This window comes from Peteryoungia aggregata LMG 23059 (assembly GCF_030814435.1).
Classification (GTDB): domain Bacteria; phylum Pseudomonadota; class Alphaproteobacteria; order Rhizobiales; family Rhizobiaceae; genus Allorhizobium; species Allorhizobium aggregatum.
In genome coordinates, this window is the sequence record NZ_JAUSUW010000007.1 from 169227 (window position 1) to 225638 (window position 56412).

Consider the following 56412-nt stretch of genomic DNA (forward strand, 5'->3'; position numbering starts at 1 on the left):
CGGCTATCTGATGCTGCGTTTTCCCGGCGATTGGGAGAATGGTCGGGCGGCGCTCACCGAATGGCCGGCCAGGTTTGCGAAAGCCTTCGAGCCCTACCCTGCCCTTCGCCCCAAGGCCTGAGCGGCTATCGCTCTCTCATCCCCAAATACAGAAAAGCCGGGACGATGCCCGGCTTTTCCTTATGCATTTGATCGCGTGGATCAGAACTTCACGCCCATGCCGACCTTGACGGAGTGGTCGTCGAAGCCCTTGGAAACGGTCGAGCCACCGAGATCGAAGTCGCGCTTCTGGTAGTCGCTGTAGCGGTATTCGACGCGGGCGGTGATGTTGTCGGTGACGAAGGTTTCGACACCGGCGCCGACCGTGTAACCAGCAGCCAGCTTCTCGTCGTTGTCGCCGCCGTTCTTCAGTTCGTGGTTGGCAACGGCAACACCGGCCGTACCATAGACGAGGAAGGGGTTCAGGTCGTAACCGACGCGGCCACGAACCGAGCCGTTGACGCCCTGGGTGCCGGTAAGGCCGGCGCCGGCGGAACCATCTTCGCCATTGTAGCTGATGTCGGCTTCGCCACCGTAGACGATCGAGCCGCTCTGCATGTTGTAACCGCCGTAAACGGTGCCGCCGAGGCCCTTGGCGTCACGGCCGTCTGTCGAGCCGGTAAACTTGCCGAAGTCGTAGGTGATGCCGCCGCCGACATAAGCACCCGACCAGTTGCCTGCCGGAGCCGAGAAGGATTCGGCTGCAGCCGGGGCTTCCGGTGCCTGGTAGATGGCGTCAGCAGCCTGGGCGGCGAAAGCGACAACGGTGGTGGCAGATGCCAGAAGCATGATCTTGAGGGTACGCATGTTAGTCTCCTTTCAGTTCCGGGCCGCTCTTCACTAAGAACCAACGGCGGCCTGAACGTTAGTGGGTATTAGCTGTCCGTTCCGACTGTCTAAATGAATACAAATTGAGGAAATGGAAGAGCCGAAATGTGAATTCATTGTGGCACAGCAGTGACCAAATCGGGACGTTGCTCAAAAGACACAAACGATTCGTTAACCATAACAAATAGTTTACGCGATATACTCAAACGATCCGGAAGTTATACTGAACTTATACACACAAAGATCGAAGCAATGCGCCGCGAAAGTTTCGGTACACACCCGTTTAAATATCGCGGTCGTGCCATATATGCAGCGCAACAGCTCAGGCAGAACAAGGTTAGATCGATGCAAAACGGCATCCCGAAGGTGGCTTTGGTCACCGGCTCCGCAAAACGACTTGGACTCGCGATCGCCGAAGACTTGGCGGCGCATGGTTTTGCCGTGGCATTGCATGCCAATGGATCGCTGGATGCGGCCGAGGCCGCGGCCGCAGAGTTGAGGGCCAAGGGAATGCAGGCAATCGCGCTGAAGGCTGACCTTGGTAACATTTCCGAGACCGGATCGCTGATTGCCAGGGCCGAGGCCGAATTCGGGCCGGTCGGACTGCTGATCAACAATGCGTCGGTCTTCGAAGACGATTCTGCCATCGATTTCGACGCCGAAATCTTCGACCGGCACTTCAATGTGCATGTCCGGGCGCCTGCGATCCTCAGTGGCGCCCTCGTCAATGCCCTGCCCGAGGATCGCGCCGGCCTCATCGTCAACATCATCGACCAGCGGGTGCTGGCGCTGAAACCGACCTTCTTTTCCTATACTCTGTCCAAGGCCACGCTCTGGACGGCAACACAGACGCTCGCCCAGGCCTTTTCGCCACGCGTGCGGGTGAACGCGATCGGCCCGGGGCCTAGCCTTATCTCCGAGCGGCAGCGGCCGGAAGATTTCCAGGCGCAGGTGGACAGCCTTCCGCTCAAGCGTGGCCCGTCTCTCGACGAATTCGGTCGCACGATCCGGTTTCTTTTTGACACGCCGTCGATCACCGGCCAAATGATCGCCTTGGATGGGGGCCAGCATCTGATTTGGCACGGCACGGAGATCAATGAATGAATGGAGGAAAGCTGCCCGACGGCGGCATTCTCTATGACGGGACGGAAGACGATGACGACGACGTCGTGGTGGACGTGGATGCCACGCGCCCCGGCATCGAGATCGACTGGCATGTCGATGGCTTGGACGAGACGGGACTGACCGGCGCCGAGCTGATCGGCGAATTCGTCAAGCGACTGCCGAATGCGCCCGGCGTCTACCGCATGCTGAACAAGGACGGCGAGGTCATGTATGTCGGCAAGGCGCGCAGCCTGAAGAAGCGCGTCAGCAACTATGCACAGGGCCGCGTCCACTCGAACCGCCTGTCGCGCATGGTGCGCGATACCGTGCATATGGAATTCGTCACGACCCGCACCGAGGTCGAGGCGCTGCTGCTCGAAGCCAACCTGATCAAGCGCCTCAGGCCCCGCTACAATGTGCTTTTGCGCGACGACAAGAGCTTTCCCTATATCCTGATCACCGGCGACAGCCGGTCACCGGCAATCTACAAGCATCGCGGCGCCCGCGCCCGCAAGGGTGACTATTTCGGCCCCTTCGCTTCGGCGAGTGCCGTGGGGCGAACGATCAATTCGCTGCAGCGCGCCTTTCTCCTGCGCACCTGCACCGACAGCGTCTTCGAAAGCCGCACGCGCCCCTGTCTTCTCTATCAGATCAAGCGCTGCTCGGGTCCTTGCACGCATGAGATCAGCGACCAGGATTATGCAGGTCTCGTCAACGAGGCGAAGGACTTCCTGTCGGGCAAGAGCCAGAACGTCAAGGAAGCCATGGCACGCGCGATGAACGAAGCGGCCGAAGATCTCGATTTCGAGCGGGCCGCCGTTTTCCGCGATCGTCTCGCCGGCCTCAGCCATGTTCAGAGCCACCAGGGGATCAATCCGGCCGGCGTCGAGGAGGCTGATGTTTTCGCCATCCATCACGAGGGCGGGCTGTCCTGCATCCAGGTCTTCTTCTTCCGCGCCAGCCAGAACTGGGGCAACCAGGCCTATTTCCCCAAAGCCGATCCGCAGCTCAGCGCAGCGGAGGTGCTCAACTCGTTCCTCGCGCAGTTCTATGACGACAAGCCGGTGCCGCGTCTCATTCTTTTGTCGGAAGAGGTCGAGGAGCAGGATCTGCTGGCCGCAGCGCTTTCCGAAAAGGCCGGCCACAAGGTGGCGATCAACGTGCCGCAGCGCGGGGAGAAGAAGGATCTCGTCGATCACGTGAATGCCAACGCCCGCGAAGCCCATGGCCGCAAGCTTGCCGAGACCGCTTCGCAGTCGCGTCTTCTTGCCGGTCTCGCCGAGACCTTCCAGCTCCCTTACGTGCCGCGCCGCATCGAGATCTACGACAACTCCCACATCATGGGCACCAATGCCGTGGGCGGGATGGTGGTTGCGGGGCCGGAAGGCTTCGTGAAGGGCCAGTATCGCAAGTTCAACATCAAATCGACCGACATCACGCCGGGCGACGACTTCGGCATGATGCGGGAAGTCATGACCCGGCGCTTCTCCCGCCTGCTCAAGGAAGAAGGCAAGCCGGACAGGAATGCGACCGCCGAGGAAAATGCAGACGCCGCCTTCCCCGCATGGCCGGATGTGATCCTGATCGACGGCGGTCAGGGCCAGATGACGGCGGTGCGCAAGATCCTCGACGAACTCGACATCACCGACAGCGTGATCGCGATCGGCGTGGCCAAAGGTGTGGATCGCGATGCGGGCCGCGAGCGCTTCTTCGTCGAAGGCAAGCCGGACTTCACGCTCCCGCCGCGCGATCCGGTGCTCTACTTCATCCAGCGGATGCGCGACGAGGCCCATCGGTTTGCGATCGGCTCCCACCGGGCACGGCGCAAGAAGGAAATGGTCAAAAACCCGCTCGACGAGATCTCCGGCATCGGGCCTACGCGCAAGCGGGCGCTGCTCCAGCATTTCGGCACGGCGAAGGCCGTATCCCGGGCCGCCGTCAGCGATCTGATGGCTGTGGAGGGCATTTCGGAGGCTGTCGCACGCCTCATCTACAACCATTTTCACGAAAGCAGCGGCGATTGACATGGAAACGACGCATCCGGGGTCGAGAGGACTGTAAAGACCATTCAGAATTCTTGGGTTGACGGCCCCGACCGAAACCCATCACATCTACCGACGCACCAGAATTCAAAGACAGGGCATCATGGCTTCGCGCGCATACAACATACCCAATCTCCTCACCTACGCTCGCATTCTTGCCGTGCCGCTGATCGTCCTTTGCTTTTTCGTCGAGGGTCGGCTCGAAAGCTCCGATTTCGCCCGCTGGACGGGCCTGGCGATCTTTATCGTCGCCTCGATCACCGACTATCTCGACGGCTATCTGGCGCGCATCTGGAACCAGACCTCGAATATCGGCAAGATGCTCGACCCGATCGCTGACAAGCTGCTGATCGCCTCGGTGCTGCTCTTGATGGCGGCGGATGGCACGATTGCGGGCTGGTCGCTCTGGGCAGCGATCACCATTCTCTGCCGCGAGATCCTCGTCTCGGGTCTGCGGGAATATCTGGCGGCACTGAAGGTGTCCGTCCCCGTGACCCAGATCGCCAAGTGGAAGACCACGGCACAGATGTTCGCGCTCGCCTTCCTTCTGGCTGGTCCTGCCGGTGACAAGGTTCTGCCCTATACGACCGAGGCCGGCATCACCCTGCTCTGGATCGCCGCGATCCTCACCATCTATACCGGCTACGACTATTTCCGCGCCGGCGCGAAGCACATGGTGGATTGAGATGACGAAGATCGTCTACTTCGCCTGGGTCCGCGAGCGGATCGGGAAGGGTGAGGAAGAACTCGACATTCCAGCCGAGGTCAAGACAGCAGGCGATCTCGTGACCTGGCTTGCCACCCTCGGCGAGGGATACGAGGAGGCGCTTCGTTTCCCGAAAGCGATCCGCGTAGCCGTCAATCAAGAGCATGTGGAGCACCACGAATCGATCGCGGGTGCCCGCGAGATCGGCATCTTTCCGCCGATGACCGGGGGCTGAGGCCCTTCACGCTGGAGGCAAAGTCGTGACGGATAGGCCATCTCCTACCATCCGCGTCCAACGCGAGGATTTCGATGCGGCAGCCGAAGCGCAGGCTCTCACGTCCTCGCGGAAGGATATCGGCGCGCTCGTTTCCTTTGTCGGCCTCTGCCGTGACGAAGCTGGCACGCTTTCCGCTCTGGAATTGGAACACTATCCGGGCATGGCGGAAGCCGAGATGACGCGGATCGCGGAACTTGCGACCGAGCGGTTCTCGCTCATCGGCCTCACCGCCATCCATCGCTTCGGCCGGATCGAGGCGGGGGAACAGATCGTCCTCGTCATTGCCGCAGCACCCCATCGGCAAGCGGCCTTCGACGGCGCCAATTTCGTCATGGATTTCCTCAAGACTTCGGCGCCCTTCTGGAAGAAGGAACATGGCCAGGACGGGTCGAGCGGCGGCTGGGTTGCAGCCAAGGATGCCGACGACAGCGCGCGGGATCGTTGGATCAAGGCGTCACGCCAGACCAGCGGGCCGTAGGCGCCCCACAGCTGCTCGGCAAAGGCGACCGCCGCTGCACCCAGTGTCGAGCAAGGCGCTGGTGGTCGGCCCGGTCTACACGCCCAATCCCGAGGTTTATGGAGCAGACGACAAGGTGGATTATGCGCAGGACGAGACATGTCCGGCGGCCTGAAGCGGCAGCACGACACAGGCTTCACACAACAAAAAACCGGAGCCTTTCGGCCCCGGTTCTTCAATTCTTCCAGTGTCTTGAAGCGTGCGCTTCAGGACTTGATTCAGCCGACGATCTCGGTGTCGGCGAACCAGTAGCTGATTTCCTGGGCAGCGGTTTCCGGAGCGTCCGAACCGTGAACCGAGTTTTCGCCGATCGACAGGGCGAACTGCTTGCGGATGGTGCCTTCGGCAGCCTGGGCCGGGTTGGTGGCGCCCATGATCTCGCGGTTCTTCAGGATGGCGTTTTCGCCTTCGAGAACCTGAACGACGGTCGGGCCCGAGGTCATGCCTTCAACCAGCTCGCCGAAGAAGGGGCGTTCCTTGTGAACGGCGTAGAAGCCTTCGGCTTCGCGCTTGCTCATCCAAACGCGCTTGGAAGCGACGACGCGCAGGCCGTTGTCTTCGAAGACCTTGGTGATGGCGCCGGTCAGGTTGCGCTTGGTGGCATCGGGCTTGATCATCGAGAAGGTGCGTTCAATCGCCATCTGTCTCATCCTTTTGTCTGTAAGGGAAAGTGGGCGGTATCTACCCGCCCCGAATCACGAAGACAAGAGGGGTTTTCGAATTTCACGAGGACGTCACAATCAGCCGGCTCCACCGGATCAGGCCACCTGACGCGCTACGCCGTCGTAGAGATCGAGGCAACGATCGAACCAGCGGCTTACGGGGTCGTCCGGAGGCAGATGGACGGAGCCCGTGGTGATCCTCAGCCATTGCAGGGCACCGAACAGGATGTAATCGCCGAAAAGCGGTGTCGCGCCGCCGACGAAGGGCTGGAAGGCGAGCATGTGACGCAGCGGCTGCAGGGCTGCCGGGAGTGCGGTGATCGCCGCGTCCCGCCCGGCGGCCATCTCATCAAAGCTTCGTCCAAGCCTTTCCTCGCGGCTCTTGCGGAAATAGGCCTGATCCGCTGGGGCGAGCATAGCGTGGATGTCGATCAGGGCGATGCGGGTGATCACACCATGCACCACGTGCTGGGAATAACCTTCCACCAGCCGCGCAGCCGCCACGCCGCCCGGTCCGCCGAACAGGCTCGGCGCCTCGGGATAGGCATCCTCCAGATACAGCGCGATCCGGAAGCTGTCGGAGATCAGTTCCTGGCCGTCACGCAGAAGCGGAACCGTCTTTGAGGCGCCGCTCTCGACGGTCGGGATGACGGTAAAGGCGAGCGGCCGCTCCTCGAAGGCGAGGCCCTTATGGTGAAGCGCCATCACAGCCTTCCAGCAGTGGGGCGAGAAGGGCCGCGCGGCGTCCACACCGCACAGCGAATAAAGGGTCATCGTCATCTGTCTCTCCTAGCGTCAGCCCAGACAAGCCGATCCCGAAGCGAGATGCAAATCAGGATTTTTCATGGGACCCATAAGCCCTACTGCGGTCGAAGCGCGCTAGACTGAGGTCGGATTTCAATCAGGAGACCAGCATGCAGAACTATCAGATGCTCGCCGCATACAATGCCTGGGCCAACAGGCTTCTGTATGCCGCCGCAGCAGAACTGTCGGACGAAGAGCTGCACAAGGATACCGGCGCCTTCTTCGGCTCGACCTTCGCCACGCTCAGCCACATCATGACCGCCGACCGGGTCTGGCTCAACCGCTTCACCGGAGAAGGCCCCAAGCCGAAGACGCTCGACGAGCGGCCCTATGAGCGTTTCGAGGAGTTGCGGGCGGCGCGCGGAGAAGAGGACCAGCGTATCATCCGCTATACGCAGGACCTTACGCCGGAACGGCTGGAAAGCGATCTCACCTACACGCCTGTCACGACGCCAGAACTCATCACCCAGAAACTCTGGCCGGCGCTAACCCACTTCTTCAACCACCAGACCCATCACCGCGGGCAAGTCCATGCGGGACTGACTGCAATGGGAAAGCCGAGCCTCGCCCTCGACCTCATCTACTTCGTGCGCAGCGAAGGCAAGGCGTGGCAGTGACTGCGGGCCTGACGGCCTTCGGGGCATTCCTGATACGCAAATGGGGCCGCGATGATCGCGGCCCCATTCAATTCTGGCTCGACAATGGCGGGTTCGTTGCGGTCAGGCAACCCGACGTGTGGCGTATCCGGTCTTCGATCCCACCTTGAACTGAGCCATCAGCCCGTCGAGGCTCGCCGCCTCCTGGACAAGCTGCTGGATGGCAGCACTGGATTCCTCGACCATCGCAGCGTTCTGCTGGGTGTTGCGATCGATCTGGCCGATCGCCGAGTCGATCTCGGAAAGCCCGAGCGACTGGCTCTTTGCTCCATCGATAATCTTGGAGATTTCACGGCTGATCGCCTGCACCTCAGTGGAGATCGTGCTCAGCGCATCGCCGGCCTGGTCGACCAGCGCCACGCCGTGGCGAACCTCCTCGCCCGAGGCGTTGATCAGGCTCTTGATCTCCTTGGCCGCATTGGCCGAGCGCTGCGCCAGTTCGCGGACTTCCTGCGCCACGACCGCGAAGCCCTTGCCGGCCTCACCGGCACGCGCGGCCTCGACACCGGCGTTCAGCGCCAGAAGGTTGGTCTGGAAGGCGATCTCGTCGATGACACCGATGATGTTGGAGATCGACTGGGAGGACTGCTCGATACGGCTCATCGCAGAAACGGCGTCGGTCACGATGCTTCCGGAACGCTCGGCGCCGCTGCGAGCCTGATCCACCAGCCTTCCGACCGTCTCGGCGACGTTCGCCGTCACCTTGACCGTCTGGACGACATTTGACAAAGCGCTTGCCGTTTCCTCGACGGATGCGGCCTGGCGCTCGCTTCGGGCTGACAGATCCTGATTGGCATCACCGATCTGACTGGTGCCGTGACGAATGACCGTTGCCACCTGCCCCACCTGGGACACGGCGCGTTCCAACTTCTCGACCGAGCCGTTGAAGGATGTCCGCAGTTCGTCCAATGCACCCGTGAAGGGCCGTTCGATGCGGTTGGCGAGATCGCCCTGGGACAGCTTCTGCAACGCTGTTGCGAGTTCGGCCACGGCCTGGTCGACAGCCAGGGCTTCCCGTGCCTTCTCTTCCTCACGCTGGCGCCTCTCGACTTCGGCCGAGGCGTCGGCGCGTCGGGCGAGGTCGGTCATCGCAACGGCTTCACGACCCGCAGTGACGGCATCGGCAACAGCCTTGTCGGAGACATCGAAGGCGCGAACCACCGCCGTCGTCAGAGCAATCAGGACGGCGCTCTGCGCGATCAGCACGACAGCATGCAGCAGCACGCGCGAGAAATCGGACTCGCCCGGGAAGACGGCCAGAGGCATCAACACATACAGCAGCAGGTGGTGCACGGCGACCAGAGCGGCGTAACCCACGATGGCACGCCAGTCGATCCAGGCCGCGCAGATCGCGAGACTGGCGAAGAAATACATATGCAGGTCGATCTGCAGCGGCGAACCGGAGAACACGTAGACCAGGATCGCCACCGTCGCCGCGTTGGCGATCGACGTCACGATACGTGTCGTGGGACTTGTCCGGTCCTGGAGCCAGGCCAGGGTTGCCGGTGCGAGGATCACCAGGGTTGCAATCAGCGAACCGCCGTCGATGCCTTCCGGCCTGAAGATGTTTCGCAGGACGATCAGGGCGAAATTGACCCACAGGAGACCCATGATGCCGATGGAGGCGCGCTCGCGCAGTTTTTGAAGTTCATTCATGTCTGTTGTCCTTGAAGGCAACCCAATGCCAAATCATGATCGAGAACCAGAAGGGCCCCAGCCTCGTGTAATCGGTCTACGAAATCCGGGGCATCCGAATGGGCGACGGAAATCCAGGGAACGCGGCCTGCCCAGACGAAGGCCCCGCCGGCACGCTGCAATACACTCATGTTGCCGACCGCTGACGCAGCGGGATCCGTAATCACCAAGACAAAGGGAGCCGTCGGTCGGGCGGCAGCCGCCCCGGTGACGGCGACAGCGAGTGCAAAATAGGTCGCCGTGAGGAATGCGTTCATTGTTTCCGTCAGCTTCCTTGCCACAGGCGTGGTCGAACATTCGACACACCGGTTCATCCAGTGTTGCTATATTAAACCTTACAAAACTTCCTTAATGACTGGTTAGGCGCCCATAAAATCAGGCATTTGAGTGCCTCATTTGAAGCACTTCACCAGGCCGGTCTTAACCGTTTCGTATGGGGTGATCGGCTAAGTGTTCGTCCAAGCTGCGCCATGCGAACAACGAGTGCGCCGCCTCAAGACACCTCTCCCGGATTTGGAGCAGCGACAGTGACCACGGCCGAAGACCTTCAGAAAATCACCGTCTTCATGCTGAAGCACCAGATCGCCGGCCTGCCGCGCAATTTCGAGCTGATCCATGCGGCGCTCGCGGGTGGCCAGCCGGAGCTTGCCCGAGACGTCGCAGATCTCGGCGCCCGGCCGACACAGGCCGCGCTCGACCAGATAGGCCTCAAACACCGCCTGCCCGGCCATTGCGGAATTACGGCCGAGCGGCTGCAGGCGGATGCGCTCAAGACGCTGTCGCGTCTTTCCGACCAACTCTCGCTCGGTCTCAGCCAGAAGCGCGCCTTCACGAATTCCGTCGAAGGTGTCATCCGCTCGATCCGTGACGACGTCAGCGTCGGCGTGGACCAGTTGCTCGGCGAACTCGACATGCTCGCCTCAATCGGCAAGGACATGGTGCGTGCCGAGACCGCGCTCACCGCCGATGTCCGCGACGGGCTGGAGAGCCTGGAAAACGCCGATCGCGCCATCCGGGCCGCACAGGCGATGATGACAAAAGACAGGCTGACCGGCCTGCCAAACCGCATCAGCCTGTTCAAGACGCTTGACGAAAGCCATGCCGAGGCATCACCCGCTCATCCCTTCGCCTTGATCCTGATCGAAATCCTCGACCTTCCGGGGCTTACGCACCAGTATGGTGAGGAGGCGGTCAGCAAACTCATCAGAGGGCTCGCCGCCATCTTCAGGAAGGCAATCAAGAAGCAGGATGTCATCGCCCGGATGGAGGCCGACTGCTTCGCTTTCGTCTTCGAGGGCATCAATGCCGACGAGGCGCATGTCATCGCCGAAAGGCTGTTCACGACGGCGGAGAACAACCTGGTCTTCGCCTCAGAAACCTCGCAGGACGTTGGTGGTCTGCCGCTCGCCATCGGTCATGCGATGGCCCATGAGGCAGCCGATGCGGCGAGTTGGCTCGCCATCGCCAAGAACGCAGTCGTACACGCACGGCAGAACCCGCGCCAACCGATCATCGGCTACAAACCCGGACCGCGGCAGGTCGCATAATGACGGGATGGTCGAGGCCGTCGACCGCTTGCCTTTGACCGAGACATCGGCCAAAAGCCAGAGCCATGATCACCATCACCGACATTTCCGCCCGCATCGCCGGACGTCTGCTCATCGACCATGCCAGCGTCTCGCTGCCAGCCGGCACCAAGGCCGGCCTGGTCGGCAAGAACGGCGCCGGCAAGTCGACCCTCTTCCGCATCATCACCGGTGACCTCGCTTCCGAAAGCGGAACCGTCTCGATCCCGAAGAACGCCCGGATCGGCCAGGTGGCGCAGGAGGCTCCGGGAACGGAAGACTCGTTGATCTCGATCGTGCTCGCGGCGGACAAGGAGCGGGCCGCCCTGCTCGTCGAAGCCGAAACGGCAACCGATCCGCATCGCATCGCCGAGATCCAGACACGGCTTGCCGATATCGGCGCGCATTCGGCGGAAGCCCGGGCCGCGACGATCCTGTCAGGCCTCGGCTTCGACCACGAGGCGCAGCTGCGCCCGGCCTCGTCCTTCTCAGGCGGCTGGCGCATGCGCGTGGCGCTGGCGGCGGTCCTGTTTTCCGAGCCGGACCTGCTGCTGCTCGACGAGCCGACCAACTATCTCGATCTGGAAGGCGCAATGTGGCTCGAGGATTATGTGCGCCGCTATCCGCACACGGTCATCATCATCAGCCATGATCGCGATCTCTTGAACACGGCCGTCAATTCGATCATCCATCTCGACCAGAAGAAGCTGACCTTCTATCGCGGTGGTTATGACAGCTTCGAGCGGCAGAAGGCCGAGAACGACGAATTGCAGATGAAGGCCAAGGCGAAGAACGACGCCGCGCGCAAGCACCTGCAGAGTTTCATCGATCGCTTCCGCGCCAAGGCGACCAAGGCGAAGCAGGCCCAGAGCCGCATCAAGGCGCTGGAGCGCATGGGCACGGTGGCGGCCGTCATTGAAGATCACGTCCACCCGATCACCTTCCCGAAGCCGGAGAAGGTGCCCGCCTCACCGATCGTCGCGATCTCCGGTGGCGTGGTCGGCTACGAGCCGGGCAAGCCGATCCTCAAGAACCTCAATCTGCGCATCGACAATGACGATCGCATCGCACTGCTCGGCTCGAACGGAAACGGCAAGTCAACCTTCGCCAAGTTCATCTCCGGACGACTGGAGGCCCAGGGAGGACAGCTGAAGACGGCGTCGAGCCTGAAGATTGGCTTCTTCGCCCAGCACCAGCTCGACGACCTGATCCCGAACGAAAGCCCCGTCGACCATGTGCGCCGGCTCATGCCGCTAGAACCGGAAGCCAAGGTGCGCGCCCGTGTCGCCCAGATGGGGCTTGCGACCGAGAAGATGGAGACGGCAGCAAAGGATCTCTCAGGCGGCGAAAAGGCCCGCCTGTTGATGGGGCTCGCGGCCTTCCACGCACCGAACCTCTTGATCCTCGACGAACCGACCAACCATCTCGACATCGACAGCCGCAAGGCACTGATCGAAGCACTCAATGACTACGAGGGCGCCGTCATCCTGATTTCCCACGATCGCCACCTGATCGAGGCGACGGTCGACCGCTTGTGGCTCGTCAACAACGGGACGGTGACCAGCTTCGACGGCGACATGGAAGAGTACCGTTCGCTGATCATCGCCTCAGGCAAGAAGCCGGCGGAGAAGGACAAGGGTGACAGCGGTGCTGACACCGTCAACAAGGCCGAGCAACGCAAGGCCGCGGCCGACAAACGCGCGAGCCTTGCGCCACTGAAGAAAAAGATCAACGAAGTCGAGGCTTTGACGAAGAAGCTGGAGACTTTGATTCAGGCGCTCGACAAGGAACTCGCCGATCCCGCGCTGTATGAGAAGGCACCGGCCAAGGCTGCGGAAAAAGCAAAGCAGCGCGGCGAAGCTGCCGCCAAGCTCTCGGCGGCCGAAGAACAGTGGCTGGAGCTCTCTGCTGAATACGAAGAGGGCATGGCGGGGTGATTCCTCGCGCTCACAGAACGACGCCCGCTGTTCACGCAAACGTTTGCGTGCAACCATCAAAGCTCGCAGCTAAAAAGTAACCTAGCGATAACTGTGGTACACCATACCGTGTACCAACGGTCAATTCATGACCAATGCTAGAACTTTAGGAAATATTTAAGTATCTTTCCCGAGTATATTCATTAATTCGGATAACCTGTTTCAACCCCAGGCATGCGGCTTGCCGCATTCAGTACCCCCTTCCGGCACCGCTATGGAGGATGGCGAAGCTTTGCACGCCGGAGGACGTGCGAAGACGCCGTATGTCGCCGCAGCGATGTAGTCTGCGGTTGGTTCCGTTTCGCGAAATGTCATGATGGCGCTGGCGAGTTCGAGAAATGATAGCGAAAATGACGAAAACCACGCTCTCGATCAAAGCATCCCTCGTGGGAGCACTGTCGCTTCTGCTGCTTTTGCTTGTCCTCCAAGGCGCCTTCGCACTGATGTCGATGAACGGCGTCTTTTCCAACGTCCAGAAGCTGGCCCAGGGTTCGGTGCCGGTCGTGGACATCACCAACCGGCTGAACATTTCCATCGCAAACCTGCGTGCCCTGCAGACCCGCCACATTCTGAGCACGACACCGGACACTCTTGCTGCGGCCGACGCAGCCGTCGCCCGGGAAGTCGAAAAGCTCCGGGACCGAATGGCACGCTACGAAGCCATGATCACGCTGCCGGAGGAACGCCCGGCTTTTGACGGTTTCAAGGCGAGTGCCGAACGGTATCTGGTCGCCGGCGAGCGCATGATCGAACTCTCTCGTGCGGGCGACAAGGCCGCTGCAGCCGCTCTGCTCACCGGTGAGATGGTCGTCGCCTATGACGAGATGGACGGCCATGCGGATACGTTCCGCGACGCCAATGTCGCGGCAGCCGAAGCCATGTTCGAAGACAGTGCCAGCGAATTCCGCTTCGCGCTGATGAGCAATATCGCCGTCCTGATCGTCGGTGCGATGGCCGGCATTGCCGCCATGTTGTTCGTTGCCCGCGACGTCACCAAGCCGATCGAGCGCATGACGCGGGTCATGGGACGCCTCTCCCGCAACGAGTTCGACGTGGAGATTGCCTATCTCGACCGCAGAAATGAAATCGGCGACATGGCCCGGGCCGTCGACGTCTTTAAGCAGAATGGTCTCAGGGTGCGGGAGATGAACGCCCAGGAGCACCGGATGAAGCAGCGCTGCGACGAGCTGCAACAGAGCATCGGCGAGGTCTGCGCTGCAGCCATTGCCGGCGACTTCACCCAGCGCATCGACCGTGACTTCGAGTTCCCGGATCTCAATGCCTTCGCAACCTCGATGAACGAGCTCGTTCGTTCGATCGATGCGGGACTTGCCGAAACGCGGCGGGTCATCGCCGGCCTCTCCGAGGGGGATCTCACAGAAGCCATGCAGGGCCAGTTCAACGGCGCCTTTGCGGAACTGCAGGGCAATGTAAACGGCACCATGCAGGTGCTGCGCACCGTGGTGGCGGAGGTTCGCACTTCGATCGACCAGATTCGCTCCGGATCCGGCGAACTGCGTTATGCCTCGGATGATCTTGCCAAGCGCACCGAACAGCAGGCAGCGGCCCTCGAGCAGACTTCGTCGGCGCTTGAGGAGATCACGACTGCGGTTCGCCAATCGACCGACACGGCGCTTCAGGCCACCCGTATGGTGGACGAAGCCCGGCGCAGCACGGAGGAATCAAGCTCCGTGGTTGGTGATGCGGTTGCCGCCATGGGTCGCATCGAGCAAGCCTCGGGCGAGATCGGCCAGATCATCAACGTGATCGACGAGATCGCCTTCCAGACCAATCTTCTGGCGCTCAATGCCGGTGTCGAAGCCGCCCGTGCCGGCGAAGCCGGCAAGGGATTTGCCGTCGTTGCCCAGGAAGTGCGGGAGCTTGCGCAGCGGTCCGCCGGTGCCGCAAAAGACATCAAGTCGCTCATCACCAAATCCGGCGAAGAGGTCGGAATCGGCGTACGGCTGGTGACCGCGACCGGCGATGCGCTGTCGCGCATCCGTGACCATGTCATGCATATCAACCAGTCGGTTCACCAGATCGCGGCAGCGGCCAAGGAGCAGTCCCACAAATTGCACGAGGTCAACACCGCCGTCGGGCAGATGGATCAGTTCACCCAGCGGAATGCAGCCATGGTGGAGGAAACGACGGCGAGCACAAACCGGCTGGCCGACGATGCTGTCAATCTCGCGCGGCTGATCAGCCACTTCAAGATCGAAGCGGGTTCGTCCGGTGTGCGGTCGTCGCTGCCAGCGGCGAACGATAGCGGTGGGCACAAGGCGAGACGCACTGTCGGCGCGCGCTGACCGCCCTCTCCCTCAAACGGCAACGGGCCGCCTCCGGGCGGCCCATCTGCATTTTGGAACCTGTCCGGTCTCAGGCCTTCTTTTCCCAGCGACCTTCCGGTGATTGCTGCCAATAGGTCAGACTATGGCCTTCGCCCTTCAACCGTTTCCACTGCGACCGGGCCCCATCGAGCTGCTCGGCATCAAAACCGTCGAAGACAAAGACCACGCGGTCATAGGCGAGATCCGCAGGCGGCTCGGCGCCGTCGACCAGAAAGCGGACACTCGCCTGATTGATGTTGTCCTTGCTTGTGGTCAGCAGAACCGGCTGGCGGTCGGGAGAGGCACCGTCCTCGGTGCCATGCGGCAGAAAGCTCTCTTCGCGGTAGGTCCAGAGATGCGCGTCGAGGGTATCGCGCCGCTCCGGATCGCGGGTCTGGACCGCGACACGCCAGCCGCGCTCGACACTCTTCTCCAGAAGCGGCGGAAGGGCGTCCTCCAGCTTCGATTCCGTCAGATGGTAGAAGAGCACATCGGCCAAGGACGCGGTCACCCTCATTCGGCTTCGTAATAGGCGCGGACGAGCTCGTCGAGCAGCCGCACGCCGTAGCCAGAGCCCCAGGACTGGTTGATCTCGTCATTCGGCGAACCCATGGCAGTTCCCGCGATATCGAGATGCGCCCAGGGTGTGTCCTTGACGAAGCGCTTGAGGAACTGCGCTGCAGTGATCGAGCCGGCCTGGCGCCCCCCGGTGTTCTTCATGTCGGCAAACTTTGAGTCGATCAGCTTGTCGTAGTCCTTGCCGAGCGGCATACGCCACAGGCGTTCGTTGGTCGTCAGGCCTGCGGAAAGAAGCTTCTCCGAAAGGTCGTCATCATTGGAGAACAGGCCCGCATGCAGGTTGCCGAGGGCGACGCCGATTGCTCCCGTCAGCGTGGCGAGATTGATCATGAAAGCAGGCTGGAAGCGGTCGTTGCAATACCAGAGGGCATCACAGAGCACCAGGCGGCCTTCGGCATCCGTGTTGATAACCTCGATCGTCTGGCCAGACATTGAGGTCACGATATCGCCGGGGCGCTGGGCGTTGCCGTCGGGCATGTTTTCAACGAGCCCGAGGATGCCGATGGCGTTCAGCTTCGCCTTACGGGCAGCCAGCACATGCATCAGGCCGGCAACGGCGGCAGCACCTCCCATGTCACCCTTCATGTCTTCCATGCCACCGGCAGGCTTGATCGAGATGCCACCGGTGTCGAACACGACGCCCTTGCCGATGAAGGCGACCGGCTTGTCCTTCGACTTGCCGCCCTTCCACTGCATGACGACGAGGCGCGGCGGACGCACCGAGCCCTGGGCGACACCCAGAAGCGCGCCCATGCCAAGCTTCTTCATCTCCTTCTCGGTCAGGATCTCGACTTCGACACCGAGCTTTTCGAGCTCCTTCGCCTTGGCGGCGAACTCGAGAGGCCCGAGCACATTCGCAGGCTCGTTGACCAGATTGCGGGCAAGGATCACCCCGTCGGCGATCGCCTGCGCCTCGGCAAAGGCCTTCTTTGCAGCGGTGGCATTGGCGGTCACGATCGTGATCTTGATCGTCTTGTCGGCCTTCTCGTCCTCGTCATCCGCCTTTTTCTTCGTCTTGTAGGTGTCGAACTTGTAGGCGCGAAGCAGCATGCCGAGCGCCAGATCGGCGGCGGCCTTCGGCGACACTTCGAGACCTGGCACGTCGAGATAGACGGCGACTGTCTCGGCGCCCTTCAGGGCTGCGGTCGCTGCTCCGCCGGCCTTGAGCCAGTCATGGGTCTCCAGGGCCTCCCCCTTGCCGAGCCCGAGGACGACGATCCGATCCAGCGGCGAGCCGTGGGGCGCGACAATGTCGAGGGTCGACAGTGCCTTGCCGGTGAACTTGCCGACCTTGGCGGCGCGCGCATAGATCCCGGCCGGATCCACCTCGGACACTCCAGCCGGCTGGTCAGCCCCGGACGTCTTCAACAGGATGGCAAGACCTCCGGTTGCGGCATGGGACTTGGCGAAGGCAATTGAGAGTTTCAGCGACATGAACGGCACCTTGAATGGGCATGAAAAGGAGATCTGCAGGGGATCATGGTCTTTTCACAAACGATGGCAAGACTTTGACCATTCATTTGCCAGCCAATCCCCCGATTGCGACAGGGCGTGGCGAGCGTGTCCGATTTATCGCGGTGGGCCAGAAAATGGTTTCACGAAGCCGGGGAAAATACCGAGGGCCGGTCGCCAAATCGCCGTAACCATCGTAGAGAAAGCCGATCCTCGGCGCGACGTCCGCGTGTCGCGTCTGCAAGGGAACTCTATGAAGATACTCGAACAATACATTCTGCGACGGGTCGTCCTGATGTTCCTGACAGCACTGCTGCCGGTGCTGGCGATCATCTGGACCACGCAGGTATTGCAGCGTATCAATCTGGTGACCGACAGCGGACAGTCAGTCGGCTCCTTCATGGTGCTGGCGACGATGATCCTGCCGACCATCGTCTCCACGGTATTGCCCTTCGCGCTCGTGATCGGCATCACCCAGACGCTGACGACGATGAACAACGATTCGGAACTGGCGGTCATTGATGCCGCAGGAGCGCCGCGCCGTACCATACAGCGCCCGCTGATCCTGCTTGCCGCCGGCCTCAGCCTGTTTTCCTTCCTGATGATGGGCTTCGTCGAGCCGGCAATGCGCGTCAATGTCCGGACGATGATCGCCACGGCCTATGCGGACCTTCTCTCTTCTGTGATCGAGGAAAAGACCTTCCGACAGATCGAACCCGGGCTTTACGTGCAGATCTCCGAACGTCAGGCCGGTCGCAAGATGAAGGGCCTGCTCGTCGCCGACTCGCGTGATCCCGCTTCCGAGCTCATCTATTACGCCCGGGAAGGCGCCGTCGAGGAAAACGGCAAGGCGCTGGTGATGCAGGACGGAGAGGTGCAACGGAAATCGCCGACGGGCGACGTGACCGTCATCCGCTTCGACCGTTATGCCTTCGACCTTTCCGATCTGTCCGAGGAACGGGGCCAGGCGCGATTTGGCGCCAAGGATCGGGACCTGTTCTACCTCATGGACCCGGATCCGCTGGACAAGCGGTTCCTCAGCCACCCGAACGATTTCAGCGCGGAACTGCATCGCCGCATCAGCGCCTCCCTCTTTCCGCTGGTCTTTGCAATCATCAGTCTGATGATCTGTGGTGACGCACGGTCGCATCGCGAGGCGCGGCTGCATCCCATGGCCTCCGCACTCATCCTGGCGCTCTCGATCTTCTGGGGTTCAAACTACGTGACATCCCTGGCGGAAACCTCCAGCGCATACATCCCGTTGCAATACATCCTGCCCCTGGCGAGCGGCGGCCTCGCCCTGTTCATGCTCGCCACGAATCGCAGGCCGGCGCTGCCCAAGGCCCTGGCCAAACTGATACAGGCAGCGACGACCGCGACACAGAAGCGATTGGGCACCGGGACCGGAGGTGCCGCATGATCTGGACGCTGGGGCTCTATTTCTTCCGCCGTTACATGCTGACCGCATTGTGGTTCTTCCTCGGCGTGATTTCCATCACCTATCTCATCGACTTCACGGAGACCTCCGGGCGCTATGCAAGCCTCCCGGGCTACTCGGTTCCGGGCGTTCTCTATCTGACCGCGCTGCGCCTGCCGCTCATCCTACAACAGACGGTCCCATTCATCGGTCTCTTTGTCGGCATGGCCACGCTGATCGCGCTCAACCGCAAGTCGGAGCTGGTGGTCGCCCGGGCGGCTGGCATTTCGGTCTGGCAGTTCATGGCACCATTCATCATCGGCGCAACGCTGCTGGGCATGACGACGACACTGGTCATCAATCCGCTAGCGGCCTGGGGACAACGCCAGGGCACGGAGATCGAGACGCAGTGGCGCGAGACGGCAGGAAGCAACAAACCTGCACCGATTCCGTGGCTGCGCCAGTCGAGTGGCGACAACGACGTGGCCCTGGGTGCCCGTGCCGTTCTGGAGGACGGAACCTTGCTCGTGGATGCGGTTCTTCTGCACTTCGACAAGGACGGTCGCATTGTGCTGCGCCAGGATGCGCGCACAGCGAAGTTGAAAGATGGTTACTGGATGCTTACCGACGTGCTGGAGACACGTCCCGGCGAGATCCAGACGCGGCTTGCCGACACACGAGTCGCGACCAATCTCAACGAGGAATTCGTGCAGCAGCGCCTGGCCAAGCCAGAGAGCGTTGCTTTTTATGATCTTTTTCAGAAAATTGAAGTTGCCCGGTCGTTCGGCATTGCGCCGCACGCCCTGGAAACACAGCTTCACTCGCTGCTTTCCCTGCCATTCCTGATGGTGGCGATGACACTGATTGCAGGCACCGTGTCGCTCAAATTCAGCCGTATCAACCAGTCACGTACCGTGATTCTCGGTGGAATCTTGTCAGGCTTCGTGCTTTATGTTGTGACAGTGCTCGTCAGGGCATTCGGAAGCAGCGGCGTCATGCCGCCATATGTTGCGGCCTGGGTCCCAGTTGTCGTAGCGATGGCATTGGGGGCAACGATTCTGCTTCACAAGGAGGATGGTTAGTGGCGGTAAAAGACCGCGGGAATATCAGGAGGCTCTCAGTAGCCCTGCTGACCAGTGTCGCTGTGTGCGCTTTGCCGCTCACTGCGTCTCTCGTGCATGCGCAGAGCCTGCCGGACTCAGCGACGACGGCGGGTCAACTCCCTGATGACGCGAAGCTGCTCCTCGCAGCCAATGAACTCGTTTATGACCGGGATGCCGAGCGCGTTGTCGCCAACGGCGCGGTGCAGATAAATTATGCGGGCTACCAGATGGTCGCCCGACAGGTCGTCTACGATCAGAAGACGGGCCGCGTCACGGCGGCCGGCAACATCGAACTTGTGGAACCGACCGGCAACCGCATTTATGCGGAATCACTCGATGTCACCGACAACTTCTCGGATGGCTTCCTGCGGGCGCTGCGTCTGGAGACCACGGACAACACTCGTCTGGTCGCAGAGAGCGCCGAGCGTGTCGGCGGCACCCAGATGATCCTGCACAAGGGCGTCTACACGGCCTGCCTTCCCTGCGCCGAGAATCCGTCGCGCCCGCCGATCTGGCAGGTGAAGGCGGAGCGGGTTGTCCAGGACGGCAAGAAGAAGACTGTCCGCCTCGAAAAGGCTCGCTTCGAGCTGTTCGGGCATTCGATCGCGACGCTTCCGTTCATTGAGGTGCCGGACAACACGGTAAAGCGCAAGTCCGGCTTCCTGTTTCCGGAATTCCGTTCGGGCGAGAACATCGGCTTCGGCATCTCCGTTCCCTATTACATCGCGATCGCACCGGATCGCGATGCGACCGTGACGACCACTGGTTTCACCAACCAGGGCGTGCTGCTGGAAGCGGAGCTGCGTCAGCGTTTCGAGCGCGGGCAGGCCAATCTTCGCTTCGCCGGCATCAGCCAGATGAACACCGACGAATTCACGGCGGGTACCAGTGACGCCGATCGCGATTTCCGTGGGCTCGTTGCCTCCAAGGGCGACTTCAAGATCAATCCACGCTGGGCCTTCGGCTGGGACGTCATGTTCCAGACCGACAACAACTTCGCCCGCACCTATGGTGTGGACGGCCTCAACAGCTCGACGAATACCAATGTCGTCTATCTGACTGGCGTCGGCGAGCGCAATTTCTTCGACATGCGCAGCTACTATTTCGATGTTCAGGACGCGGATGTCGACAATACCGCCGAGAAGAAACAGGCGACCGTCCTGCCTGTCATCGATTACAGCTACTACGCTCCCGAGCTCGTTGCCGGTGGCCAGCTGTCGGGCACGCTGAACTTCACGTCCTTGTCGCGCTTTTCCAGCGAAATGGCAGACATGAACGGCGATGGTGTGAACGACCTCTATCGCGGACTCAAGGGCAACATGAACCGCCTGACCGGCGAATTCGAATGGGAACGCACATTCGACGGCCCGGGCGGTCTGCAGATCACTCCGTTGCTTGCGGCACGCGGCGATGTCTACGGTCTGGCGATGGACGAGCCCGAAACCTACTCCGGTGGCTACACCTCAAACGACGCACCGGCACGGTATCTCCTGACTGCCGGGATCGAGGCACGGTATCCCTGGCTGATCACTACGGACAACAGCACCCACATCATCGAGCCGATTGCACAGATCTATGCGCGCAACGATGAGGATCTTGCCGGCCAGTTGCCGAACGAAGACGCGCAGAGCCTTGTCTTCGACGCGAGCAACCTGTTCTCGCGCAACAAGTTCTCGGGCTTCGATCGGGTCGAGGGTGGCACGCGGGCGAATGTCGGCATGCGATATACCGGCAGCTTCGACAACGGCGTCGGTGTTCGCGCGGTCTTCGGCCAGTCCTATCATCTGGCGGGTCTGAACTCCTACGCAACGGACGACCTGCTCGCTGTCGGGTCTGATTCGGGTCTGGAGACCGATGTCTCGGATTTCGTTGCCTCGGCCGGTTTCGAACTGCCTGTGGGTCTGTCGCTCAGCGCCGGTGTCCGCCTCGACGAGAAGACACTCGACGTTCGCCGCACCGACCTCAACGCGACCTATGCGCAGGAGCGGTTCGAAACGAGCCTGACCTTCACGCAGGTCGATGCACGGCCTGACTACTCGTTCAGCGAGGACAACCAGACGATCAGCAGTTCTTCGACCGTCAAGGTCACACAGAACTGGTCCGTCTTCGGTTCGGTCAACTACGATATAGACGCCAACTCCTTCAACCGTCGGAGTGTCGGCATATCCTACGCCGACGAGTGCACCGTCTTCTCGATCGGCTATTCGGACAAGTATGACCCGAATGCCGAGACCGCGAACGACTGGACGATTGGCGGCAAGCTTGTCTTCCGGACCCTTGGCGAGATCAACCTGAGCGATAATTCGTTCTAGTGATTCGTCGCCTCTTCGGCGGACGTCATTGTTTCGCCGCACGGATTGTGCAATCCGTGCGGCAGTTTTAAGATCCGTTGATAGACGAACGTCCGGGCGATGCCGCATCCTCCGGAGAAAGGATTAGAGATGGCCACCGCGACAAAGGGCACCAGCTTCCTGCTTGCCGGCGTCATCGCGCTGTCCCTCAGCGTGAGCCCAACCCCTATGATCGCGCCAGCACAGGCCGCAACATCCGTGGTGGCCGTGGTCAACAAGACCGCGATTACAAGCGGAGACGTCTCGCGGCGTGCAGCATTCCTGCGCCTCCAGCGCCGCAGCGGCAATCTGCAAAAGATCGCCAAGGAAGAACTGATTGACGAGGCGCTGAAGCGCCAGGAAATTGCCCGGGTCGGCCTGTCGGTGAGCACCGCGGAGGTCGATGCTTCGTTCGAGCGTTTCGCCTCGTCCAACAAGATGTCCATCTCGCAGCTGAATTCCGTTCTCGATCAGGCTGGTGTCGGAGCAGCCCATTTCAAGGCGTTCATCGCGGTCTCGATGAGCTGGCCTCGCCTCGTCAATGCCCGCTACGGTGCCGGCTCGCGCGGACGCCTGTCGAACCAGGATCTGATAACGCGATTGCTGGAGAACAAGCAGAAGCCGGTCACGACCGAGTACTTCCTCAAACAGGTCGTGTTCGTCGTTCCGGCCTCGAAGAAGGGCAGCGTGGGCAAGCGCAAGGCGGAAGCCGAGAAGTCGCGTTCATCCTTCCCCGGCTGTGATCAGGCGATGGAATTTGCCAAGAACTATATCGACGTATCGATCCGCAATCTGGGCCGCGTCATGGAGCCCGAACTGCCGCCGGAATGGAAGCCGCTGATCGAGAAGGCCAAGGACGGGACGACGGCAACGCGCGTCACCGATCGTGGCGTGGAATATATCGCGATCTGCAATCAGCGCCAGGTCTCCGACGACGTTGCAGCGGAGGTCGTCTTCCGGGCCGAGGACATCGGCAAGGAACAAGAGGGCGGCGACAACCCGAACGCTACGAAATACATGGAAGAACTGCGCTCGAAGGCCCAGATCGTAATGCAATGAACGGCGAAAGGCCGATCCATGAATGATGGCGTCCTTCCGCTCGCGCTCAGCCAGGGTGACCCGGCCGGCATAGGTCCAGACATCGCACTGCAAGCCTGGCTGCGGCGCGACGAAAGAGCGCTTCCGGCTTTTCTCTACATCGGTGACCCGGCCGTCCTGCATGTGCGTGCCCGACAACTGGATCTCGACGTTCCAATCGTCGAGACCGATGCGACGCATGCCTCGCAGATGTTTCAACGCGCGCTTCCGGTGCTTCCCATAGCAACCGGCGTCGATGTGCTCGCAGGCAAGCCACACGTATCCAATGCCCGCGGCACGATCGCAGCGATCGAAACTGCCGTTTCCCTTTGCCTCTCCGGTGACGTCCGTGCGGTCGTGACCAATCCGATCGCGAAATCGGTGCTCTACGAAGCCGGGTTCGGCTTTCCGGGGCACACGGAGTTTCTCGCCGATCTCGCATCCAAGGCCACTGGCGAGACCCGCATGCCGGTCATGATGCTGGCCGGGCCCAAGCTGCGTGCCGTACCGGTTACGATCCACATCCCGCTCAAGGACGTCTCCGGCACCCTCACCGAGGCCCTCATTATCGAGACATGCCGGGTGGTCGCCCAGGATATGAAGTCGCGCTTCGGCCTTCCCTCGCCCCGGCTCGCGGTCGCGGGTCTCAATCCGCATGCCGGTGAAGGTGGCGCGATCGGGCAGGAGGATGATGCGATCATCCACCCCGCAATCCGGCAGCTGCGCGACGACGGCATCGATGCCTTCGGGCCCCTCCCCGCTGATACCATGTTCCATGGCGATGCGCGGACCCGCTACGACGTGGCCATCTGCATGTACCACGATCAGGCGCTCATCCCGGCGAAGGCACTCGGCTTCGATGACAGCGTCAATGTCACGCTCGGCCTGCCCTTCATCCGCACCTCGCCCGACCATGGAACGGCCTTTGGCCTGGCCGGCAGCGGGTTTGCCAAGGAGACGAGCCTGGTTGCCGCGCTGGAGATGGCCGACAGAATGAGCTTCGCACAGGACACTTCCCGCTGATGGCCGCACTCGACGGACTGCCTCCGCTGCGCGAGGTGATCGCGCGCCACGGTCTCGACGCCAAGAAGGCGCTCGGCCAGAACTTTCTCCTCGATCTCAACCTCACCCAGAAGGTGGCGCGCACAGCCGGCTCGCTCGAAGGGGCAACGGTCATCGAGGTCGGCCCCGGTCCGGGCGGGCTGACGCGGGCCATCCTTGCACTTGGCGCAAAGAAGGTCATCGCCATCGAGCGCGATGCCCGCTGCCTGCCCGCGCTCCAGGAAATCGCCGATCACTACCCAGGTCGCCTGGAGGTGATCGAGGGAGATGCGCTGAAGACCGACTTCGAGGCCCTCGCCAAGGGCGAGCCGGTCAAGATCATCGCAAACCTCCCTTACAATGTCGGCACCCAACTCCTGGTCAACTGGCTCCTGCCGCGGCAATGGCCGCCGTTCTGGCAATCCCTGACGCTGATGTTCCAGAGAGAGGTCGGACAGCGGATCGTCGCTCGCGAGGACGACAACCACTATGGCCGGCTGGGCGTGCTTTGCGGCTGGCGTACGGAGGCCCATATGGCCTTCGACATCCCGCCGCAGGCCTTCACGCCGCCGCCGAAGGTGACATCGACCGTGGTTCATCTGGTCCCGATCGAAAAGCCGCTTCCCTGCGATCCGGACAAGCTTGAGAAGGTCACGCTGGCGGCCTTCGGTCAGAGGCGCAAAATGCTGCGGCAGAGCCTCAAGCCCATCGGCGGGGAAGCGCTGCTCGGCCGCGCAGAGATCGATCCCCAACGCCGGGCGGAAACGCTCAGCGTCGAGGAGTTCTGCCGTCTCGCCAACCTGCTTTGACAGGCGCCGGCCGCTTTGTCAGGCGGCCTCCCGGCCACGCGCACCGTGCTCGTGCAGCGGCAACTTGAACAGCGCAACCTGTGCGTTGAGCCTGTCGGCTTCCGTCGCCACACTCGACGTCGCTGCACTCGCCTCTTCGACCATGGCCGCATTCTGCTGGGTTACCTGATCCATCTGGCTGACGGCCTGGCTTATCTCGGCCAACGCCGCCGACTGCTGCCTTGCGGCGGCGGCGATCGCGCTGACCCGCTCGTTGATCTTCATCACATGCTCTTCGATGCCTCGCAATGTATCGCCCGTTTCGTGAACGAGACGAACGCCGGCTTCGACCTCCTGCGCCGAACGATTGATCAATGCCTTGATCTCGCGCGCGGCCGTCGCCGAGCGTTGGGCAAGCTCGCGCACCTCCTGGGCGACGACAGCGAAGCCGCGTCCGCTCTCACCCGCTCGTGCCGCCTCGACCCCGGCATTCAGCGCAAGGAGATTCGTCTGGAAGGCGATCTCGTCGATCACGCTGATGATCTGGCCGATCTGGCCGGAAGACTGCTCGATATGGTGCATCGCCTTGACGGTATCCGAGACAACGGCACCGGATTTCTGGGTGGTCGCCGTAGCCTCACGCACGAGCAGTCCCGCTTCCTCGGCTCTCTGCGTGGCACTGCTCATGGCCGCCGTGATCTCGGTGATGGAGGCGGAGGCCTCCTCCAGTGCCGCCGCCTGGCGCTCGGTGCGACGGGCGAGGTCATCGGCAGCGAGTTGCAACTCCTGAGAGCCGCCATGCAGCTGGCCGGTGCTGAGCCTGATCGTCGACATGACGCCGCAGAGGCGCTCCATGGAGCCATTGAAGCTGGTGCGCAGGGGATCGAGCGACGGCGCGAAGGCTCGCGTCAGGCGGAAACCGATATCACCGGACGAGAGGGCATCGAGACCCCTTGCGAGTTGCTCCACGGCATCGGCGATCTCAGCCGCCCGCTCGGCCCTTTCGCGCTCGGCAGCCTGCTCTGCGGCTCTCTTGATCCGCTCGGCTTCCTCCTGGTCCTCGCGTTCCTTGAGCATGCGCGCCTTGGCAAGCGCAATGTACTGGCGCACCGCGCCGCCCATCTGACCGATCTCATCCTTGCTTTCCGACTGGAGCAGATCGACCTCGATCTGGCCGGCCGCAAGATCGTGCATCGTCCGTGTGAGCTTGCGAAGGGGGCGAACGACGGTCAAGGACAGGGAGATCGCAAAGAAGCAGGCGAAGGTGAGTACGGTGCTGGTGACGCCGGCAACCCGCAGCAGGTGCTGATACTCCTCTTCGGCCATCATACCGGCATCGACCACGATGGTGCCCAAGGTCTCGTTTTCCAGCTCCTTCAAGCGCTCGATCCGGCGCGCCGAGCGCTCCAACCACTCCCGGTCATCGAGGGAGCTGAGGTCCGCAGCCAGACCGCCGACCATCATCTTCGACCGAATGTTCTCCACCATCTCCGAGTCGGAAGTATGCAGCGATTCCCGATAGTGTTCACGCTCCTCGTCAGGCAGGAGTTCGAGATATTGGTCGATTAGGGATTTCTGCGAACCGAACATGCCGACGAAATCGAGATAGTGCGCCTCGTCGAACCTGCCTTCCGCTATGAAGGTGTGTCCCAGGTTGCGCTCCTGACCGGCCACCTCCTTGGCATTCATAAGAAGGTTGTAGGCCATCATCTTGCCGACGACACCCCTGGACCCCGCGATCAACGAAAACTCCCTCGACACGTTCATCAGCCGGTGGACGAGATCGGTGTAGAAGATGAATGCCTCCTGCGGTGCGATCTTCAGCGCATCCGTGTCGGCACGCATTTGCGGCAACTTTGCCAGAACGGCGGCCAGTTCCTCCTCGTGGCGGATCAGGGTCGCATCGCCTTCCGCCTTCATGTCCGCAAGGACCTGATCCATGCGTGCCAGCGCCGGAGCGGCCTGCTGCCTGCTTGCGTCCAGTTCCGCACGATGAGCTTCGCCCTTTGCAGCAAGCAATCCGACCGCTTCGGCGCGCTCGCTCTGGAGCGCGTGGACGAAATCGCCGATCACGCCGAGGTCAGCGCTCACAACGCCGAGATGGCGCGCATGCTGATAGGCCGTAAACGTGGTGTTGATTTCGACATAGGCCAAACCGGCCAGCGCCAGCAGCGGGATGGCAAGTGCCACCGCGAGGCGCCAGGTTACAGAAACATCCGTAAGTCGCATTTCGATCCCCAGCATTCGCCCTGCGGAAGCCCCGGTTCCGCAACCATAGCGTCAAGAGGATGATGCAATGCAATGGTTAAACATTAGTATTTATTGAATTACTCAAATTGAGCGATGCTGCAATTTCTCTCACCGCTCACTTCACGCCGCGCTCTATATTTGAAACCGCAGCCTGATCTATCAACCATGAAGCAAGCGATTGGACAGCCTCACTATCAGAGCCGGGCACAAGCCAGTAACCGCGCTCGGGTACCGACACAATCTCACCGGCCATCACCAGCAAATTGGCCTCCAGCAGATGGTCGATGATCCCCAGCCATCCAAGTGCCACGCCCTGCCCCGCCATCGCGGCCTGCACCACGAGCGCATAAGTGTTCAAACGAAGGTCGCCCGAACGGTCCGGGGAGAATCCGCCGAGTTGCCGCCTGGACAGGTATGAGGACCAGTCGAGCCAGGGGGAAATGTTTTCGGCTTCGAGATGGATCAAGGGTCCCTGCTGGATGAGCATCTCGGACCCGGTGGAGAGACCGGGAGCCAGCGATGGCATGCAGACCGGAACAACGCGCTCCGGCATGAGCAATCGCGGACCAGTGCCGAATTCGCTGCCGATTCCAAATGCGACGGCCAGATCGGCGTCCTCGCGCCAATGATGACCGAGACGCTGGGTGGCGACAATCTGAAGATCGATGTCCGGATGGCTCTGCCGGAAGGCGTGCATGCGCGGGATGAGCCAGAGGCTGGAGAAGGCATAGTCTGTGGCCAGTCGAACAGTCGGGCGGCGTCGCGCCGCACGCAGGCTGCGCTGCAAGGCGTCGACTTCGGACACCGTCCGCTCTGCGATTGCGAGCAGCCGCCGCCCCTCCTCCGTAAACCGGACGCCGCGATGCAGCCGGTGCAGGAGCGGGAGACCAAACCGCTGCTCCAGGAGGCGGATCTGATAGCTGACAGCCGGTTGAGACAAACCGAGCGCCTCGGCGGCAGCGGATAGCGAGCCCTTCCGGCCGACTTCCACGAGCAGGCGCATCCAGGCCAAGTCAACCAGGGGCTCAGACATCAATCTCACTTATGCCAAACATCAAAAATCTCCTGCTTCACAGGCAAGTGCCGCGCCTCTTCAATAACGGCAGACAATACCACAAAAAGAGGGAACCACTATGCGCACGACATTGAACCATCGCACGAGTCTTGGCGGCCTTGCCGGCCTCGCCCTGATGCTCCTCGCCACGACCGCAGCAGCCGCAGATGCGGAAAGCTGCAAGGTCGTTCGCCTTTCTGATCCAGGCTGGACTGACATCACCGCAACCAACGGCGTCGCTTCGGTCGTTCTCGATGCTCTGGGCTATCAGCCTGACGTCAAGACGCTCTCGGTGCCGATCGGCTACCAGTCGATGAAGAACGGCGAGATCGACGTTTTCCTCGGCAACTGGATGCCGGCACAGCAAGCCTTTATCGACGATCTGAACGGGGCCAAGGCCATCGAAGTCCTGGCAAAGAACCTCGAAGGTGCGAAATTCACGCTCGCCGTCCCGACCGCGACGGCCGAGAAGGGCATCAAGGACTTCGCCGATCTCGGCAAGAACCCGGATGAATTCGAAAGCAAGATCTACGGCATCGAGCCCGGCGCACCGGCGAACGCGAATATCCAGAAGATGATCGATGCCGGCGAATTCGGTCTCAAGGGCTGGGAACTGGTCGAATCGGGTGAACAGGCGATGCTGGCTCAAGTCGAGCGGGCGACGAAGGAAGGCAAGGGAGTCGTCTTCCTCGCCTGGGCGCCGCATCCGATGAACGAGCGCTTCCCGCTCACCTATCTCTCCGGCGGCGACGCCTATTTCGGCCCGAATCTCGGTGGTGCTGAAGTCTATACTCTGGGGCGGACCGGCTGGAGCGAAACCTGCCCGAATGCTGCGGCGCTCTTCAAGCAGATGACCTTCGACGTCTCCATGGAAAACGTGCTGATGGGCGAAGTCCTCGGCGGCAAGGACTCCAAGGAGGCCGCCTCTGCATGGCTGAAGGCCAATCCGGGCGTGCTCGACAGCTGGCTGAAGGGCGTGACCACGCTGGATGGACAGCCGGGCGATGCGGCGGTCAAGTCGGCTCTCGGTCTCTGAGGTCTGAAACCAGTGACATCACGCCCCAACATTCTGATCCTGATGGTGGATCAGTTCAACGGGACCTTCTTTCCGGACGGTCCCGCCGATTTCCTGCATGCGCCCAATCTGGCAAATCTGGCGAAGCGCTCCGTGCGCTTCGCCAATACCTACACCGCAAGCCCGCTCTGTGCGCCGGCGCGCGCCTCCTTCATGTCGGGGCAATTGCCGAGCCGGACGCGCGTCTATGACAATGCGGCAGAGTTCGCTTCCGACATTCCGACCTTCGCCCATCACCTGCGGGCGGCCGGCTATCAGACCAGCCTTTCCGGCAAGATGCACTTTGTCGGGCCTGATCAGTTGCACGGTTTTGAAGAGCGGCTGACGACCGACATTTACCCCGCCGATTTCGGCTGGACGCCTGACTATCGCAAGCCCGGCGAGCGTATCGACTGGTGGTACCACAATCTCGGATCTGTCACGGGTGCCGGTGTTGCCGAGATCACCAACCAGATGGAGTATGACGACGAGGTGGCTTACAACGCGACGCGCCGCCTCTACGATCTCTCGCGCGGCCATGACGAGCGGCCGTGGTGTCTGACGGTCAGTTTCACCCATCCGCACGACCCTTACGTCGCGCGGCGGAAATACTGGGATCTCTACGAGGGCTGCGAGGCCCTCGATCCGAGCGTACCGGCCATTCCCTATGACCGGCAGGATCCGCACTCGCAGCGTCTGATGGATGCGTGCGATCACACCGAATTCGACATTACGGACGAGCACATACGCCGTGCTCGGCAAGGCTATTTCGCCAACATCTCCTATGTCGACGACAAGATCGGCGAGATCCTCGACGTACTCGAGCGCACGCGCATGGCGGACAACACCGTCATTCTGTTTGTCTCGGATCATGGCGACATGCTCGGCGAGCGCGGTCTCTGGTTCAAGATGAACTTCTTCGAGGGCTCGGCACGGGTTCCGATGATGATGGCGGTCCCGGGTGTCGAGGGACGACTGGTCACGGCGCCTGTCTCCACACTCGACGTCACACCGACGCTTGCCGGGCTAGCCGGCATCGACATATCGACCATCCTCGACTGGACGGATGGCGAGGACCTGATGCCGCTTGCGACAGGTACGGGCGGACGAGGCATCGTGTCGATGGAGTATGCCGCCGAGGGTACGGTCAGCCCGATGGTCGGGCTTCGGAACAATCGCTACAAGTTGACGCTCTGCGAAGTGGACCCACCGATCCTGACGGATCTCGAGGCCGATCCTCACGAGCTCAACAATCTCGCCGAGGAACCGGCTGCGGCCGAGGTCTTTGCGTCCCTCCGTGAGGAGGCAGGCCGCCGCTGGGATCTTTCCCGCTTCGATGCGGCAGTCCGCGAGAGCCAGGCGCGGCGGCACATCGTCTACACGGCGCTGCGCAACGGGGCTTATTTCCCATGGGATTACCAGCCGCTGCAGAAGGCCTCGGAGCGCTATATGCGCAACCACATGGATCTCAATATCCTCGAAGAGAGCCAGCGGTTCCCGAGGGGTGAATGATCCAATAAAAAGGGCGGCCGATTACATCGCGCCGCCCTTTTTGCATTCCGGAATTTTACGTCTCAGGCGATCAGCCCCTCGACGAAATCGAAGAGCCCATGGCGACGGTCGCGGCGCAGGCGCTCGGCCTTGACGATCGACTGGACGGCATCGAAAGCGGAGTTCAGGTCGTCGTTGACGATGACGTAGTCATATTCGCGCCAATGGGCGATCTCGGCGCGGGAATTGTTGAGGCGGGTCTGGATGACCTCTTCCGTATCTTCCGCACGGCGATGCAGGCGGGACTGCAGTTCGGCCATGGTCGGCGGCAGGATGAAGATCGAGACGACATCGGCCGCCATCTTTTCCTGCAACTGCTGGGCGCCCTGCCAGTCGATGTCGAAGAGCATGTCGCGGCCCTCACCCATGGCCGTTTCGACGGCCTCGCGCGGGGTACCATAATAATTGCCGTGGACCTGCGCCCATTCAAGAAGCGAGTCGCTGTCGCGCAGCCGCTCGAATTCACGTTGCGACACGAACTGGTAGTGCACGCCTTCGATTTCGCTCTGGCGACGCTGACGCGTGGTGACGCTGACCGACAAGCCGATCTGCTTGTCCTTGTCCATCAGGGTGCGGGCAATGGTCGACTTTCCGGCACCCGAGGGCGAGGAGATCACGAGCATCAGGCCGCGCCTTGCGATCTTGACGGATTGAGAGGCGGCAGCGGCCATGGACTACTCCAGATTTTGGACCTGTTCGCGGAATTGGTCGATGACGACCTTCAATTCGATGCCGGCGGCGGTGACCGCGACGGCATTGGATTTGGAACAGATAGTATTTGATTCTCGGTTAAATTCCTGCGCCAGGAAATCGAGTTTGCGACCGACCGGACCGCCGACGGCGAGCAGTTCGCGGGCAGCCGTGACATGTGCCTTCAGCCGGTCGATCTCTTCGCGCAGGTCTGCCCGTGTGGCGATCATGGCGATTTCCTGGTGCAGCCGATCCCGGTCGAGACCGCTCGTTGTGTCCATCAGGCCTGCGAGCTGGGCTTCCAGCCTGCGGGCAATCTCATCCGGCGAGCGGGAGGGGTCGGCCTCGATCTGCAGGGCCAGATCCTCGATCCTGCCGATCTGCTCCTCAAGGATACGGCGCAGGGCTCCTCCCTCCGTGGTGCGCATCTGCGCGAGGGCGGCGATGGCGCGTTCAAGGCCATTGAGAATGTCCATGTCACGGGCGGCGATGGCCTGCGCATCATCGGTCGCCTCGCGCATGTCGACGAGGCCGCGGATCGACAACAGCGTGTCAAGCCGAAGCGGTGCGGGGTCCAGCACGTCGGGACCGAGTTGATCACGCAGGGCCAGCACCGCGTCGAGCGCATCGCGGTTCAGAACGGCTTCGACGCGGTTCTCGCTGACCGTCACGTTCAAGCCAATCTGCAGGTTGCCACGGGTCAGGCGCTCGCCGGCCAGCCGGCGGATATCGGTCTCAAGCGCCTCATGGCCCTGAGGAAGGCGCGTGCGCAGGTCGAGGCCCTTGCCATTGACCGAACGCAGTTCCCAGGCCCAGCGGTAACGTCCCGACGAGCCTTCGACACGGGCAAAGCCCGTCATGGATTGCAGTGTCATGCCCCCGCCCCTTGTGTCGGTCTCAATTGTTCGCCGCCGGATCGACTTCCGGCTCGACATCGAGCGTTGCCGGTGGTGTCTGTGCCCGCTCGGCTTCGATCTTGCGCCAGCGACGAACATTGGCATTGTGCTCTTCGAGCGTCTTGGCGAAGGCATGGCCGCCCGTGCCGTCAGCCACGAAGTAGAGGTCTTCCGTCTTCCACGGATGCGCAACGGCTTCCAAGGCTGCACGGCCAGGATTGGCGATCGGCCCCGGCGGCAGTCCCTTGATCACGTAGGTATTGTAGGGCGTTTCCTTGCGGATATCAGACTGGAAAATCGGACGATCGGCCGGTTTTCCATCACCGCCGAACAGGCCATAGATGATCGTCGGGTCAGACTGCAGGCGCATGCCCTTGTTCAGTCTGTTGATGAAGACGGAGGCGACATGGGCACGCTCGTCGTCCTTGCCGGTTTCCTTCTCGACGATCGAGGCAAGCGTGACGAAGTCTTCCTTCGTATCGACCGGCAGGTCCGGATCGCGCTTTTCCCAGATCTGGTCGATCAGGCGTTCCTGTGCTGCGCGCATCTGGGTGACGATCTCTGCCCGCTTTGTGCCGCGTGTGAACTTGTAGGTGTCAGGACGCAGGCTGCCCTCTGGCGGCAATTCTGCCGGAAGGTCGCCTTCCAGCACCGGATCAGCAGCAAGGCGGAGGAACATCTGCTTCACGGTGAGGCCTTCAGGCAGCGACACGGAATACAGGATCGACTTGCCGGATTCCAGCAAGGCCGTCACATCCTTCATCGAGGCGCCCGCCTTGATCTCGTATTCACCGGCCTTCAGCGTCTGGTCTTCCTTGAGATAGGTTGTTGTCACGTAGCGATAGATGCGCGCATCGGAGACGATGCCATTGCGCTCGAGATTGTTGGCAATCTCCGCCAGACCTGCACCGCTGCGAACGACGAAATTGGTGTTGGCGGCCAGCGGCCCCGGCTTCTGATAGGTATCCATGGCATAGAAGAAGCCGGCAACCGCGACGACGCCGACGAAAACCACCATGGTCATGAGGAAGTTGAGGAAGATCACCAGCTGGCTGCGCGCCTTGCGAGACCGGCGCGGCGGCTGCGGCACGCGCTCAGGGCGCAGTGCCTCATTGGGCGACTTCGGAATAAACGGTCCCTTGCCCGGCTGGGTGTCGGCGTCGCGACCGAAGGAGACACCGTTGTTCTGGCTACCGCCGTTCTGGCTGTTGTCGGTCACCGGCAATCCTTCTTTGTTTCGCACTCGCGGCTGTTTCGTCCAGCAATGCGGCAAAAATCCGGGTCGTCGTCCGGCGCGGGCGCGCCGGGCGTTGGCATGATTTCTACCCGCAGAAAGTGGCGGCGGGCAAGAGCATCCCGCCTTCATCCAGTGCTATGACGGTGAACGAAGCGGCATGGCTTGCCGCCCGTCGCGTCAGCCCTCGTAGCGCTTCAGCACCAGGGATGCGTTGGTACCGCCGAAACCGAAGGAATTCGACAGCGCGACATTGATATCCCGCTGCCTTGCCTTGTGCGGCACCAGATCGATCTTGGTTTCGACCTGGGGATTGTCGAGATTGAGTGTCGGCGGTGCGACATTGTCGCGAATGGCGAGCGCCGAGAAGATCGCCTCGACGGCGCCGGCTGCACCCAGGAGGTGACCGATCGCGGACTTGGTGGACGACATCGAGATCTTCGACGCATGTTCGCCGACCAGCCGCTCGACAGCGCCGAGCTCGATGGTATCGGCCATGGTCGAAGTGCCATGGGCGTTGATGTAGTCGATGTCGGCTGCGGTGAGACCAGCGCGCTTCAGCGCCATGGTCATGCAACGGAAGGCACCGTCGCCGTCTTCCGACGGGGCGGTAATGTGGAAAGCATCCCCCGAGAGACCGTAGCCGACAACTTCGGCATAGATCTTGGCGCCGCGCGCCTTGGCATGCTCAAGTTCTTCCAGGACCACGATGCCTGCACCTTCACCCATGACGAAACCATCACGGTCCTTGTCATAGGGGCGCGAGGCGGCGGTCGGGTCGTCATTGCGGGCCGTCGACAGCGCCTTGCAGGCGGCAAAGCCGGCCAGCGAGATGCGGCTGATCGGCGATTCCGTGCCGCCGGCGACCATGACATCGGCATCGCCGAGTGCGACCAGACGGGCAGCATCACCGATCGCATGGGCACCGGTCGAGCAGGCTGTCACCACGGAGTGGTTCGGGCCGCGCAGTTTGTGGCGGATCGACACCTGACCGGAGGCAAGGTTGATCAGACGTCCGGGAATGAAGAAGGGCGACAGGCGGCGCGGGCCCTTGTCGCGCAGGATATGGCCCGCTTCGACGATGCCCTCGAGGCCGCCGATGCCGGAGCCGATCAGCACGCCAGTCTGGCACTGGTCTTCATAGGTTGTCGGCTCCCAGCCGGCATCCTTGAGCGCCATGTCGGCCGCGGCAATCGCATAGATGATGAAATGGTCGACCTTGCGCTGCTCCTTGAGCTCCATCCAGTCGTCAGGATTCCAAGCGCCTTCACCTTCGGTCGGGATGCGGCAGGCGATCTTGGCGGGAAGGTCTTCGACCTCGAATTCCGTGACCAGACGCGCGCCACTCTGGCCGGCCAGAAGCCGCTGCCAGGTCAGTTCCGTTCCACATCCCAGAGGCGATACCATGCCGGTACCGGTGATGACGACACGTCTCATCGTGCGAAGCCCACCCAATTCATTTGACCGAAGTCATTGTAAACAAAGGTCCAGATACAACAAGGCCCGCTCAGCGCGGGCCCAAGCGGACAGGACGGGCTCTCGCCCGCCTTCCGCAGCAATGTGATCGATCAGGCCTGAGCCTTCTCGATGAACTTTACGGCGTCGCCGACCGTCAGGATCGAGTCAGCAGCGTCGTCCGGGATTTCAACGCCGAACTCTTCTTCGAAGGCCATGACGAGTTCGACGGTGTCGAGCGAGTCAGCGCCCAGATCGTCGATGAAGCTCGCGCCTTCGACGACCTTTTCAGCGTCTACGCCGAGATGATCAACTACAATTTTCTTCACGCGTTCTGCGATATCGCTCATGTCGGTATCCTCGACCTTCTAAAATTCAGAGGGAGCCTTAATGGCGTCCCTGCCCTGCATTCAGCCAGTGACGCTTACGTCCCCACCAGCAAACCCGTTCGGCCCTGACCCAGAGCGGTTTATGCAAACAAAAGCATAAACTTCGGCTCATGAGACGGAGCGACTGCTCACAGTCATGGCCCGCTTAACACGGTTTAAGCGCGCCGCAAAGCCAGAAATTCGCCCCCTTGCCTCGGTCAACATCCTATTGCAGAGGGGCGCTTTCCGGCAATTCAATCAGATCATCGCCATGCCGCCATTCACGTGCAGCGTCTGCCCGGTCATGTAGGCAGCCTCGTTGGAGGCGAGGTAGACGACGGCTGACGCGACTTCAGCACCGGTGCCCATGCGCTTCATCGGGATGGCCCCCATGATCGCATCCTTCTGCTTGTCGTTCAGCTTGCCGGTCATCGCGCTTTCGATGAAGCCCGGAGCCACGCAGTTGACCGTCACGTTGCGGGTGGCGATTTCCTGGGCGAGCGACTTGGAAAAGCCGATCATGCCGGCCTTGGAGGCGCAGTAATTGGCCTGGCCCGGATTGCCGGTGACGCCAACGATCGAGGTGATGTTGATGATACGGCCAAAGCGGCGGCGCATCATCGGATGGGTCAGCTCGCGGGTCAGGCGGAAGACGGCCGTCAGGTTGACTTCGAGAACCGCATCCCAGTCGGCGTCCGACATGCGCACGAACAGGCCGTCCTTGGTGATGCCGGCGTTGTTGACGAGGATGTCGACACCTTCGAGTTCAGCCTCGGCCTTCTCGCCGAGCGCCTTGACCTCATCGCGGTCGGAGAGATTGGCCGGGAAGATCTTGACGCGGTCACCGAGTTCGGCGGCCAGCGCTTCCAGCTTTTCGACGCGCGTGCCGTGCAGGCCGACGATCGCGCCCTGGGCATGCAGTTGCCGCGCGATTTCTTCGCCGATGCCACCGGTGGCGCCAGTCACGAGGGCCTTGCGGCCTGTCAGATCGAACATGGTCGGGTTCCTTGTTGTTCGTTGAGGCGATCAGCCGTTGAGGGCGGCGAGCGCTGCGTCGATGTCGGTCGGGCCATTGACGGCCACACCGCTGATGTTCTTGTCGATGCGGCGGGCGAGACCGGTGAGGACCTTGCCGGCGCCGACTTCATAAAGCGTGGTCACGCCATTGGCGCCGAACCATTCGACCGTTTCGCGCCAGCGGACCTGACCGGTGACCTGCTCGACGAGCAGATCGGCGATCTCGGCAGCGGAAGTCACCGGCGCGGCGCGCACATTGGCGATCAGCGGCACGACCGGATCCTTCTTTTCGACCTTGGCCAGCGCCTCGCGCATGGCATCAGCCGCCGGGCCCATCAGAGCCGAATGGAAGGGTGCCGAAACCGGCAACATGATGGCGCGCTTGGCGCCCTTTTCTGTGGCCAGCGCCGCAGCCTTCTCGACGGCGGCCTTGCCACCGGAGATCACCAGCTGGCCGCCGCCATTGTCATTGGCGATCTGGCAGGGTCCGATAGCGGAGGCTTCCACGCAGATCGCCTGCACGTCGCCGTGCTCCAGACCGATGATCGCAGCCATGGCACCCTCACCCACGGGAACGGCCGCCTGCATCGCGTTGCCACGAATGCGCAGGAGACGGGCGGTGTCGGCGATCGAGAAGGTGCCGGCAGCGCAGAGGGCGGAATACTCGCCGAGCGAATGGCCGGCGACATAGGCGACCTTCGACTTCAGATCGAGGCCCCTGGCTTCCAGCACACGGACAACGGCCATGGAGACGGCCATCAGAGCCGGCTGGGCATTGGCGGTCAGCGTCAGCGTCTCTTCCGGGCCGTTCCACATGATGTCGGAGAGCTTCTGGCCGAGCGCTTCGTCAACTTCTTCGAAAACGGCGCGGGCTTCGGCAAAGTTATCGGCAAGGTCCTTGCCCATTCCGACGGCCTGGCTGCCCTGGCCCGGGAAGGTGAATGCGACTGACATGGGCGTTTCTCCCTTGGGTTTTTCCCTGTCAATTCACAGATGCCCCTTGCGAGTCAAGCCTCCGGCCCCTCGACAGACCGGCCGAACCGCCCGGGGACAGTGGCTGTTCCACAGCTATCGGCATCTTGCGGTGCATCAATTTCTGCCTAAATTGACGCGAACCACTCCTGCCTCCCAAGGCACACTCTTCCATTCGAGGCTTCCCGATGAAGATGAACCGGCTCGGCCGAACCGATATCCTTGTTTCCGAAATCTGCCTGGGCACCATGACCTGGGGCTCGCAGAACACGCGCGAAGAAGCCTATCAGCAGATGGATTACGCCCTCGACCACGGCGTCAATTTCTTCGACACGGCGGAGCTCTACCCGACCACGCCGCTTGCAGCAGAGACCTATGCCGATACAGAGCGACTGATCGGCGACTGGTTTGAAAAATCAGGCAAGCGCGATCAGGTGGTGCTTGCGACGAAGGTTGCCGGCCCCGGTCGTCCTTATATCCGCGAGGGCAAGCCGATCACCGGCGCGGTGGTAAAGGAGGCGCTCGACGCCAGCCTGAAGCGGCTGAAGACCGACTATGTCGACCTCTACCAGATCCACTGGCCGAACCGCGGTCACTTTCACTTCCGCGGAGCCTGGAACTACAACCCCTTCAAGCAGGACCGGGCCAAGGCTGCTGCTGACATCGCGGAAATCCTCGACGCCCTCGGCGACTGCGTGAAGGCCGGCAAGCTGAAGGCCGTGGGCCTCTCCAACGAGACCACCTGGGGCACGCAGAAGTATCTCTCGCTCGCGGAAGCCAAAGGGCTGCCGCGTGTCGCGACCATCCAGAACGAGTACAACCTGCTCTACCGTCACTACGATCTCGACCTGGCCGAACTCTCGCATCACGAGGATGTCGGCCTGCTCGCCTATTCGCCGCTCGCCGGCGGCATCCTCTCCGGCAAGTATCTCGACGGGAAGAAGCCGGCCGGATCTCGCGGATCGATCAACGGCGACATCGGTGGTCGCCTCGTGCCGCATCAGGAAGAGGCAACACGCGCCTATGTCGAACTGGCAAACAAGCACGGCCTTGATCCCTCGGCCATGGCACTTGCGTTCTGCCTCACCCGTCCGTTCATGGCCTCCGTCATCATCGGAGCCACCACAATGGAGCAGTTGAAGGTGAATATCGGCGCTGCAGACCTGACGTTGTCGGAAGAGGTCATGAAGGGGATCGCCGCCATTCATCGTCTCTATCCAATGCCCATCTGAGGCGCCTGTTGACAGAGCACGACCACAAACGAAAACGTGAACGTCCGTGACCTACACATCGCCGCCGCCCATCACCACCTGCGGCGGCGATCAACATATCGGCCTGCGGGCCACTGGACGAATGGGGGATTAAATTGGATTACCTACTGGTTGCCGGCGGCCTCGTCGGTCTGTATTTCGGGGCTGAGTGGCTGTTGCGGGGCGCCATCGCGGTTGCCTATAAACTGGCTATCCCGACGCTCATCGTGTCCTTGGTCATTGTCGGCTTCGGTACGTCGATGCCGGAACTGCTCGTTTCGGTGCGCGCAGGATTGGCAGGCTCGTCCGATATCGCTCTCGGCAACGTGGTCGGCTCCAACACCGCCAACATTCTTCTGATCATCGCCGTCTGCGCACTGATTTTCCCGATCACCCACTGGGACAAAGGTGTGAAGCGCGACACCTATGTCATGATCGCTGCTGCGGTCCTGCTTCTCGCACTCGCGCAGTTTTCTACCATCGGCCGCCTCGCCGGCCTGATCATGGTCGCCGTACTGCTGGCCTATGTGACCTATGCCTATGTGAACAGCAAAGGCAAAGTCGAAGAGTCTGCAGACGAGGACGTGAAGCATGAAACGCTTAGCAACGCCTTCATGGCTGCGCTGATCATCGGTGGCCTTGCGACGCTCTTTGTCGGTGCTGAACTTCTGATTCGTGGCGCGACCAATCTCGCCCGCGATTTCGGCGTGTCTGAGGCCGTCATTGGCCTCACGATCGTGGCCGTCGGCACTTCGCTGCCGGAGCTCGCAACCGGCATCATGTCGGCTCTGCGCAAGCACTCGGATATCATGATCGGCAATATCGTCGGGTCGAACATCTTCAACATCCTGTTCATCCTCGGCGTGACCTCCGTGATCCAGCCAATCGCAGTGTCTCCGCGCTTCGGAAGCTTCGATATTCCGGTGATGCTGGCCGTCACGCTTGGGTTCGCTTTCCTCCTGCTCACCCATCTGGGTGTGCGCAGGCTCACGGCGAGCGCCATGCTTGTCGCCTATGTCGGCTATACCTTCGCGCTGGTTCAGGTCTGAACATTCAGCCTAACCCACGAAGCCCAATCTGGGCCGCCGGCGCAAAAACGCCGAGCGGCCCTTGCTTTTGTGGCAGATCCGCGTATAAGCGCGCCGTTCACAACACCCGGTCCTCTGGCTGGTGGCTGAACGGAGGGCTGGCAGGCCCGCAAGGTCTGCAGCAGGAACCATAAGGGTTTCCGGTCTCCCGTGTCTCCGCTCTCGACCGTCTCGAACACATAGCTTTTCTTGCCGCGGCTTTGGCCGCACAGGAGCAGTCTGTGAGGCTTAGCGCCGGATCCGGGTGACGACAACCGCAAGAAAGGCAAAGCTGTCATGGCTCTTTACGAACATGTATTCCTTGCCCGGCAGGATATGTCCGCCCAGCAGGTTGATGCCCTCGTCGAACAGTACAAGGGTGTCATCGAAGCAAACGGTGGCAAGGTCGGGCGCGTAGAGAACTGGGGCCTCAAGTCCCTGACCTACCGCATCAAGAAGAACCGCAAGGCGCATTACGCGCTGATGGACATCGAAGCTCCGGGTGCCGCGATCCACGAAATGGAACGCCAGATGCGCATCAACGAAGACGTTCTTCGTTACATGACCATCGCCGTCGAAGCCCACGAAGAAGGTCCGTCTGCCATGATGCAGAAGCGCGATCGTGACGACCGTCCGCGCCGCGAAGGCGACGACCGTGGCCCGCGCCGTGACTTCGGTGACCGTGGCGATCGTGGTCCGCGTCCGGACCGTGGCCCGCGCGAAGGTGGCTTCGAGCGCCGTCCGCGCGAAGACCGCGCGTAATCTGAGCAACAGGAGAAATTACAATGGCTGATGCATCCTCTTCTCAGGCACGTCGTCCCTTCCATCGTCGTCGCAAGACCTGCCCCTTCTCGGGCGCCAATGCTCCGAAGATCGACTACAAGGACGTCCGTCTCCTGCAGCGCTACATTTCCGAGCGCGGCAAGATCGTTCCTTCGCGTATCACCGCAGTTTCCCAGAAGAAGCAGCGCGAACTGGCCCAGGCCATCAAGCGCGCCCGCTTCCTCGGCCTGCTGCCTTACGTCGTAGCGTAATCTGATCCGAAGCCTGCCGGTCACCGACCGGCGGGCTTCATCCCTTCCGCGTTGGGCGCGGATCGGAACAAACTGCCGGACGGCGCGACATCGCGACATCAGGCAAAACCCCATGTTGGGGATGGCTCTCGCGAGACCGCTTGCGCCTCTCCCCTAACTGCTAGAACCAGCAGGACAGCGACGTTGAACAAACTGGATGCGAAATCGCTGACGACCGGCTTTGTTGCCGGCATCACTGCCGCCCTGCTCGTGCTGGGTGCTGCAGCGCAGCCTACGCTTGCTTCCATTCTCTATGCGGCTTCCGCCCTGCCCGTTCTCATCGTTGGCCTTGGCTGGGGCAATGTCGCGGCGATCACCGCTATCGTCACGGCTGCACTGCTCGGCACGATCAGCGTCTCGCCGATGTTCGCCTTCGGCATGGCCATCTTTACCCTGGCACCGGCCGGCTGGCTGGCCCACCTGTCGAGCCTTGCGCGTCCGGCATCCGAGATCGGCGGCCCGGACCATCTGATCGCCTGGTACCCGCTCTCCGACATTCTTCTGCAGCTCTGCAGCTTCGTGACGATCGCTGTCGTCGTGCTTGGCGTGATCATCGGCTTTGGTCCTGAGTTTACCGGCCAGCTGGTGGATGCGATGGCGCAGGCGATGAATGCGCAGGATCCGGCCATGGCACCGGATGCTGTGGCACTTGAGCAGCTGAAGCGCAGCATGGTCGTGCTTCTGCCGATCATCCAGGGTGGCACCTGGGTGCTGCTGCTCACCATGATGTATTACATCGCCATGCGGATCGTGACGGCTTCCGGCCGTAACAAGCGTCCGCGCGAAGACTTTCCGTCGGCGCTCCGGATGAACCGCAACACGGTCTTCATCTTCCTCGCCGGCATCATCGCCTGCTTCATCGGCGGCGTGCCTGCGATGATTGGCGCGACCGTCTGCGGCACCTTCGGCGCTGGCTTCCTGATGGCGGGCTTTGCCTCGCTGCATCACAAGACACGCGGCAAGGACTGGCGCCTGCCGGCACTCGTGCTCGCCTATCTCTCTTCGATCATGCTGCTTCCGCTCATGATCCCCTTCATCATCGGTCTTTCGGACACCCGACGGACAGTTGCCCTTACGCCGGCCCAAAAGGCCGACCCTTCAAACTCCGATACTGACAACTGAAAGGAACAGGATCATGCAGGTCATTCTCCTCGAACGCATCGCAAAGCTCGGCCAGATGGGCGAAACCGTCAAGGTTCGCGACGGCTTCGCTCGTAACTTCCTGCTGCCGCAGGGCAAGGCGCTGCGCGCCAACGAAGCCAACAAGAAGCGCTTCGAATCCGAGCGCGCCACGCTCGAAGCTCGTAACCTCGAGCGCAAGTCCGAAGCCCAGACCGTTGCCGACGCTCTCGGCGGCAAGTCCTTCATCGTCGTCCGTTCGGCTGGCGAAACCGGCCAGCTCTACGGTTCTGTCGCTGCTCGCGACGTCGTTGAAATCCTGGCTGCCGAAGGCTTCAACATCGGCCGCAACCAGGTCGAGCTGAACACCCCGATCAAGGCTATCGGCCTGCATCAGGTGACCCTGCACCTGCATGCTGAAGTCGAACTCTCGGTCGAACTCAACGTTGCCCGTTCGTCTGAAGAAGCCGAGCGCCAGGCCAAGGGCGAAAGCCTCACCTCCGCCGACGCCATCTACGGCGTTGACGAAGACGCTCTGCGTCCGGAAGACTTCTTCGATCCGGAAGCCGACATGGACGGCGAGGACGACTAATCTTTCAGCCAGTTGCTGAAACGGAACGCCCGGATTTTTTCCGGGCGTTTTTCGTTGGTGCCTTGGTAGAATGCATCCCTGCTAGGCCGATTCGGTGAATGTCACAGTCAACCGAAAAGATCGGATCCTTGGGCTTTTTCTAAAGTTGACAGGGCGTGCCTGTGAATCAATGTGGGTTGCGCTGCGAGCCATTTCGCCGCCCCGCTTCTTCGCTATGGTGCAGCCACCGCCGAGACACTGATTGGATGCGAACGAATGAATGATGCTGCGCGCAAACTGAGCCCGGTCCAATCGACCGAGCCGCTCTATCGGGAGGCTCCGAACAACATCGAAGCCGAACAGGCCTTGTTGGGCGCGATCCTCGTCAACAACGATGCCTTCTATCGCGTATCGGACTTTCTCAAGCCCGAGCATCTCTACGAGCCGCTGCACCGGAAGATCTTCGAGGTGGCGTCTGAAATCATCCGCATGGGCAAGACGGCCAACCCCGTCACCATCAAGACCTTCCTGCCGGCGGACCAGAAGGTGGGCGATCTCACGGTTGCGCAGTACCTCGCGCGTCTGGCTTCCGAAGCGGTCACGATCATCAATGCGGAAGACTATGGTCGCGCTATCTATGACCTCGCGCTCCGCCGCTCGCTGATCCAGATTGGCGAAGACGTCGTCAATATTGCCTATGACGCGCCGCTCGACATGCCACCGCAGGCGCAGATCGAAGACACCGAGCGCCGCCTTTTCGCGCTCGCCGAAAACGGTCGCTATGACGGCGGCTTCCAGTCCTTCTCGGACGCGGTGGCCCAAGCCGTCGACATGGCCGGTGCCGCCTTCGAGCGTGACGGCAATCTGTCCGGCATCTCGACCGGCATCATGTCGCTCGACGCCAAGATGGGCGGGTTGCAGCGGTCCGACTTGATCGTGCTTGCCGGACGTCCGGGTATGGGCAAGACCTCGCTTGCCACCAACATCGCCTGGAACATCGCCGCTGCCTACGAACCCGAAGTGCTGCCCGACGGCTCGTTCAAGGCAAAGAACGGCGGCGTCGTCGGCTTCTACTCGCTCGAAATGTCGGCCGAACAGCTCGCCACCCGTATCATGTCCGAGCAGACGGAAGTGTCGTCCTCCAAGATCCGTCGTGGTGACATCACCGAGCACGAATTCGAAAAACTGGTCGGATTCAGCCAGACCATGCAGAAGGTGCCGCTGTTCATCGACCAGACCGGTGGTATCTCGATCGCCCAGCTCGCCGCGCGTGCCCGCCGTCTGAAGCGCCAGCGCGGCCTCGACTTTCTCGTCGTGGACTATATCCAGCTAATGACCGGTGCCGGCAAGGCGGGTGAAAACCGCGTGCAGGAAATCACCCAGATCACCACAGGCCTGAAGTCGCTCGGCAAGGAACTCGCCGTGCCGATCGTCGCGCTGTCGCAGCTTTCCCGTCAGGTCGAAAGCCGTGAAGACAAGCGCCCGCAGCTCTCCGACCTTCGTGAATCGGGCTCGATCGAGCAGGACGCCGACGTCGTGCTCTTCGTGTTCCGCGAGGAATACTACGTGAAGAACCTCGAGCCGCGCGATCTGGCCGATCCGAAGTATCCGGAATGGGAAGCGCATATGGAAAAGGTGAAGGGCACGGCCGACGTGATCATCGCCAAGCAGCGTCACGGACCGACCGGTACCGTCAAGCTGGCCTTCCAGTCGGAGTTCACCCGCTTCGCGGACCTCGCTGAGCCGAGCTTCGTTCAATACGAAGAACCGTGATCAGGCATGTGGAACTGAACTATTAAGAGTGGCATATATCGACCGGGACCGATTTCATGACGCCATGGCCTGACTCTTTTTCCGCAACCGGCAAGTTCGTTTCCGTGGAACCTCTTTCCATGGCGCATCATGACGACCTAGTGGAGGCGGCCGGCGACGGCGACTTGCACCAGCTTTGGTACACGGTCGTCCCGGCTCCAGAGAATGTCGGCAAGGAAATCGAGCGGCGGCTGGCATTGCGCGCCACCGGGTCGATGCTGCCGTTTGCGATCATCGACCGCGCCAACGGTCGGGCCGTCGGCATGACCACATTCATGAACATCGACGGCGCCAACCGGCGGGTGGAGATTGGCTCAACCTGGTACCGCCAATCCGTACAAAGATCGCCGCTGAATACTGAATGCAAGCTCTTGCTCCTCACACATGCATTCGAGGAATTGGACTGCATTGCGGTTGAATTTCGCACGCACTTCCTCAACAGCCAGAGCCGACGTGCGATTGAGCGGCTTGGCGCAAAGCTCGACGGCATCCTGCGCTCACATATGAAGATGCCGGACGGGACACTGCGCGATACAGCCGTCTACTCGATTATTGCATGCGAGTGGCCGACGGTGAAAACACATTTGCAGTGGCAACTGCAGAAGCCACGCGGCGAGAAAAGCGCTTAGCTGACTGCCGCAAAGCGCCGGAATCGCTGCGTCAATCCGGATGGTGACTACAGGCCGAATAGACGCAGGAGCGCCACGGAGATGACGCCGAGCGCTGCTGCCGGCAATAGGGACAGACGCAGCGCGGCTGCGACAACCACCAGGCAACCGATCGTCTCAGGCCAGCCCGTTGCCAGCGCCGTGGGAGCGACCACAGCCATCAACACGGCAGGCGGCACGTTGGCGAGTGCCTTTTCGGCGCCGGCGCCCAGTTTCAATCGGCGCACCAGGAAAGCTCCTGACAGACGGGTGAAGGCGGTGGCTGCCATCATGGCGAGGATGGCAGCGAGGGTTGCGGGATCGAGCGTCATGCCGGCTGCTCCTTCTGCCTAAGCGGAATGAAGGCCGCCGCAAGGCCGGCGAGTGCGCCAGCGGCAATGTACCAGGCGCCAGGCACCAGCGCGTGAACAGTGAGCGCCGCAAGCCCGCTTGCCGCCAGCACCAGTCCGGTCTCCCTGCCCTTCCAGAAACCGGTCAGCAGCACGATGAAGAGCGCCGGAAAGGCGAAATCCAGTCCATACACGGTGATGTCGCCGATCAGCGCACCGAAGAGCGCGCCGGCAAGGCTTGAAGCCACCCAACCGAGATAGAAGGGCAAGGCGAGCCCGAGATAGTAGGCTGGCGTCAGCGCCGTCGTCCTTGCCCGCACCTCCGCCAAGGCCCAGTTCTCGTCAGCCATGATAAGCAGCGTCGGCAGCTTCTGCCAGGGGCGGAAGAGCCCGAGGCTGCGCTCCAGAGAGGCGCCCATCAGCACGTGGCGGAGATTGACAAGAAGGGCGGCAAAACCCAGTGCGGTCCATGAGGCCGGGTGGGTCCACAGATCCATGGCAACGAATTGCGAGCCGCCGGCAAAGACCAGTGCGCTCATCAGCGTTACCTCAAACGACGAAAGACCCTTGCCAGTCGCGACCGCGCCGAAGACGAAGCCGATGGGGACTGCGGCGATGATCACGGGAAGGATGGCGCGAAAGCCGTCAGTCGCTTCGCGCCGGAAAACATGTTCAGTCATGGGACCTCCTGTTGGCGGAGGATCTAGCCGGTTCGAAGGGGCGTCGTCTTGAACGAAAGTGACTGAGATCAGCCGGCGCGGAAGACGGCGGGGGTCAGCCCCGTGCGCGCCTTGAACTGGCGCGTCAGATGCGCCTGGTCGGCAAAGCCGCAGGCCTGGGCCGTGTCGGACGGCGTTGCGCCGCAGCGCAGGAGATGACGGGCGTGGCGAATGCGCATGTCGGTCTGGAAGGCATGCGGGGTAATGAAATACTGCTTGCGGAAGGCCCGGATCATGTGGGCGCGACTGAGGCCCGCGACCTTGGCCAGCGCTTCAAGGCCCAGTTCCTCGGCAAAATGTTCGGCGATGTAGTCACGCACACGACGCATGGCGAGTGGCTCGCCGTGATCGGGCGCGCGGATGATCTCGCTGCCGTGGCGGGCGAACATGCTGGCGAGCACGCAGTACATGCTCTCCTCGCCCTCTAATGCGGCTACAGCATCGCTTTCGACCCGGTGATGGGCGCGGTTGAAGGCCTGGGCAAGCTCCGGATCCGAAAGCAACTGCCGGCCGAAGCTCGGCGTCCCGTTGAAGGCCTGCCCCGTCACGTCCTCGATGACTTCGGTCAGCAGAGTCACATCGGGATAAATCATACGGTAGCGATAGCCCTCGGGCGCACCGGGCTGTCCGTCGTGAATCTCACCCGGATTGATCAGATAGAGCGCACCGGGGCCGGTGTGTTCACGCATGCCCCGGATGCTTGCCACCTGGCAGCCGACCTCGATCGCGCCGATCGAGAATGTGTCATGCGAATGAGGCGAGAATTCATGGGTGATGAAGGAGGCGGTCAGGCATTCCATGTCGCGGAAACGCCCGTCCCGCCAGAAGCGGGTCAGCTCCTTGCGTGAGACCGGATTGGCCTCGGCGGCCTCCTGCTGCGAAACACTGTGCATAGCAGCATAATATCGGGCCGCCGCATTTTCGTCTTGAAGAAAAGTGCTAGGGTCGGCGCATCGATCAACTGACCCGAAGCCTTCATGACAGACCGTTTCACCATCCTTGATGCGCCGGAGGAGTTTCTTTCGGCACCGCTGCGCCTGACCGTGGATCTCTCGGCGATCGCCGAGAACTGGCGAGAAATGGCACGCCGCTCAGGCAAGGCGCGGGCTGCTGCCGTCGTCAAGGCGGATGCCTATGGTCTTGGCATCGAGGATGTCGGCCAGGTGCTTTACCGCGCCGGGGCTCGCGACTTCTTCGTCGCCGTGCCGGCCGAAGGGGCAACGCTCCGGCCCTATGCGCCCGAGGCCCGGATCTTCGTGCTATCAGGCATCTGGCCCGGCCAGGAAGAAATCTTCTTCGACAACGATCTGGTCCCGGTGATTGCATCAGAGGAGCAACTCGCCTTCTGGATGGCGGTGTTGACCGAGCGTGGGGCCTACCCTTGCGCCCTGCATGTCGATACCGGCTTCAACCGGCTGGGCCTACCGATGGCCGACGCGCTGGCGCTGACCGACGACGTCTCGCGCCCGGCAAGCCTCGATCCTGTGCTTGTCATGAGCCACCTCGCCTGTGGCGATGATCCGTCTTCGCCGATGAACCGCCAGCAACTAGATAAATTCCGGGAGGTTAGCGCGGCTTTCGAAGGTGTTGATTCCAGTCTCTCGGCATCCGCCGGCATCTTCCTCGGGTCCGATTACCACTTCGACCTCACCCGCCCGGGCATCGCGCTTTACGGTGGCGAGGCGGTTAACGGCGCGAAAAACCCGATGCAGCCGGTGGTCAAGGCCGAGGCGCGCATCCTGCAGATCCGCGAGGCCAAGGCTGGCGAAAGCGTCTCTTACGGCGCAACCCATGTGCTGGCCCGCGATAGCCGGCTCGCAGTCGCGAGCGTTGGCTATGCGGATGGCTATCTGCGCAATCTCTCTGGCTCCGGCATTCCCCTGCGCGACACCGGCCTTCCCGGCGCTCATGGCGTGGTCGGCGGCAAGCGCGTTCCCGTGATTGGTCGGGTCACCATGGATCTCACCATTTTCGACATCACCGATCTGCCTGACAATGCTGTGCGCAGCGGCGACTACATCGAACTTCTCGGCCCCTCGATGCCACTCGACGACGTCGCCCGCGCCGCCGGCACGATCGGCTACGAGATGCTGACCGGGCTTGGTCTGCGCTATGAGCGCATCTACCTTGAGGGGGAAGACTGAGGTCTGGCGCCGGCGGATTTGTTCTGCTATTGTTCCGGACAATGGAGCATCCAATGACTGCTGAACATCCCGCTCACTCGACTGTGCAGCTAGAGCTCGAACCAGACGAATCCGCATTCATCGAGCGGCAGGTGAGCAACGGCGCCTATACTTCTGCGGAGGACATGCTCCGCGCGGGTCTGCGCCTGCTAGCCCAGAACGAGCGTCGAGAGCGGATTGCAGAACTTCGGTCGATTATCGATGAAGCCGACCGATCCGTAGAGGCTGGTGACTTCAAGGAGTTTTCCAATTCGGGCGACCTCACTGCCTTCATTGTCGCCGAAGCGAAAGCACGACGGTGAACAGCAGTTTCGGTCGACGCTATCGACTGTCGCCCCAAGCCGTAGAGGATCTGATCCAGATCTACAATTACCTTTATGAGCGAAGCCCTGTTGCGGCCGAGCGTTTCACCCGCGATATCGAGCAGAAGATCACGGACCTTGCAGGATCCAGAAATCCCGGGGTCTCGCGTGACTGGCTGAAACCCGGCTTGCGCGCATTTCCCTATCGCCGTCGATGCATCTACTTCCGTATCGTCGCAGACACTTTCGTAGTCCTCCGTATCACGCATGGACGACAAGACATCACGCCCGACACCTTCCCCGAAAGCGACCTGTAATTCATGGCCAAAGCCAAAACCCAATTCATCTGCCAGAACTGCGGCACGGTTCATTCCCGCTGGGCGGGCAAATGCGACGGCTGCGGCGAGTGGAACACCATCGTCGAGGAAGATCCCATGGGCGGGATCGGGTCGGGTCCCGGCAAGGCGCCGAAGAAGGGACGTCCCGTCACGCTCACCTCGCTGTCTGGCGAAATCGAGGAGGCGCCGCGCATTCCGACCGGCATGGGCGAACTTGATCGAGCAACCGGTGGCGGTTTCGTGCGCGGCTCGGCGGTGCTGATCGGTGGCGATCCGGGCATCGGCAAGTCCACGCTCCTGATGCAGGCCGCAGCGGCGCTCGCCCGGCGCGGCCACCGGGTGATCTATGTCTCGGGCGAAGAAGCGGTCGCGCAGGTCCGGTTGCGGGCGCAACGCCTGGGGGCCGCAGACACGGATGTGCTGCTCGCCGCCGAAACCAATGTCGAGGACATCCTCGCCACCATCTCGGAAGGCAAACGCCCCGATCTCGTGATCATCGATTCGATCCAGACGCTGTGGAGCGATACGGCCGACAGTGCGCCGGGCACCGTCACCCAGGTGCGCACCGGGGTGCAGGCGATGATCCGCTATGCCAAGCAGACCGGGGCGACCATGGTGCTGGTCGGGCACGTCACCAAGGAAGGCCAGATCGCCGGTCCCCGCGTCGTCGAGCACATGGTCGACGCCGTCCTTTATTTCGAAGGCGATCGCGGCCATCACTACCGTATCCTCCGTACGGTCAAGAACCGCTTCGGGCCGACCGACGAAATCGGCGTGTTCGAAATGTCGGACAAGGGGCTGCGCGAAGTTGCCAATCCATCCGAACTTTTCCTTGGCGAACGCAATGAGAAAGCCCCCGGTGCCGCGGTCTTCGCCGGCATGGAGGGCACCCGCCCGGTGCTTGTCGAGGTGCAGGCTCTGGTGGCGGCAACGTCGCTTGGAACGCCACGCCGTGCCGTCGTCGGTTGGGATTCATCACGCCTCGCCATGATTTTGGCGGTATTGGAAGCGCATTGCGGTGTGCGGCTCGGTCAGCATGACGTCTATCTGAACGTTGCCGGCGGCTACCGGATCAGCGAACCGGCAGCCGACATGGCGATCGCTTCGGCGCTGGTTTCGTCACTGGCCGGTCTTGCCCTTCCGGCCGATTGCGTCTATTTCGGCGAAGTCAGTCTATCGGGGGCGGTGCGGCCGGTGTCGCATACGGCCCAGAGGCTGAAAGAGGCGGAAAAGCTTGGTTTCTCCGCCGCGGTCTTGCCGGCTGCCTCAGCGGACCTTCCCAAGGGTTCGAAGGGCAAATGGAGGGAAGTGGACAGCCTTCCCGATCTCGTGGCGCGGATCGCCGGTTCCCGGCTGAAAGCCCCCACGGATCAGGAGGATGGTTGATCCGGTCCGACGCGTGAGTATACGTGTTCCGGCGGTATCGCGGTGACATCAATGCCGGTCTTCACCGGCGGCCTTGGAGTTGGTATTTATGCCCATCACAATTTTCGACGGTATCGTCATCGGCGTCGTTCTGTTCTCGGCGGTGCTGGCGATGGTGCGTGGTTTTTCGCGCGAAGTGCTGTCCATCGCGAGCTGGGCGGGCTCGGTCGCTGCGGCCTACTATCTCTATCCGTTGCTGGTGCCCTACCTGCTCAACTATACCAGCGATGCGCGGATCGCCATGGCAGGCTCGGCAGGCATCATCTTCCTGATCGCGCTGATCGTGATTTCCTTCATCACCTCGCGCATTGCCGATTTCATCATCGACAGCCGCATCGGCGCGCTTGACCGCACGCTCGGCTTCCTGTTCGGCGCGGCGCGCGGTCTTCTTCTGCTGGTTGTTGCCGTTGCCTTCTGGAACTGGCTGATCGATGTCCGCCAGCGTCCTGACTGGGTCAACAATTCCAAGTCGAAGCCTTTCCTGGACTCGCTGGTGCTGAAACTCGAAGCCGTCCTGCCGCAGGATATCGAGCCGCAGATCCGCGAACGGATTCTCGGCCGCGAAGAGGGCGAGGCCGGCGCGGCCGGAGACACGGCACCCGCCGAGCAGGCTCCGGCGGACCAGGCGCCGGCAGTTCAGACCCCGGCCCCGAGCAACTGATAGTCTCGCGGCAATCCGTCGCGCGATTTGAGACAAGAGAGACGCCGCCGGATCGGGACAGACCGGCGGCTTGCCTGTTAGAAGCGCAGCATCCCAGCGTCTGTCCCCGGAGCAAAGGCCCTCGCCATGAAGCAGATCAGCCCTTCCTATGTCGTGTATGGCAGCCATGACGACAAGTTCCACGAGGAATGCGGTGTGTTCGGGATCCTCGGGCACCCGGATGCCTCGACACTGACGGCGCTCGGCCTGCATGCACTCCAGCATCGTGGTCAGGAAGCAGCCGGCATCGTCTCCTTCGACGGACGGCAGTTCTACACCGAAAAGCATATGGGCCTGGTTGGCGACCACTACACCAACCCGGTGACGCTGGCGAAACTGCCCGGCCCGCAGGCGATCGGTCATACCCGCTACTCGACCACGGGCGAAGTCGCGCTACGAAACGTTCAGCCGCTGTTTGCCGAACTGGAGGAAGGCGGCATCGCCATTGCGCACAATGGCAACTTCACAAACGGCCTGACACTGCGCCGCCAGATCATCGCCACCGGCGCCATCTGCCAGTCGACCTCCGACACCGAAGTCGTCCTCCATCTCATCGCCCGCTCGCGTCATGCCTCCACCACAGACCGTTTCATCGACGCCATCCGGCAGATGGAAGGGGGCTATGCGATGATCGCGCTCACCCGCACCAAGCTGATCGCCGCCCGCGACCCGATCGGCATCCGTCCGCTGGTCATGGGCGAACTCGACGGCAAGCCGATCTTCTGTTCCGAGACCTGTGCGCTTGACATCATCGGCGCCAAGTTCGTGCGTGACGTGAAGAACGGCGAAGTGGTGATCTGCGAAACGCAGGCCGACGGCTCTGTGACGATCGAATCCCGCATGCCGGCGCGTCCGCAGCCGGAGCGCGTCTGCCTGTTCGAATATGTCTATTTCGCCCGTCCGGACTCGGTCGTTGCCGGCCGTAACGTCTACACGACGCGCAAGAATGCCGGGATGAACCTCGCCAAGGAGGCCCCGGTCGTGGCGGACGTCGTGGTGCCCGTTCCTGATGGCGGCACTCCGGCAGCACTCGGTTATGCCCAGCAGAGCGGCATCCCGTTCGAATACGGCATCATCCGCAACCACTATGTCGGCCGTACCTTCATCGAGCCGACGCAGCAGATCCGCGCCTTTGGCGTCAAGCTCAAGCATTCGGCCAACCGAGCGATGATCGAGGGCAAGCGCGTCGTGCTGGTGGATGATTCCATCGTTCGCGGCACGACCTCGCTGAAGATCGTCCAGATGATCCGCGATGCAGGCGCCAAGGAGGTGCATATCCGCGTCGCCTCCCCGATGATCTTCCATCCTGATTTCTACGGCATCGACACGCCGGATCGGGACAAGCTGCTGGCCAACCAGTATGCCGGCGACGAGGCGATGGCGAAATATATCGGCGCGGACTCGCTCGCTTTCCTGTCAATCGATGGGCTCTACACTGCTGTCGGCGGCGCGGCGCGTGATCCCGCCAATCCGCAATTTACCGACCACTACTTCACCGGCGACTATCCGACGCGTCTCGTCGACAAGGAAAGCGAGAAGCCGGGCCGCAAGGAAAGCATGCTCGCCGCCAACGGCTGAGCTCAAGAGCAGGTCCAGCAAAAATGCGTCAGCGGTTTTGCGTCCGGACTGCGTTGAAACAAGGAGATAGAGCATGAACGGCGATCCGGTTTTTGCCGTACATGCTCTAGGGATACAGGACAGACCATGACCATCGACCTCAAGGGCCGGATCGCGCTCGTCACCGGCGCCTCGCGCGGCATCGGCTATTTCACCGCGATCGAACTGGCCAAGGCCGGCGCGCATGTCATCGCCTGCGCCCGCACCGTCGGTGGTCTCGAAGATCTCGACGATGCGATCAAGGCTGTTGGCGGAACGGCGACGCTGGTACCCTTCGACCTCTCGGACATGGCGGCAATCGATCAGCTCGGTGGCCATATATTCGAACGTTGGGGCAAGCTCGACATCGCCGTGCTGAATGCCGGCGTGCTCGGTGTCATCTCGCCGATCGGCCATGTCGAAGCGAAGGTTTTCGACAAGGTCATGACGATCAACGTGAACGCCACCTGGCGCCTGATCCGCTCGCTCGAGCCGCTGCTGGTCAAGTCCGACCAGGGGCGCGCGCTGATCCTGTCCTCGGGCGCCGCCCACAAATGCAAGCCGTTCTGGGGCCCCTACTCTGCCTCCAAGGCCGCCGTCGAGGCACTCGCCCGCACCTGGGCGGCCGAGACACAACGCCTGCCTCTGCGCGTCCTCTCCGTTGATCCCGGCGCCACCCGCACCGCCATGCGCGCCCAGGCGATGCCGGGCGAAGACCCCGCAACGCTGCCGCATCCTTCCGAGGTTGCCGCCAAGCTCGTGCCGCTTGTGGGTCCGGAGCAGACGGAAACGGGCAAGCTTTACCAGGTACGCGAAGGCAAGATTGTCGATTATCGGATGCCTGAGTAAGCCAATCTCACTGTTCCACGGGCCCTAAATCTGTTGGCCGCCCGCTTACGAAAGCACGAGGCGATGCGCGCAAGCCTGAAACGTAAGATCATCGAGGTCTGTGACCGAAAGATCGCCGAGAAGGGCCCGGCGGTGGGGCTGTCCTTTTATGCCTTCTTCGCCAACCGGAACAACGATCCAGAATTGCTGATGGAAGCGGCGGAATGGTGGATACGGACCCATCGACTCGACCACTTCGAGAAAGCGGTCAAGATCCGCCAGATGGTGGAAACGGAAAGTTCCTGACCTTTTACCAAGATCCACCGCGAGCACACATCTCCCATGTCCCCCAGAGATTTCGCCGCCTACACCTATCTGTCTTTGGCATGGGGGCTCTCGTTCCTCCTGCTTCTGCACGTGGTCGATGCCTTCGGCTGGATCGGAGCGGTCACGTTCCGCTGCTTTATTGCCGGCGCCCTGCTCTATGCCATTGCCCGGTTGATGCGGCGACGGCTGGATTTTTCGGCGGGCTGGCTTCCCTTCACGATCGTTGGCGCTACGACGGTGGCGGGGCAGCTTGTCGGCCTTTCCTATGCGACGCCGCTGATCGGCACGGCCATGGCCGCGATCTTCGTGGCCTCCATCCCCCTCTTCTCCATGGTCATTGCCCAATTCTGGGGGCTGGAGCGCATTACGCCGGCGCGCGTGCTCGGGCTTGCTCTGGGGACCGTCGGGATCATCATGCTGGTCGGTTTTCCGGCAGTGCCCGTGACCGGCACCTTCCTGTTCGGCTGTGCCGCCATGGTCGGCTCGACCTTCTCAGCTGCCTTCGGCAGCAATTATGCCAGCCGGTATCTCTCCGGCACCGGTCCTTGGGAGGTCACGACCGGTTCGTTCATCGCCGGCGGGATCCTGACCCTGCCGCTTCTTTGGTTCGTGCCGGTGCCCGGAACGCCTGTTGCCCTGGACTATCTCCATCTCGTCGCGCTTGCGGCCCTGATGAGCGCGCTGACCTATGTGCTTTATTTCGGCCTGGTCAAAAGCATCGGCGCGACGGCTGCCATCAGCGTCGAATTCGTCGTGACCGTTGTCGCCGTACTGATCGGAGCGCTCGTTCTCGACGAGCCGCTGACGCTGTTGCAGCTCTGTGGCGGCGTAGTGATCATCATCGGTTGCGCGCTGGTGCTCGGACTTTTCCGATTGCCGCGCGCAACGACCTGATCACTTGCCTCTGCGGCGCAGCGGAGACACCGCGCGGCGCGGCTCACCGACAGCGCGGGCCAGCGTTTCGGCCGTCTCTTCCAGCAGGGTCGCGGGTTCGCAGAGACGGACGCAATTGCGCCCGTCCGCCTTGGCCCGGTAAAGAGCGGCGTCGGCGCGGGCGAGAAGGGTATCGAGATCCACCCCCCGGGCGCTCGCCTCGCTGACACCGATGCTGACGGTGATCTGCAGCGGTGCCGGGCCGGAAACGACCATTTCCGCCACGGCATGGCGGAGATTTTCGGCGACGGCGACCGCCTTCTGCGCACTGATGCGCGGCATCAAACAGGCGAATTCCTCACCGCCAAGGCGAGCGAAGAGCCAGCCTTTGGGCATGCGCTGCTCGATCGTGCGCGAGAAGGCAAGCAGGGCCTGGTCGCCCGCGGCATGACCATGGGTATCGTTGACGACCTTGAAATGGTCGATGTCCAGGAGAAGCAGGCTCGTCTCGCCATCCCTATCGAGAGCCGCCTTGGCTTCAGCCACGAAGGTGCGTCGATTGGCAAGATTGGTCAGAGGATCGCGTTCGGAGGCGAGGCGGTAACGCAGCTCGTCCCGTTCTTTCGCCAGCATCAGCAGAGCGACGAGCGTCAGCACGATCATCACCGAATTGGCGAGAACGACATAGGCAAACCAAGGTGCCGTCGTACCATCCGGCGCATAGGCCGGCGCCACGAAGAGGGAGAGCGGCGCAGGCGAAAGCCAGACGACACCCCGAATGATGTTGGCAAAGGCTGCAATGGAACGCGACGGCAGAGGCTCCGGTCGCATCTTTTTGAAGATCTCGCGCGCGGTCAGGAGGCAATAGCCTGCCACCAGCAGACCCAGCACGCTGGTGCGCACCTCCATCGACTGATGAACGATGGGAATAAACCACAGGACTGTCCAGATAATCAGTCCGATAGACGCCTTGAAGACCGAAAGCCGCCCACCTTCAAAGACCACCACCGCCTGCCAATAGAAGCCCACGGCAAGCACGCCGAGCCCCAGGCCCAGCCCCGAGGACACGACCAGGGGCAGCGTGTCCCGCGCGGAGTGGAGCAACATGGCGGCACATGCGGCTAGGCCTGCGACAACAAGGATCGGCAGGATGCGGCTGCCCCGGATGCGCAACCACATGTAAATGGTGACCACCGTCGACACAAAGGTAATCAGGGCATGGACAACCATGATGGTGGGCAAATGCAGGGTTTGGTCCATTGCCGAAGATCATCTCCGAGGGCGGGGGATTGCCTCACTAGAATTGGGGAAGTTATCTTGAAAAAGACTTAAGGTTGCTGGCGACTATCCACAGCCTTAGCCACAGTGACGGTTCGTTTCGGGACGCAGCAAGCGCCCTTGACCAAAATCGCGACGCGCGCCATAACAACGCCCATGAAAACGAGCCTCTGCATCATTTGCGGGACCATTATTCGCTAGCGCTTCGCTGGCCTGGCCGTTTTCGTCTCCTGCATAGCCCCAGATGACAAACGACCCGGTCCAGCCGGGTACATTCGTTCTGGGAGACTGACATGGCCGGCGGCCTCAAGCTTTACAACACGCTCACACGCGACAAGGTCGATTTCGAACCGATCGACCCCGACAACGTGCGCCTGTATGTCTGCGGCCCGACCGTCTATGACTTCGCCCATATCGGCAATGCGCGG

Annotated in this window: 56 protein-coding genes (2 of these 56 running past the window's edge); 36 read left to right on the forward strand and 20 right to left on the reverse strand. The window is 61.8% G+C overall.

The genetic code is table 11. The features are described from left to right. Positions 1-121: the 3' end of a glutathione S-transferase family protein gene (locus J2045_RS13845; RefSeq protein WP_307373682.1), read on the forward strand. 476 nt of this gene lie to the left of the window's left edge; 121 of the gene's 597 nt are visible here — the last part of the coding sequence; its start codon lies off the left edge, out of view; its stop codon occupies positions 119-121. 80 nt (positions 122-201) lie between these two features. Here the strand turns inward: J2045_RS13845 and J2045_RS13850 are convergent, their stop codons facing one another. Continuing rightward, the gene (locus tag J2045_RS13850; RefSeq protein WP_307373683.1) at positions 202-846 is read right to left on the reverse strand and encodes an outer membrane protein; all 645 of its coding nucleotides are present in this window, start codon (positions 844-846) and stop codon (positions 202-204) included. Positions 847-1212: 366 nt separating this feature from the next. On the opposite strand from J2045_RS13850, the gene J2045_RS13855 reads away from it, so the two are divergent. The 5 genes from J2045_RS13855 (at position 1213) to J2045_RS13875 (ending at position 5474) form a co-directional block, all read left to right on the forward strand. Next, complete coding sequence (locus tag J2045_RS13855) at positions 1213-1971, forward strand: SDR family oxidoreductase (protein WP_307373685.1); 759 nt, start codon at positions 1213-1215, stop codon at positions 1969-1971. After that, positions 1968-3995 carry an excinuclease ABC subunit UvrC gene (uvrC, locus tag J2045_RS13860; protein ID WP_307373688.1) on the forward strand — a complete coding sequence of 676 codons (2028 nt, stop codon included), beginning with the start codon at positions 1968-1970 and terminating at the stop codon, positions 3993-3995. The genes J2045_RS13855 and uvrC overlap by 4 nt, the downstream gene beginning before the upstream one ends. A 121-nt stretch (positions 3996-4116) precedes the next feature. Next, positions 4117-4698, forward strand: coding sequence for a CDP-diacylglycerol--glycerol-3-phosphate 3-phosphatidyltransferase (gene pgsA, locus J2045_RS13865; RefSeq protein ID WP_307373690.1), 582 nt, complete (start codon positions 4117-4119; stop codon positions 4696-4698). 1 nt (position 4699) lies between these two features. Continuing rightward, a complete protein-coding gene (moaD, locus tag J2045_RS13870) occupies positions 4700-4954 on the forward strand; it encodes a molybdopterin converting factor subunit 1 (protein ID WP_307373691.1) in 255 nt (84 codons plus the stop codon). Between the two features lie 25 nt (positions 4955-4979). After that, complete coding sequence (locus tag J2045_RS13875) at positions 4980-5474, forward strand: molybdenum cofactor biosynthesis protein MoaE (protein WP_307373693.1); 495 nt, start codon at positions 4980-4982, stop codon at positions 5472-5474. A 257-nt stretch (positions 5475-5731) separates the two neighbouring features. Here J2045_RS13875 and ndk read toward each other — a convergent pair whose 3' ends face one another. Together ndk and J2045_RS13885 are read right to left on the reverse strand one after the other, a co-directional pair. Next, positions 5732-6154 carry a nucleoside-diphosphate kinase gene (ndk, locus tag J2045_RS13880; RefSeq protein ID WP_307373695.1) on the reverse strand — a complete coding sequence of 141 codons (423 nt, stop codon included), beginning with the start codon at positions 6152-6154 and terminating at the stop codon, positions 5732-5734. A 117-nt stretch (positions 6155-6271) separates the two neighbouring features. Further along, a complete protein-coding gene (locus J2045_RS13885; RefSeq protein ID WP_307373698.1) occupies positions 6272-6955 on the reverse strand; it encodes a glutathione S-transferase family protein in 684 nt (227 codons plus the stop codon). 134 nt (positions 6956-7089) lie between these two features. Between J2045_RS13885 and J2045_RS13890 the strand changes: the two genes are divergently transcribed. Then, positions 7090-7596 carry a DinB family protein gene (locus tag J2045_RS13890; protein WP_307373701.1) on the forward strand — a complete coding sequence of 169 codons (507 nt, stop codon included), beginning with the start codon at positions 7090-7092 and terminating at the stop codon, positions 7594-7596. Positions 7597-7698: 102 nt separating this feature from the next. Here J2045_RS13890 and J2045_RS13895 read toward each other — a convergent pair whose 3' ends face one another. Both J2045_RS13895 and J2045_RS13900 read right to left on the reverse strand, forming a co-directional pair. Next, complete coding sequence (locus tag J2045_RS13895) at positions 7699-9291, reverse strand: methyl-accepting chemotaxis protein (protein ID WP_307373705.1); 1593 nt, start codon at positions 9289-9291, stop codon at positions 7699-7701. Then, complete coding sequence (locus J2045_RS13900) at positions 9288-9587, reverse strand: hypothetical protein (RefSeq protein ID WP_307373708.1); 300 nt, start codon at positions 9585-9587, stop codon at positions 9288-9290. Before J2045_RS13900 ends, J2045_RS13895 begins: the two co-directional genes overlap by 4 nt. Before the next feature lie 270 nt (positions 9588-9857). On the opposite strand from J2045_RS13900, the gene J2045_RS13905 reads away from it, so the two are divergent. From J2045_RS13905 to J2045_RS13915, 3 genes are all read left to right on the forward strand, one after another. Next, a complete protein-coding gene (locus J2045_RS13905) occupies positions 9858-10877 on the forward strand; it encodes a GGDEF domain-containing protein (protein WP_307373711.1) in 1020 nt (339 codons plus the stop codon). 65 nt (positions 10878-10942) lie between these two features. After that, positions 10943-12832, forward strand: a complete 1890-nt coding sequence (locus J2045_RS13910; protein WP_307373714.1) for an ABC-F family ATP-binding cassette domain-containing protein — start codon at positions 10943-10945, stop codon at positions 12830-12832. Between the two features lie 389 nt (positions 12833-13221). Beyond that, positions 13222-15177: a HAMP domain-containing methyl-accepting chemotaxis protein gene (locus J2045_RS13915; RefSeq protein WP_307373717.1), complete on the forward strand. Its 1956-nt coding sequence runs from the start codon at positions 13222-13224 to the stop codon at positions 15175-15177. Positions 15178-15247: 70 nt separating this feature from the next. Here the strand turns inward: J2045_RS13915 and J2045_RS13920 are convergent, their stop codons facing one another. Beyond that, positions 15248-15697, reverse strand: coding sequence for a DNA polymerase III subunit chi (locus J2045_RS13920; RefSeq protein WP_307373719.1), 450 nt, complete (start codon positions 15695-15697; stop codon positions 15248-15250). A gap of 14 nt (positions 15698-15711) precedes the next feature. Then, positions 15712-17211 carry a leucyl aminopeptidase gene (locus J2045_RS13925; protein ID WP_307373722.1) on the reverse strand — a complete coding sequence of 500 codons (1500 nt, stop codon included), beginning with the start codon at positions 17209-17211 and terminating at the stop codon, positions 15712-15714. A 271-nt stretch (positions 17212-17482) separates the two neighbouring features. On the opposite strand from J2045_RS13925, the gene lptF reads away from it, so the two are divergent. From lptF to rsmA, 6 genes are all read left to right on the forward strand, one after another. Then, the gene (gene lptF / locus J2045_RS13930) at positions 17483-18649 is read left to right on the forward strand and encodes an LPS export ABC transporter permease LptF (RefSeq protein WP_166601226.1); all 1167 of its coding nucleotides are present in this window, start codon (positions 17483-17485) and stop codon (positions 18647-18649) included. Then, on the forward strand, positions 18646-19728 hold the full coding sequence (gene lptG, locus J2045_RS13935; protein ID WP_307373726.1) for an LPS export ABC transporter permease LptG: 1083 nt from the start codon (positions 18646-18648) through the stop codon (positions 19726-19728). Before lptF ends, lptG begins: the two co-directional genes overlap by 4 nt. Next, on the forward strand, positions 19728-22061 hold the full coding sequence (locus tag J2045_RS13940) for an LPS-assembly protein LptD (RefSeq protein ID WP_370873121.1): 2334 nt from the start codon (positions 19728-19730) through the stop codon (positions 22059-22061). Before lptG ends, J2045_RS13940 begins: the two co-directional genes overlap by 1 nt. A 129-nt stretch (positions 22062-22190) precedes the next feature. Continuing rightward, complete coding sequence (locus tag J2045_RS13945; RefSeq protein ID WP_307373728.1) at positions 22191-23138, forward strand: SurA N-terminal domain-containing protein; 948 nt, start codon at positions 22191-22193, stop codon at positions 23136-23138. Between the two features lie 18 nt (positions 23139-23156). Continuing rightward, positions 23157-24179 (forward strand): 4-hydroxythreonine-4-phosphate dehydrogenase PdxA, encoded by a 1023-nt coding sequence (gene pdxA / locus J2045_RS13950; protein WP_307373729.1) that lies wholly within the window; start codon positions 23157-23159, stop codon positions 24177-24179. Further along, positions 24179-25006, forward strand: coding sequence for a 16S rRNA (adenine(1518)-N(6)/adenine(1519)-N(6))-dimethyltransferase RsmA (rsmA, locus tag J2045_RS13955; protein ID WP_307373730.1), 828 nt, complete (start codon positions 24179-24181; stop codon positions 25004-25006). The genes pdxA and rsmA overlap by 1 nt, the downstream gene beginning before the upstream one ends. Positions 25007-25024: 18 nt before the next feature. Here the strand turns inward: rsmA and J2045_RS13960 are convergent, their stop codons facing one another. Together J2045_RS13960 and J2045_RS13965 are read right to left on the reverse strand one after the other, a co-directional pair. Next, positions 25025-27214, reverse strand: a complete 2190-nt coding sequence (locus J2045_RS13960; protein WP_307373731.1) for a methyl-accepting chemotaxis protein — start codon at positions 27212-27214, stop codon at positions 25025-25027. A 136-nt stretch (positions 27215-27350) separates the two neighbouring features. Then, the gene (locus J2045_RS13965; RefSeq protein WP_307373732.1) at positions 27351-28268 is read right to left on the reverse strand and encodes a LysR family transcriptional regulator; all 918 of its coding nucleotides are present in this window, start codon (positions 28266-28268) and stop codon (positions 27351-27353) included. Positions 28269-28425: 157 nt separating this feature from the next. Here J2045_RS13965 and choX point away from each other — a divergent pair, with 157 nt between their 5' ends. Both choX and betC read left to right on the forward strand, forming a co-directional pair. Then, complete coding sequence (gene choX, locus J2045_RS13970; RefSeq protein ID WP_370873129.1) at positions 28426-29325, forward strand: choline ABC transporter substrate-binding protein; 900 nt, start codon at positions 28426-28428, stop codon at positions 29323-29325. 42 nt (positions 29326-29367) lie between these two features. Further along, complete coding sequence (gene betC / locus J2045_RS13975) at positions 29368-30855, forward strand: choline-sulfatase (RefSeq protein WP_370873131.1); 1488 nt, start codon at positions 29368-29370, stop codon at positions 30853-30855. A gap of 62 nt (positions 30856-30917) precedes the next feature. On the opposite strand, the gene gmk is transcribed toward betC, so the two are convergent. The 7 genes from gmk to fabD all read right to left on the reverse strand — a co-directional run bounded on the left by gmk (position 30918) and on the right by fabD (position 37508). Then, positions 30918-31565 (reverse strand): guanylate kinase, encoded by a 648-nt coding sequence (gene gmk, locus J2045_RS13980; protein ID WP_166601235.1) that lies wholly within the window; start codon positions 31563-31565, stop codon positions 30918-30920. Positions 31566-31568: 3 nt separating this feature from the next. Further along, a complete protein-coding gene (locus J2045_RS13985; RefSeq protein ID WP_307373737.1) occupies positions 31569-32459 on the reverse strand; it encodes a YicC/YloC family endoribonuclease in 891 nt (296 codons plus the stop codon). Between the two features lie 22 nt (positions 32460-32481). Then, the gene (gene mltG, locus J2045_RS13990; protein ID WP_307373910.1) at positions 32482-33705 is read right to left on the reverse strand and encodes an endolytic transglycosylase MltG; all 1224 of its coding nucleotides are present in this window, start codon (positions 33703-33705) and stop codon (positions 32482-32484) included. A 189-nt stretch (positions 33706-33894) separates the two neighbouring features. After that, on the reverse strand, positions 33895-35151 hold the full coding sequence (fabF, locus tag J2045_RS13995; RefSeq protein ID WP_307373738.1) for a beta-ketoacyl-ACP synthase II: 1257 nt from the start codon (positions 35149-35151) through the stop codon (positions 33895-33897). A gap of 131 nt (positions 35152-35282) precedes the next feature. Then, positions 35283-35519: an acyl carrier protein gene (locus J2045_RS14000; protein WP_006727438.1), complete on the reverse strand. Its 237-nt coding sequence runs from the start codon at positions 35517-35519 to the stop codon at positions 35283-35285. A gap of 276 nt (positions 35520-35795) precedes the next feature. Beyond that, positions 35796-36533, reverse strand: a complete 738-nt coding sequence (gene fabG / locus J2045_RS14005) for a 3-oxoacyl-[acyl-carrier-protein] reductase (protein ID WP_054150507.1) — start codon at positions 36531-36533, stop codon at positions 35796-35798. Positions 36534-36563: 30 nt separating this feature from the next. After that, entirely contained in the window at positions 36564-37508 is a 945-nt protein-coding gene (gene fabD / locus J2045_RS14010; RefSeq protein WP_307373744.1) for an ACP S-malonyltransferase, read from the reverse strand. 206 nt (positions 37509-37714) lie between these two features. Here fabD and J2045_RS14015 point away from each other — a divergent pair, with 206 nt between their 5' ends. The 8 genes from J2045_RS14015 to J2045_RS14050 all read left to right on the forward strand — a co-directional run bounded on the left by J2045_RS14015 (position 37715) and on the right by J2045_RS14050 (position 45047). After that, on the forward strand, positions 37715-38758 hold the full coding sequence (locus tag J2045_RS14015; protein WP_307373747.1) for an aldo/keto reductase: 1044 nt from the start codon (positions 37715-37717) through the stop codon (positions 38756-38758). Positions 38759-38892: 134 nt separating this feature from the next. Then, positions 38893-39825 carry a calcium/sodium antiporter gene (locus tag J2045_RS14020; RefSeq protein ID WP_307373749.1) on the forward strand — a complete coding sequence of 311 codons (933 nt, stop codon included), beginning with the start codon at positions 38893-38895 and terminating at the stop codon, positions 39823-39825. A 315-nt stretch (positions 39826-40140) separates the two neighbouring features. Continuing rightward, positions 40141-40605: a 30S ribosomal protein S6 gene (gene rpsF, locus J2045_RS14025; protein WP_307373751.1), complete on the forward strand. Its 465-nt coding sequence runs from the start codon at positions 40141-40143 to the stop codon at positions 40603-40605. Between the two features lie 23 nt (positions 40606-40628). Continuing rightward, positions 40629-40877, forward strand: a complete 249-nt coding sequence (rpsR, locus tag J2045_RS14030; protein WP_003502063.1) for a 30S ribosomal protein S18 — start codon at positions 40629-40631, stop codon at positions 40875-40877. 183 nt (positions 40878-41060) lie between these two features. Next, positions 41061-42038, forward strand: coding sequence for a DUF2232 domain-containing protein (locus tag J2045_RS14035; protein ID WP_307373753.1), 978 nt, complete (start codon positions 41061-41063; stop codon positions 42036-42038). A gap of 13 nt (positions 42039-42051) precedes the next feature. Then, the gene (gene rplI / locus J2045_RS14040; RefSeq protein WP_307373755.1) at positions 42052-42627 is read left to right on the forward strand and encodes a 50S ribosomal protein L9; all 576 of its coding nucleotides are present in this window, start codon (positions 42052-42054) and stop codon (positions 42625-42627) included. A gap of 255 nt (positions 42628-42882) precedes the next feature. Then, on the forward strand, positions 42883-44379 hold the full coding sequence (locus J2045_RS14045; RefSeq protein ID WP_102021424.1) for a replicative DNA helicase: 1497 nt from the start codon (positions 42883-42885) through the stop codon (positions 44377-44379). A 56-nt stretch (positions 44380-44435) separates the two neighbouring features. Then, on the forward strand, positions 44436-45047 hold the full coding sequence (locus J2045_RS14050) for a GNAT family N-acetyltransferase (protein WP_307373758.1): 612 nt from the start codon (positions 44436-44438) through the stop codon (positions 45045-45047). 47 nt (positions 45048-45094) lie between these two features. On the opposite strand, the gene J2045_RS14055 is transcribed toward J2045_RS14050, so the two are convergent. The 3 genes from J2045_RS14055 to J2045_RS14065 all read right to left on the reverse strand — a co-directional run bounded on the left by J2045_RS14055 (position 45095) and on the right by J2045_RS14065 (position 47027). Then, on the reverse strand, positions 45095-45397 hold the full coding sequence (locus J2045_RS14055; RefSeq protein ID WP_307373760.1) for an AzlD family protein: 303 nt from the start codon (positions 45395-45397) through the stop codon (positions 45095-45097). Continuing rightward, a complete protein-coding gene (locus J2045_RS14060; protein ID WP_307373763.1) occupies positions 45394-46095 on the reverse strand; it encodes an AzlC family ABC transporter permease in 702 nt (233 codons plus the stop codon). Before J2045_RS14060 ends, J2045_RS14055 begins: the two co-directional genes overlap by 4 nt. A gap of 68 nt (positions 46096-46163) precedes the next feature. Then, a complete protein-coding gene (locus J2045_RS14065; RefSeq protein ID WP_307373767.1) occupies positions 46164-47027 on the reverse strand; it encodes an AraC family transcriptional regulator in 864 nt (287 codons plus the stop codon). An 84-nt stretch (positions 47028-47111) separates the two neighbouring features. Between J2045_RS14065 and alr the strand changes: the two genes are divergently transcribed. The 9 genes from alr (at position 47112) to J2045_RS14110 (ending at position 54727) form a co-directional block, all read left to right on the forward strand. Then, entirely contained in the window at positions 47112-48278 is a 1167-nt protein-coding gene (gene alr, locus J2045_RS14070) for an alanine racemase (protein ID WP_307373769.1), read from the forward strand. A 53-nt stretch (positions 48279-48331) separates the two neighbouring features. After that, positions 48332-48619, forward strand: coding sequence for a type II toxin-antitoxin system ParD family antitoxin (locus J2045_RS14075; protein WP_307373771.1), 288 nt, complete (start codon positions 48332-48334; stop codon positions 48617-48619). Continuing rightward, positions 48616-48936 (forward strand): type II toxin-antitoxin system RelE/ParE family toxin, encoded by a 321-nt coding sequence (locus J2045_RS14080; protein ID WP_307373774.1) that lies wholly within the window; start codon positions 48616-48618, stop codon positions 48934-48936. Before J2045_RS14075 ends, J2045_RS14080 begins: the two co-directional genes overlap by 4 nt. 3 nt (positions 48937-48939) lie before the next feature. Beyond that, complete coding sequence (radA, locus tag J2045_RS14085) at positions 48940-50343, forward strand: DNA repair protein RadA (RefSeq protein WP_307373777.1); 1404 nt, start codon at positions 48940-48942, stop codon at positions 50341-50343. A gap of 88 nt (positions 50344-50431) precedes the next feature. Further along, positions 50432-51043, forward strand: coding sequence for a CvpA family protein (locus J2045_RS14090; RefSeq protein ID WP_307373780.1), 612 nt, complete (start codon positions 50432-50434; stop codon positions 51041-51043). 126 nt (positions 51044-51169) lie between these two features. Then, on the forward strand, positions 51170-52660 hold the full coding sequence (gene purF, locus J2045_RS14095; RefSeq protein ID WP_307373783.1) for an amidophosphoribosyltransferase: 1491 nt from the start codon (positions 51170-51172) through the stop codon (positions 52658-52660). Between the two features lie 126 nt (positions 52661-52786). Then, positions 52787-53527 carry an SDR family NAD(P)-dependent oxidoreductase gene (locus tag J2045_RS14100; protein WP_307373785.1) on the forward strand — a complete coding sequence of 247 codons (741 nt, stop codon included), beginning with the start codon at positions 52787-52789 and terminating at the stop codon, positions 53525-53527. A gap of 63 nt (positions 53528-53590) precedes the next feature. Beyond that, on the forward strand, positions 53591-53812 hold the full coding sequence (locus J2045_RS14105) for a DUF6500 family protein (protein WP_307373787.1): 222 nt from the start codon (positions 53591-53593) through the stop codon (positions 53810-53812). A gap of 36 nt (positions 53813-53848) precedes the next feature. Further along, a complete protein-coding gene (locus J2045_RS14110) occupies positions 53849-54727 on the forward strand; it encodes a DMT family transporter (RefSeq protein WP_307373789.1) in 879 nt (292 codons plus the stop codon). On the opposite strand, the gene J2045_RS14115 is transcribed toward J2045_RS14110, so the two are convergent. Beyond that, positions 54728-55966: a GGDEF domain-containing protein gene (locus J2045_RS14115; protein WP_307373792.1), complete on the reverse strand. Its 1239-nt coding sequence runs from the start codon at positions 55964-55966 to the stop codon at positions 54728-54730. A gap of 311 nt (positions 55967-56277) precedes the next feature. On the opposite strand from J2045_RS14115, the gene cysS reads away from it, so the two are divergent. Further along, on the forward strand, positions 56278-56412 hold the 5' portion of the coding sequence (gene cysS / locus J2045_RS14120; protein WP_307373793.1) for a cysteine--tRNA ligase. Its footprint extends 1350 nt past the window's final position; 135 of the gene's 1485 nt are visible here — the first part of the coding sequence; the start codon lies at positions 56278-56280; the stop codon falls past the right edge of the window.

What these genes read in the sequence shown, in the direction of transcription:
- J2045_RS13850 (WP_307373683.1), bottom strand. Translation starts at nt 846, where the DNA reads ATGCGTACCCTCAAGATCATGCTTCTGGCATCTGCCACCACCGTTGTC.
- J2045_RS13855 (WP_307373685.1), top strand. Translation starts at nt 1,213, where the DNA reads ATGCAAAACGGCATCCCGAAGGTGGCTTTGGTCACCGGCTCCGCAAAA.
- uvrC (WP_307373688.1), top strand. Translation starts at nt 1,968, where the DNA reads ATGAATGGAGGAAAGCTGCCCGACGGCGGCATTCTCTATGACGGGACG.
- pgsA (WP_307373690.1), top strand. Translation starts at nt 4,117, where the DNA reads ATGGCTTCGCGCGCATACAACATACCCAATCTCCTCACCTACGCTCGC.
- moaD (WP_307373691.1), top strand. Translation starts at nt 4,700, where the DNA reads ATGACGAAGATCGTCTACTTCGCCTGGGTCCGCGAGCGGATCGGGAAG.
- ndk (WP_307373695.1), bottom strand. Translation starts at nt 6,154, where the DNA reads ATGGCGATTGAACGCACCTTCTCGATGATCAAGCCCGATGCCACCAAG.
- J2045_RS13885 (WP_307373698.1), bottom strand. Translation starts at nt 6,955, where the DNA reads ATGACGATGACCCTTTATTCGCTGTGCGGTGTGGACGCCGCGCGGCCC.
- J2045_RS13890 (WP_307373701.1), top strand. Translation starts at nt 7,090, where the DNA reads ATGCAGAACTATCAGATGCTCGCCGCATACAATGCCTGGGCCAACAGG.
- J2045_RS13895 (WP_307373705.1), bottom strand. Translation starts at nt 9,291, where the DNA reads ATGAATGAACTTCAAAAACTGCGCGAGCGCGCCTCCATCGGCATCATG.
- J2045_RS13900 (WP_307373708.1), bottom strand. Translation starts at nt 9,587, where the DNA reads ATGAACGCATTCCTCACGGCGACCTATTTTGCACTCGCTGTCGCCGTC.
- J2045_RS13910 (WP_307373714.1), top strand. Translation starts at nt 10,943, where the DNA reads ATGATCACCATCACCGACATTTCCGCCCGCATCGCCGGACGTCTGCTC.
- J2045_RS13915 (WP_307373717.1), top strand. Translation starts at nt 13,222, where the DNA reads ATGACGAAAACCACGCTCTCGATCAAAGCATCCCTCGTGGGAGCACTG.
- J2045_RS13925 (WP_307373722.1), bottom strand. Translation starts at nt 17,211, where the DNA reads ATGTCGCTGAAACTCTCAATTGCCTTCGCCAAGTCCCATGCCGCAACC.
- lptF (WP_166601226.1), top strand. Translation starts at nt 17,483, where the DNA reads ATGAAGATACTCGAACAATACATTCTGCGACGGGTCGTCCTGATGTTC.
- lptG (WP_307373726.1), top strand. Translation starts at nt 18,646, where the DNA reads ATGATCTGGACGCTGGGGCTCTATTTCTTCCGCCGTTACATGCTGACC.
- J2045_RS13945 (WP_307373728.1), top strand. Translation starts at nt 22,191, where the DNA reads ATGGCCACCGCGACAAAGGGCACCAGCTTCCTGCTTGCCGGCGTCATC.
- pdxA (WP_307373729.1), top strand. Translation starts at nt 23,157, where the DNA reads ATGAATGATGGCGTCCTTCCGCTCGCGCTCAGCCAGGGTGACCCGGCC.
- rsmA (WP_307373730.1), top strand. Translation starts at nt 24,179, where the DNA reads ATGGCCGCACTCGACGGACTGCCTCCGCTGCGCGAGGTGATCGCGCGC.
- J2045_RS13960 (WP_307373731.1), bottom strand. Translation starts at nt 27,214, where the DNA reads ATGCGACTTACGGATGTTTCTGTAACCTGGCGCCTCGCGGTGGCACTT.
- J2045_RS13965 (WP_307373732.1), bottom strand. Translation starts at nt 28,268, where the DNA reads ATGTCTGAGCCCCTGGTTGACTTGGCCTGGATGCGCCTGCTCGTGGAA.
- choX (WP_370873129.1), top strand. Translation starts at nt 28,426, where the DNA reads ATGCTCCTCGCCACGACCGCAGCAGCCGCAGATGCGGAAAGCTGCAAG.
- betC (WP_370873131.1), top strand. Translation starts at nt 29,368, where the DNA reads ATGGTGGATCAGTTCAACGGGACCTTCTTTCCGGACGGTCCCGCCGAT.
- gmk (WP_166601235.1), bottom strand. Translation starts at nt 31,565, where the DNA reads ATGGCCGCTGCCGCCTCTCAATCCGTCAAGATCGCAAGGCGCGGCCTG.
- J2045_RS13985 (WP_307373737.1), bottom strand. Translation starts at nt 32,459, where the DNA reads ATGACACTGCAATCCATGACGGGCTTTGCCCGTGTCGAAGGCTCGTCG.
- fabF (WP_307373738.1), bottom strand. Translation starts at nt 35,151, where the DNA reads ATGAGACGTGTCGTCATCACCGGTACCGGCATGGTATCGCCTCTGGGA.
- J2045_RS14000 (WP_006727438.1), bottom strand. Translation starts at nt 35,519, where the DNA reads ATGAGCGATATCGCAGAACGCGTGAAGAAAATTGTAGTTGATCATCTC.
- fabG (WP_054150507.1), bottom strand. Translation starts at nt 36,533, where the DNA reads ATGTTCGATCTGACAGGCCGCAAGGCCCTCGTGACTGGCGCCACCGGT.
- fabD (WP_307373744.1), bottom strand. Translation starts at nt 37,508, where the DNA reads ATGTCAGTCGCATTCACCTTCCCGGGCCAGGGCAGCCAGGCCGTCGGA.
- J2045_RS14015 (WP_307373747.1), top strand. Translation starts at nt 37,715, where the DNA reads ATGAAGATGAACCGGCTCGGCCGAACCGATATCCTTGTTTCCGAAATC.
- rpsF (WP_307373751.1), top strand. Translation starts at nt 40,141, where the DNA reads ATGGCTCTTTACGAACATGTATTCCTTGCCCGGCAGGATATGTCCGCC.
- rpsR (WP_003502063.1), top strand. Translation starts at nt 40,629, where the DNA reads ATGGCTGATGCATCCTCTTCTCAGGCACGTCGTCCCTTCCATCGTCGT.
- rplI (WP_307373755.1), top strand. Translation starts at nt 42,052, where the DNA reads ATGCAGGTCATTCTCCTCGAACGCATCGCAAAGCTCGGCCAGATGGGC.
- J2045_RS14045 (WP_102021424.1), top strand. Translation starts at nt 42,883, where the DNA reads ATGAATGATGCTGCGCGCAAACTGAGCCCGGTCCAATCGACCGAGCCG.
- J2045_RS14050 (WP_307373758.1), top strand. Translation starts at nt 44,436, where the DNA reads ATGACGCCATGGCCTGACTCTTTTTCCGCAACCGGCAAGTTCGTTTCC.
- J2045_RS14055 (WP_307373760.1), bottom strand. Translation starts at nt 45,397, where the DNA reads ATGACGCTCGATCCCGCAACCCTCGCTGCCATCCTCGCCATGATGGCA.
- J2045_RS14060 (WP_307373763.1), bottom strand. Translation starts at nt 46,095, where the DNA reads ATGACTGAACATGTTTTCCGGCGCGAAGCGACTGACGGCTTTCGCGCC.
- J2045_RS14065 (WP_307373767.1), bottom strand. Translation starts at nt 47,027, where the DNA reads ATGCACAGTGTTTCGCAGCAGGAGGCCGCCGAGGCCAATCCGGTCTCA.
- alr (WP_307373769.1), top strand. Translation starts at nt 47,112, where the DNA reads ATGACAGACCGTTTCACCATCCTTGATGCGCCGGAGGAGTTTCTTTCG.
- J2045_RS14075 (WP_307373771.1), top strand. Translation starts at nt 48,332, where the DNA reads ATGACTGCTGAACATCCCGCTCACTCGACTGTGCAGCTAGAGCTCGAA.
- radA (WP_307373777.1), top strand. Translation starts at nt 48,940, where the DNA reads ATGGCCAAAGCCAAAACCCAATTCATCTGCCAGAACTGCGGCACGGTT.
- J2045_RS14090 (WP_307373780.1), top strand. Translation starts at nt 50,432, where the DNA reads ATGCCCATCACAATTTTCGACGGTATCGTCATCGGCGTCGTTCTGTTC.
- purF (WP_307373783.1), top strand. Translation starts at nt 51,170, where the DNA reads ATGAAGCAGATCAGCCCTTCCTATGTCGTGTATGGCAGCCATGACGAC.
- J2045_RS14100 (WP_307373785.1), top strand. Translation starts at nt 52,787, where the DNA reads ATGACCATCGACCTCAAGGGCCGGATCGCGCTCGTCACCGGCGCCTCG.
- J2045_RS14105 (WP_307373787.1), top strand. Translation starts at nt 53,591, where the DNA reads ATGCGCGCAAGCCTGAAACGTAAGATCATCGAGGTCTGTGACCGAAAG.
- J2045_RS14110 (WP_307373789.1), top strand. Translation starts at nt 53,849, where the DNA reads ATGTCCCCCAGAGATTTCGCCGCCTACACCTATCTGTCTTTGGCATGG.
- J2045_RS14115 (WP_307373792.1), bottom strand. Translation starts at nt 55,966, where the DNA reads ATGGACCAAACCCTGCATTTGCCCACCATCATGGTTGTCCATGCCCTG.